Source organism: Streptomyces sp. NPDC058092 (genome assembly GCF_042884935.1).
In the GTDB taxonomy this organism is placed as follows: Bacteria; Actinomycetota; Actinomycetes; order Streptomycetales; family Streptomycetaceae; genus Streptomyces.
Window position 1 is genome coordinate 57,672 of record NZ_JBHVSY010000007.1, and the last position, 57,671, is coordinate 115,342.

General features: G+C 70.5%; 46 protein-coding genes (1 of these 46 only partly in view). 24 read left to right on the forward strand and 22 right to left on the reverse strand.

Annotated features, from left to right (window positions below; translation table 11 throughout):
- Positions 1–179 precede the first annotated feature (179 nt).
- On the forward strand, positions 180–656 hold the full coding sequence (locus ACFVV1_RS13810; RefSeq protein WP_389989179.1) for a hypothetical protein: 477 nt from the start codon (positions 180–182) through the stop codon (positions 654–656).
- 68 nt (positions 657–724) lie between these two features.
- Here the strand turns inward: ACFVV1_RS13810 and ACFVV1_RS13815 are convergent, their stop codons facing one another.
- Positions 725–1,651, reverse strand: a complete 927-nt coding sequence (locus ACFVV1_RS13815) for a DUF4231 domain-containing protein (protein ID WP_389989181.1) — start codon at positions 1,649–1,651, stop codon at positions 725–727.
- A gap of 238 nt (positions 1,652–1,889) precedes the next feature.
- On the opposite strand from ACFVV1_RS13815, the gene ACFVV1_RS13820 reads away from it, so the two are divergent.
- The 5 genes from ACFVV1_RS13820 to fxsT all read left to right on the forward strand — a co-directional run bounded on the left by ACFVV1_RS13820 (position 1,890) and on the right by fxsT (position 10,819).
- Positions 1,890–2,606 carry a hypothetical protein gene (locus tag ACFVV1_RS13820; RefSeq protein WP_389989183.1) on the forward strand — a complete coding sequence of 239 codons (717 nt, stop codon included), beginning with the start codon at positions 1,890–1,892 and terminating at the stop codon, positions 2,604–2,606.
- Positions 2,607–2,901: 295 nt separating this feature from the next.
- Positions 2,902–3,066, forward strand: a complete 165-nt coding sequence (locus tag ACFVV1_RS13825) for an FXSXX-COOH protein (protein ID WP_389989185.1) — start codon at positions 2,902–2,904, stop codon at positions 3,064–3,066.
- Positions 3,067–3,096: 30 nt separating this feature from the next.
- Complete coding sequence (gene fxsBH, locus ACFVV1_RS13830) at positions 3,097–5,331, forward strand: radical SAM/SPASM protein FxsBH, inactivated beta-hydroxylase extension form (RefSeq protein WP_389989187.1); 2,235 nt, start codon at positions 3,097–3,099, stop codon at positions 5,329–5,331.
- Positions 5,332–5,541: 210 nt separating this feature from the next.
- Positions 5,542–6,897 carry an FxsC protein gene (gene fsxC / locus ACFVV1_RS13835; RefSeq protein ID WP_389989594.1) on the forward strand — a complete coding sequence of 452 codons (1,356 nt, stop codon included), beginning with the start codon at positions 5,542–5,544 and terminating at the stop codon, positions 6,895–6,897.
- Positions 6,881–10,819 carry an FxSxx-COOH system tetratricopeptide repeat protein gene (fxsT, locus tag ACFVV1_RS13840; protein ID WP_389989189.1) on the forward strand — a complete coding sequence of 1,313 codons (3,939 nt, stop codon included), beginning with the start codon at positions 6,881–6,883 and terminating at the stop codon, positions 10,817–10,819. The genes fsxC and fxsT overlap by 17 nt, the downstream gene beginning before the upstream one ends.
- 54 nt (positions 10,820–10,873) lie before the next feature.
- Here the strand turns inward: fxsT and ACFVV1_RS13845 are convergent, their stop codons facing one another.
- From ACFVV1_RS13845 to ACFVV1_RS13860, 4 genes are all read right to left on the reverse strand, one after another.
- Positions 10,874–11,749, reverse strand: a complete 876-nt coding sequence (locus ACFVV1_RS13845; RefSeq protein WP_389989191.1) for an alpha/beta fold hydrolase — start codon at positions 11,747–11,749, stop codon at positions 10,874–10,876.
- 178 nt (positions 11,750–11,927) lie between these two features.
- Positions 11,928–13,922 (reverse strand): N-6 DNA methylase, encoded by a 1,995-nt coding sequence (locus ACFVV1_RS13850; RefSeq protein WP_389989192.1) that lies wholly within the window; start codon positions 13,920–13,922, stop codon positions 11,928–11,930.
- A gap of 78 nt (positions 13,923–14,000) precedes the next feature.
- The gene (locus ACFVV1_RS13855; RefSeq protein WP_389989194.1) at positions 14,001–14,303 is read right to left on the reverse strand and encodes a hypothetical protein; all 303 of its coding nucleotides are present in this window, start codon (positions 14,301–14,303) and stop codon (positions 14,001–14,003) included.
- On the reverse strand, positions 14,303–14,659 hold the full coding sequence (locus ACFVV1_RS13860) for a hypothetical protein (protein ID WP_389989196.1): 357 nt from the start codon (positions 14,657–14,659) through the stop codon (positions 14,303–14,305). Before ACFVV1_RS13860 ends, ACFVV1_RS13855 begins: the two co-directional genes overlap by 1 nt.
- Positions 14,660–14,781: 122 nt before the next feature.
- On the opposite strand from ACFVV1_RS13860, the gene ACFVV1_RS13865 reads away from it, so the two are divergent.
- Positions 14,782–15,942 (forward strand): alkaline phosphatase PhoX, encoded by a 1,161-nt coding sequence (locus ACFVV1_RS13865; RefSeq protein WP_389989198.1) that lies wholly within the window; start codon positions 14,782–14,784, stop codon positions 15,940–15,942.
- Positions 15,943–16,282: 340 nt separating this feature from the next.
- Here the strand turns inward: ACFVV1_RS13865 and ACFVV1_RS13870 are convergent, their stop codons facing one another.
- On the reverse strand, positions 16,283–16,933 hold the full coding sequence (locus tag ACFVV1_RS13870; RefSeq protein WP_389989200.1) for an alpha/beta hydrolase: 651 nt from the start codon (positions 16,931–16,933) through the stop codon (positions 16,283–16,285).
- A gap of 225 nt (positions 16,934–17,158) precedes the next feature.
- Between ACFVV1_RS13870 and ACFVV1_RS13875 the strand changes: the two genes are divergently transcribed.
- Positions 17,159–17,710, forward strand: coding sequence for a DoxX family protein (locus tag ACFVV1_RS13875; RefSeq protein WP_389989202.1), 552 nt, complete (start codon positions 17,159–17,161; stop codon positions 17,708–17,710).
- 127 nt (positions 17,711–17,837) lie between these two features.
- Here ACFVV1_RS13875 and ACFVV1_RS13880 read toward each other — a convergent pair whose 3' ends face one another.
- The 5 genes from ACFVV1_RS13880 to ACFVV1_RS13900 all read right to left on the reverse strand — a co-directional run bounded on the left by ACFVV1_RS13880 (position 17,838) and on the right by ACFVV1_RS13900 (position 21,350).
- The gene (locus ACFVV1_RS13880; protein WP_389989596.1) at positions 17,838–18,470 is read right to left on the reverse strand and encodes an SEC-C domain-containing protein; all 633 of its coding nucleotides are present in this window, start codon (positions 18,468–18,470) and stop codon (positions 17,838–17,840) included.
- Between the two features lie 123 nt (positions 18,471–18,593).
- The gene (locus tag ACFVV1_RS13885; RefSeq protein WP_389989204.1) at positions 18,594–18,863 is read right to left on the reverse strand and encodes a hypothetical protein; all 270 of its coding nucleotides are present in this window, start codon (positions 18,861–18,863) and stop codon (positions 18,594–18,596) included.
- Between the two features lie 268 nt (positions 18,864–19,131).
- Positions 19,132–19,338 carry a DUF397 domain-containing protein gene (locus ACFVV1_RS13890; protein WP_389989206.1) on the reverse strand — a complete coding sequence of 69 codons (207 nt, stop codon included), beginning with the start codon at positions 19,336–19,338 and terminating at the stop codon, positions 19,132–19,134.
- A complete protein-coding gene (locus tag ACFVV1_RS13895; RefSeq protein ID WP_389989208.1) occupies positions 19,335–20,180 on the reverse strand; it encodes a helix-turn-helix domain-containing protein in 846 nt (281 codons plus the stop codon). Before ACFVV1_RS13895 ends, ACFVV1_RS13890 begins: the two co-directional genes overlap by 4 nt.
- 291 nt (positions 20,181–20,471) lie before the next feature.
- On the reverse strand, positions 20,472–21,350 hold the full coding sequence (locus ACFVV1_RS13900) for a septum formation family protein (protein ID WP_389989210.1): 879 nt from the start codon (positions 21,348–21,350) through the stop codon (positions 20,472–20,474).
- Positions 21,351–21,770: 420 nt separating this feature from the next.
- Here ACFVV1_RS13900 and ACFVV1_RS13905 point away from each other — a divergent pair, with 420 nt between their 5' ends.
- A complete protein-coding gene (locus tag ACFVV1_RS13905) occupies positions 21,771–25,532 on the forward strand; it encodes an AAA family ATPase (protein ID WP_389989212.1) in 3,762 nt (1,253 codons plus the stop codon).
- A gap of 174 nt (positions 25,533–25,706) precedes the next feature.
- Here ACFVV1_RS13905 and ACFVV1_RS13910 read toward each other — a convergent pair whose 3' ends face one another.
- Positions 25,707–26,741, reverse strand: a complete 1,035-nt coding sequence (locus ACFVV1_RS13910) for a DUF3533 domain-containing protein (protein ID WP_389989214.1) — start codon at positions 26,739–26,741, stop codon at positions 25,707–25,709.
- Between the two features lie 243 nt (positions 26,742–26,984).
- Between ACFVV1_RS13910 and ACFVV1_RS13915 the strand changes: the two genes are divergently transcribed.
- The 4 genes from ACFVV1_RS13915 (at position 26,985) to ACFVV1_RS13930 (ending at position 34,221) form a co-directional block, all read left to right on the forward strand.
- Positions 26,985–30,443, forward strand: a complete 3,459-nt coding sequence (locus ACFVV1_RS13915; protein WP_389989216.1) for a DNA polymerase III subunit alpha — start codon at positions 26,985–26,987, stop codon at positions 30,441–30,443.
- Positions 30,440–31,441 carry an ImpB/MucB/SamB family protein gene (locus ACFVV1_RS13920; RefSeq protein ID WP_389989218.1) on the forward strand — a complete coding sequence of 334 codons (1,002 nt, stop codon included), beginning with the start codon at positions 30,440–30,442 and terminating at the stop codon, positions 31,439–31,441. The genes ACFVV1_RS13915 and ACFVV1_RS13920 overlap by 4 nt, the downstream gene beginning before the upstream one ends.
- Before the next feature lie 205 nt (positions 31,442–31,646).
- Positions 31,647–32,540: an esterase/lipase family protein gene (locus ACFVV1_RS13925; protein WP_389989220.1), complete on the forward strand. Its 894-nt coding sequence runs from the start codon at positions 31,647–31,649 to the stop codon at positions 32,538–32,540.
- Between the two features lie 133 nt (positions 32,541–32,673).
- Positions 32,674–34,221, forward strand: a complete 1,548-nt coding sequence (locus ACFVV1_RS13930; protein WP_389989222.1) for a methyltransferase domain-containing protein — start codon at positions 32,674–32,676, stop codon at positions 34,219–34,221.
- Positions 34,222–34,523: 302 nt separating this feature from the next.
- On the opposite strand, the gene htpG is transcribed toward ACFVV1_RS13930, so the two are convergent.
- The 3 genes from htpG to ACFVV1_RS13945 form a co-directional block, all read right to left on the reverse strand.
- The gene (gene htpG, locus ACFVV1_RS13935) at positions 34,524–36,461 is read right to left on the reverse strand and encodes a molecular chaperone HtpG (protein ID WP_389989223.1); all 1,938 of its coding nucleotides are present in this window, start codon (positions 36,459–36,461) and stop codon (positions 34,524–34,526) included.
- A 260-nt stretch (positions 36,462–36,721) separates the two neighbouring features.
- On the reverse strand, positions 36,722–37,216 hold the full coding sequence (locus tag ACFVV1_RS13940; RefSeq protein ID WP_389989225.1) for a DUF402 domain-containing protein: 495 nt from the start codon (positions 37,214–37,216) through the stop codon (positions 36,722–36,724).
- Positions 37,197–38,117 carry a GNAT family N-acetyltransferase gene (locus ACFVV1_RS13945; protein ID WP_389989227.1) on the reverse strand — a complete coding sequence of 307 codons (921 nt, stop codon included), beginning with the start codon at positions 38,115–38,117 and terminating at the stop codon, positions 37,197–37,199. Before ACFVV1_RS13945 ends, ACFVV1_RS13940 begins: the two co-directional genes overlap by 20 nt.
- 68 nt (positions 38,118–38,185) lie before the next feature.
- Between ACFVV1_RS13945 and ACFVV1_RS13950 the strand changes: the two genes are divergently transcribed.
- Positions 38,186–38,563, forward strand: a complete 378-nt coding sequence (locus tag ACFVV1_RS13950; protein WP_389989229.1) for a GntR family transcriptional regulator — start codon at positions 38,186–38,188, stop codon at positions 38,561–38,563.
- Between the two features lie 101 nt (positions 38,564–38,664).
- On the opposite strand, the gene ACFVV1_RS13955 is transcribed toward ACFVV1_RS13950, so the two are convergent.
- A complete protein-coding gene (locus tag ACFVV1_RS13955; RefSeq protein WP_389989598.1) occupies positions 38,665–39,786 on the reverse strand; it encodes a DUF5925 domain-containing protein in 1,122 nt (373 codons plus the stop codon).
- Positions 39,787–39,981: 195 nt separating this feature from the next.
- On the opposite strand from ACFVV1_RS13955, the gene ACFVV1_RS13960 reads away from it, so the two are divergent.
- Positions 39,982–40,791, forward strand: coding sequence for an SGNH/GDSL hydrolase family protein (locus ACFVV1_RS13960; RefSeq protein WP_389989231.1), 810 nt, complete (start codon positions 39,982–39,984; stop codon positions 40,789–40,791).
- 272 nt (positions 40,792–41,063) lie between these two features.
- A complete protein-coding gene (locus ACFVV1_RS13965; protein WP_389989233.1) occupies positions 41,064–41,327 on the forward strand; it encodes a hypothetical protein in 264 nt (87 codons plus the stop codon).
- A 246-nt stretch (positions 41,328–41,573) separates the two neighbouring features.
- Here the strand turns inward: ACFVV1_RS13965 and ACFVV1_RS13970 are convergent, their stop codons facing one another.
- Complete coding sequence (locus ACFVV1_RS13970; protein ID WP_389989600.1) at positions 41,574–42,326, reverse strand: ABC transporter permease; 753 nt, start codon at positions 42,324–42,326, stop codon at positions 41,574–41,576.
- Positions 42,327–42,400: 74 nt separating this feature from the next.
- On the reverse strand, positions 42,401–43,378 hold the full coding sequence (locus ACFVV1_RS13975; RefSeq protein WP_389989235.1) for an ATP-binding cassette domain-containing protein: 978 nt from the start codon (positions 43,376–43,378) through the stop codon (positions 42,401–42,403).
- A 63-nt stretch (positions 43,379–43,441) separates the two neighbouring features.
- Between ACFVV1_RS13975 and ACFVV1_RS13980 the strand changes: the two genes are divergently transcribed.
- Complete coding sequence (locus ACFVV1_RS13980) at positions 43,442–44,149, forward strand: TetR/AcrR family transcriptional regulator (protein WP_389989237.1); 708 nt, start codon at positions 43,442–43,444, stop codon at positions 44,147–44,149.
- Positions 44,150–44,171: 22 nt separating this feature from the next.
- On the opposite strand, the gene ACFVV1_RS13985 is transcribed toward ACFVV1_RS13980, so the two are convergent.
- From ACFVV1_RS13985 to hmgA, 3 genes are all read right to left on the reverse strand, one after another.
- On the reverse strand, positions 44,172–45,398 hold the full coding sequence (locus ACFVV1_RS13985; RefSeq protein WP_389989239.1) for a type ISP restriction/modification enzyme: 1,227 nt from the start codon (positions 45,396–45,398) through the stop codon (positions 44,172–44,174).
- Positions 45,399–45,458: 60 nt separating this feature from the next.
- Positions 45,459–46,226 carry a GntR family transcriptional regulator gene (locus ACFVV1_RS13990; RefSeq protein ID WP_389989240.1) on the reverse strand — a complete coding sequence of 256 codons (768 nt, stop codon included), beginning with the start codon at positions 46,224–46,226 and terminating at the stop codon, positions 45,459–45,461.
- A gap of 82 nt (positions 46,227–46,308) precedes the next feature.
- On the reverse strand, positions 46,309–47,637 hold the full coding sequence (gene hmgA, locus ACFVV1_RS13995) for a homogentisate 1,2-dioxygenase (RefSeq protein ID WP_389989242.1): 1,329 nt from the start codon (positions 47,635–47,637) through the stop codon (positions 46,309–46,311).
- 122 nt (positions 47,638–47,759) lie between these two features.
- Between hmgA and ACFVV1_RS14000 the strand changes: the two genes are divergently transcribed.
- The 7 genes from ACFVV1_RS14000 (at position 47,760) to ACFVV1_RS14030 (ending at position 56,573) form a co-directional block, all read left to right on the forward strand.
- Positions 47,760–49,865 carry a right-handed parallel beta-helix repeat-containing protein gene (locus ACFVV1_RS14000; RefSeq protein WP_389989244.1) on the forward strand — a complete coding sequence of 702 codons (2,106 nt, stop codon included), beginning with the start codon at positions 47,760–47,762 and terminating at the stop codon, positions 49,863–49,865.
- Positions 49,866–49,882: 17 nt separating this feature from the next.
- The gene (locus ACFVV1_RS14005) at positions 49,883–50,710 is read left to right on the forward strand and encodes a hypothetical protein (RefSeq protein ID WP_389989602.1); all 828 of its coding nucleotides are present in this window, start codon (positions 49,883–49,885) and stop codon (positions 50,708–50,710) included.
- Positions 50,707–51,990 carry a hypothetical protein gene (locus ACFVV1_RS14010; protein ID WP_389989246.1) on the forward strand — a complete coding sequence of 428 codons (1,284 nt, stop codon included), beginning with the start codon at positions 50,707–50,709 and terminating at the stop codon, positions 51,988–51,990. Before ACFVV1_RS14005 ends, ACFVV1_RS14010 begins: the two co-directional genes overlap by 4 nt.
- 48 nt (positions 51,991–52,038) lie before the next feature.
- Positions 52,039–52,659, forward strand: a complete 621-nt coding sequence (locus tag ACFVV1_RS14015) for a TetR family transcriptional regulator (protein ID WP_389989248.1) — start codon at positions 52,039–52,041, stop codon at positions 52,657–52,659.
- Positions 52,660–52,923: 264 nt separating this feature from the next.
- The gene (locus ACFVV1_RS14020; RefSeq protein ID WP_389989250.1) at positions 52,924–54,369 is read left to right on the forward strand and encodes a CitMHS family transporter; all 1,446 of its coding nucleotides are present in this window, start codon (positions 52,924–52,926) and stop codon (positions 54,367–54,369) included.
- A gap of 2 nt (positions 54,370–54,371) precedes the next feature.
- Positions 54,372–54,557, forward strand: a complete 186-nt coding sequence (locus ACFVV1_RS14025; RefSeq protein WP_389989628.1) for a hypothetical protein — start codon at positions 54,372–54,374, stop codon at positions 54,555–54,557.
- Between the two features lie 129 nt (positions 54,558–54,686).
- Positions 54,687–56,573, forward strand: a complete 1,887-nt coding sequence (locus ACFVV1_RS14030; protein WP_389989253.1) for an ABC transporter ATP-binding protein — start codon at positions 54,687–54,689, stop codon at positions 56,571–56,573.
- 158 nt (positions 56,574–56,731) lie between these two features.
- On the opposite strand, the gene ACFVV1_RS14035 is transcribed toward ACFVV1_RS14030, so the two are convergent.
- On the reverse strand, positions 56,732–57,671 hold the 3' portion of the coding sequence (locus ACFVV1_RS14035; protein WP_389989255.1) for an ATP-binding protein. Its footprint extends 2,435 nt past the window's final position; the window shows 940 of its 3,375 coding nt (coding positions 2,436–3,375); its start codon lies off the right edge, out of view — the gene reads right to left on this strand; it ends in the stop codon at positions 56,732–56,734.

Here is a 57,671-nt window from a genome sequence, read left to right on the forward strand (position 1 = left end):
CGCAGTCGACCGAGACGGAGTCCCCGCCCGAATCCTGGGCGGGGACTCCCGCTCACCCCGCGGCTTTTGAGAGAATGTGGGGCAGGTCGGTCAAGCAGGAGCAAACGGGGGCGGATGCAGTGCCTCCCGGAGGGATGCCTCCGGGGACCCCCGCAGACACCTCAGGGGGTTCCAGGTCCGTGAAACGCATCGGAGTGACCGGCCATCGCAGCATTCCGGAAGAGGCCCATGCCCATGTGCTGGCCGGGTTACAGGCGGCGCTCTGCGGCTTCGAAGGCTCCCTGGAGGCCCTCTCCAGCCTGGCGGTGGGAGCGGACCAGCTCTTCGCCGATCTGGCCCTGGCCCGCGGCGCGGACCTGACCGTGGTCATCCCCAGTAGCGACTATGAATCCAGTTTCGCCGACGCGACCGAACTCGCCCGCTACCAGGCCCTCAAGAACCGGGCGGTCCGGGAGATCCGGTTGGACTACCCGCACTCCACCGACGAGGCGTACTACGCGGCGGGCGCGTACATCGCCGACCACTGCGACCGGCTGCTCGCCGTATGGGACGGAAGGCCGGCCCGGGGCTTCGGCGGCACGGGCGACATCGTGACGTACGCCCGCAACCTGGGCCGCCCGGTGACCGTGATCTGGCGCGAGGGCGTGGAGCGCTGACGCCGACCGGTTCGCGCGGCCGTTCGTACACGACCGGGCGAACCGGCGCCAGGCAACCTGATGTTCCATCACATCTGATGTCGGGCAAGCCAGTCGGTGTGCTGCGGGGAGACGATGCGTTCGGTCTCGAAGACCGCTCGCGGCCACTGCTGCTCCGTCAGGGTGGTCTCCATCGCCACCTGCATCGACTCCAGATCCTGCTCCACCAGCGAGTGCGCCGAAATCAGCGGGTGGTGGCGGCGCATCTCGCTCCACGCCAGACAGGCCGCCGCGGCGGCCGACAGCACTCCCGTCAGGGCGAAGGACTGGGTGACGGAGAACGTCCTCAACAGCGCGAACACCAGGGCGAGCGCCGTCAGTACGGCAATGGTGGTCGACCAGGCCAGGGTGGCCCGCCGGGACACCTCCTGGCGTCTGCGGTACCAACTGCGCTGCTCGATCAGCCGGTCCCGTACGTATGTCTCCTTGCGCACGGTGAACGCCTTGTTCCGCAGCTCGCGCATGGAGTCCGTGATCAGCCCGCCCGAATCCGCGGTCAGGTCGCGGGGGTCGGCCCACCCCACCTTGCGGAGCTCCTGAAGGCCCTCTTCGAGGCGGTTCGCGAACATCGCCTCCGGGTGCTGGACGCGGGTGTCGAAAGGTGAGCCGTGCACCGCATAGCGCCAGCACGTCGACTTGATGAACTCCGCTGCGGACCGGTTGAGTTGCCATTGCGACTTTGCTTTGCGACGGGCGGTGAGATACGTCGTGATCAGGACACTCGCATAGGCCAATACACCGATGGCATCGGCGAGTTGAAGCCTGCCGGCCACCTCCGCGTGCCAGGGCACCGCAGCCGGTATCGCGCCCGTGACCAGCAGGATCAGCTGGACGCGGGTGGTGTTCACGGCCTCCCGCTGGCTCGCGATGGCGATCGCGTCCGTGTGGTGGAAGAGCTCCGGCAGATCAGCGTTCCTGAACACCATGCTCTGGAGCGGTCCGGGAATCGCCGTCATGGTCACCCCCGTCTGCAGTTATGGGCATGCTCGTTCGGTGAGTTGGATGGGGGGCATGAGCGTAGAGGTGCGTCGTCGGGCACGGCAATGGACCTGGAGCGTCAACGGCGCTTTTCGGTCCCCGGGAAGGCCCCCTCGTGCGATCCGGGACAGTGTGGCAGTGTGGTCCAACTTACTTTGTGGTGACGCGGGTTGCTGTCCGGCGCGTGTCTCGCGACCAACTGACGGGGGACCGGGGATGAGTGAGGCATACGGCGAGAACGCGGATCCGCTGTCCGGTGCTCAACGACGGATCCGCCGAAGTCCTCTGCTGTTCACCACGCCGCTCGTGCTCCTCGGCCTGCTGACCGCATTGCTCGTCTGGGAGGCGATCCGGGCCAATGTGACGGCCGGGGCGCGGACCGAGTGGCCGTGGCGTCTGCAGCTGATCGACGGGCAGGTGCTGGGAAGTCTGCTGGCGGTCTCGGTGGGGGCCGTACTGGCCCGGGCGCAGTACGCCCGCACGGTCAGGCCGTACCTGGGCTGGCGGGGTGCCTGGGCGAAGGGACTGCTGACGACGGAAGCGCCTGCGTGGCGCGTCGGAATACTCAACGGCGGCCAGCACATGGCTGTGATCGAATCATGGGACACCAGAGTGGTCATGCGGGGTGCGGACGACTCCGCCGACGCGCGGTGGAGCAGCGTGTCCGACACCGTGGCCGAGCTGACCGGGGCCGGATTCGCCGTCGGGGAGGACTTCCGGCTCATCGGGTTCGGCGCAGGGTTCCCCTTGGTAGGAGCCGTAGGAGGCCATGACACGGTGTTGATGGGCGCGTTCTCCGAGTCCTTTGCCCAACGGGTCCAGTCGCTCTACGTGCGTGTCAGGGTCACGGATGTCGTGGGTGACACCCACGAGCGGACCATCGACTGCATGAAGGGCATATGGATCAGCAGGGGCGACGCGGCGGCCGACTGACGCCCTCCCCGGCGTGAGCCGTCCGTACTGTCGCGGGGTGGGACGGGCGGGTCCGGCTTCGTCCTCGACCACCTGCCCCACCTGTGTCTCCCCCGTGTTTCCCCCGACTCGCGCGGCGTGACGAGGCCCGTTCGAGCGAGAAGAGCAAGTCCTGTACGGCACTGGTGTGAAGAGTAGATCACTGCGGTGCAATAGCCGGTTGAGGGGAGTAAAGTCGTGCCGCCGGGCACTGTGGTCGTACAGAAACTGGCTGCTTTTCTCCATCGATCCGGAAAACTCCCCCTCAAGGACGGCCGTGAAGATCTCTGAATCCCCTCGCCCCTTCGCTGTTGCGAAGAACCCGGTGCCGCTCTCCAAGATCGACACCCGCACCGCAGAAGCCACCAGGAAGCTTGGCCGAGTGTTTTCGGCCTCGACCGATCGCCACACCCAGGCGTCGACCTTCAGTTCTGCGCTCTGATTCGCGTTGCATGCTGGCTAGACTGAGGGAATGACAGGACCCCTGGTCCCATTCCGCGAAATTGTGCTCAAAGTGCACAGCAGGTGCGATCTTGCCTGCGATCATTGCTACGTCTACGAACATGCAGATCAGAGTTGGCGTACCCGCCCTAAAGCAATCTCTGACGACGTCATCTTCCGGACAGCTCAGCGCCTGGCCGAGCATGCCAGAACGCATGCGTTGCCCTCCGTGTCAGTGATCCTGCACGGAGGGGAGCCTCTACTGGCGGGCCCCACCCGACTGCGGCGCGTCTGCGAAGAGCTCACCTCTGCCTTCGAAGGCATCGCGGAGCTCGACCTCCGTATCCACACCAACGGACTCCAGCTCAGCCCGCGTTATCTCGATCTCTTCGACGAATTCGGCGTCAGGGTCGGCATCTCCCTCGACGGCGACCGGGCCGCCAACGACCGGCACCGCCGCTACGCCGACGGACGCAGCAGCCACCCCCTGGTTCTCAAGGCCGTCGAACTGCTCCGGCAGGAGCGCTACCGCCATCTCTACCTCGGGCTCCTGTGCACCGTCGACATCGAGAACGACCCGCGCGCGGTTCTCGACGCGCTCGCCGAGCTCGACCCGCCGCTCATCGACTTCCTGCTCCCGCACGCCACCTGGGACGATCCGCCGCCTCGCCCGGACGGATCACCCACCGCCTATGCCGACTGGCTTCTCGCGGTCTTCGACCACTGGCAGGAGCGGGGACGCCCGGTGCCGGTGCGGCTCTTCTCTTCGGTGCTGTCCACGCTGACCGGCGGCCCCAGCCTCACCGAGTCCCTGGGGCTCGCCCCCACCGACCTCGTCGTCGTCGAGACCGACGGCCAGCTGGAGCAGGTCGACTCGCTCAAGAGCGCCTACGAAGGCGCGGCGGCCACCGGATTCGATGTCTTCACCCACGCCTTCGACGAGGTCGCGGCCCACCCCGGGGTGCGGGCCCGCCAGCTCGGACTGGCCGGCGTCAGCGAGACCTGCCGAAAGTGCCCCGTCGTGCGTTCGTGCGGGGGCGGCCTGTACACCCACCGGTACCGTTCCACGGGGCCGTCGGACGTATTCGACAACCCGTCCGTGTACTGCGCCGATCTGGCCGCCCTGGTGCGCGGCATCGAGGCGCGTACGGCGGCGGTACTCGTCGCGCCCGCGGTGACGGAGCCCGCCGAACTGCTCGCCGCCCAGCAGGACCTCACCCGCACCCTGCTCGCCCTGCTGAACGCCGACATCGGACAGCGCGGCGGCGAGCAGTGGGCGGCCGCCTGGGAGCTGGCCGCCACCATCGAGGCGTCCGAGGAGGGGGCCCGCGGCCTGGACGAGGTACTGGCGCACCCGTACACCCGCACCTGGCTGCTCGACGCGATGGAGCTGGTCCACGAGCGGCCCGGGGCCGTGCAGGTGACGCGCCGGATGTCGGCGTGCCTCGCGGCCGCCGTCGTACGGACCGGCCTGGACCTGCCCGCACGGGTGACCTTCTCGGGCGGCCGGATCTTCCTGCCCGGCCTCGGCGAGTTGCGGATCGCGGACGCGGGGGAGGACGGCACGGCGCTCGTGCACGCCACCGAGGACGGCTTCCTCGTCCGGCGGGAAGGCGGCGACGCGGCCGAGCGCCGCATCGTACGGCCGGAGGCGACCGGTCCCGGCTGGCGGCCGTTGCGCCGGATCCCGACGCCCGGTTCGGCGGCCGGCCTCGTGCTCGACGACCTCGACCCGTACCGCGCCTGTTTCTCCCTGCCCGCCGCGGACGCGCTCGACGACCGGGCCGCCGCCGACCTGGCGGCCAGGATCGGCGAGGCCTGGACGCTCATCGAGGCGAAGGCGCCCGGGCGCACCGAGGAGATGGCCGGCCGTCTCACCACCCTCACCCCGCTGACCGGCCTGGCCGCGGCGGAGCCCGCCGTCGGGCGGCACGGATACGGCGCGCTGGGGATTTCCCCGGACGGCAGTTCGGAGGAGCTGGCGTTCGCTCTGCTGCGCGGATTCCGGCGGGCCGAATTGCGGGCACTTGGGGATGTCACGGATCTTTACGCGGCGGACGGCTCCTGGGAACATCGGATGCCCTGGCAGGAAGAACCAGTTCCATTTTCCCGGTTGCTGGCCGACACCTATGAGCGGATGGCGTTGGGGGCTTTCGATCCGCGCTGTCTGGAGGGCGTACCGCAGGCCCTTGACGCTCTGGAAGGTGCCGCCGAACTGACCATCAGTGGGAAACGGCTGCTGGACCGGATGCGGAAAGAGATCTGAGGATCGCATTCCGGTTCGGCCGGGCCGTCCGTACGCACAGGACAACTGGGAGGAACAGGCGCAGACCCGATTCGATCAAGGGATGATCGATGGAACCTGGGAACGTATGACTGAAAATTGGCGTTGAATGACCGAACGCCATGGGGGTGGAGCAACGTCCGCTCCGGAATGATGAATTCGCTCGCATTCACTATCACTCCTCGGGTGCGGGTGCTCACACAGGACGGGGGTCGTGTGCACGCAACGACGCAGCAGCGAGCGGCGGACCATCGACCGTACTTCTTCTTGAGTTATGCGCATACACCGGGGTACGGCGGTGGAACGGACCCCGACATGTGGGTCGAGCGGCTCTTCCAGGATCTCTGCGGCCATGTGATGGCCCTGACCGATCTGCCCGCGGGCGCGCCCGCGGGGTTCATCGACCGCGAGATACGCTCCGGCGAGGGCTGGTCGGAACGGCTCGGTGAGGCGCTCGCCACCTGCCGGGTGTTCGTCCCGCTGTTCTCGCCGCGCTACTTCGCCAGCGAGATGTGCGGCAAGGAGTGGTATGCCTTCGCCCAGCGCGCCATCCACCACCGGGCCCGCTCCAACCAGAGCGCCGAGGCGATCGTTCCGGCGCTCTGGGTGCCCTTACCACCGAGCCAGCTTCCGGGACCGGCCGAGCGATTGCAGTTCAACCACCGCGACTTCGGTGACCGTTACGTCAGTGACGGGCTCTACGGGCTGATCAAACTCAAGCTCTTCGAGGAGGAGTACGAGCGCGCGGTGTACGAACTCGCCAAGCGCATCGTCACAGTCGCCGACACCATAAGGCTCGGCACCGGCCGCCCCGTCGACTACAGGCTGGCCCCCAGCGCCTTCGGCCCGCCGGACAGCGGAGTGGGCGGACCCCGCCCCATGCAGGTGACCATCGCCGCCCCTACGCGGCACGACCTGCCCGAGGGACGCAACGCCGAGTACTACGGCGACAATCCGCAGGACTGGAACCCCTACCACCCGGTCGCCGCCCGCCCCCTGGCCTATGTCGCCCAGGACCTGGTGCGCTCCCTCAACTACCAGGTCACCGTCTCCTCCTTCGACGAGGAGTCCGGCCACCCGGAGGGCAAACAGCCACCCAGCAGACCGGAGATCCTGCTCGTCGACCGCTGGGCCCTGCAGGACGAGGAGCGGCGCAGGCGGCTCGCCGCCTTCGACGCCGAGAACCGCCCCTGGGTGACGATGGTCGTGCCGTGGAACCGCGAGGACCCAGAAAGCAGGGAGTCCGAGGCCGAGTTGACCGAGAAACTCGAACAGACCATGCCGGCCAAGATGCGTCAGGGGCGGGCCTACTGCCGCGTCGCCGCCAAGGGCGTACCCAGCATGGACGCCTTCGGGCGGATCCTGCCGCAGGTGGTCGAAGTAGCGGCCCAGCAGTACCTCAGACATGCGGCGGTCTACCCGCCCGCCACCGGCGGCGGACACACCGAACGGACACGGTTGATGGGGCCGATGGCGCAGACGAACGACATTCCCGAAACACACGACCCTGCGACGGATGCGGAGGACACGGATGACGGCCAGTCGTGACGGGCGCATCGTCACCTTCTACTCGTACAAGGGCGGCACCGGGCGCACCATGGCCCTGGCCAACACCGCCTGGATACTCGCGGCCAACGGAAAACGGGTACTGGCCGTCGACTGGGACCTGGAGGCACCGGGGCTCCACCGGTTCTTCCACCCGTTCCTGGACCCCTCGACCCTCGGTGCCACCACCGGCGTCATCGATCTGATCACCGAGTACGCGTGGGCCGCGACCAGCCCCGTGCAGCGTGCCGACGACTGGCACCGCGACTACGCCCGCATCCAGCCGCACGCCGTGTCCCTCACACCCGAGACCCTCGGCTGGGAGTTCCCGCACGGCGGGATCCTCGACTTCGTCTCCGCCGGCCGGCAGAACCGCGAATACTCCGCGACCGTCTCCACCTTCGACTGGGACAACTTCTACGACCGGCTCGGCGGCGGCCATTTCTTCGACGCCCTGCGCGACGACATGAAGGCCAACTACGACTACGTCCTGATCGACAGCCGGACCGGCCTCAGCGACATCGCCGACATCTGCACCGTCCACCTGCCCGACGTCCTCGTCGACTGCTTCACCCTCAGCGACCAGTCGATCGACGGCGCCGCCTCCGTCGCCCGGCAGATCTCCGAGCGCTACACCGGCCGCCCCATCTCCATCTTCCCCGTCCCGATGCGCATCGACGAGGGCGAGAAGGAGAAGGCCGACGCCGGACGGGCACTGGCCCGGCTGAAGTTCGACCGGCTGCCGCGCGATCTGTCCGGCGACGAACTCACCGCGTACTGGGGTGCGGTGGAGATTCCGTACCGCCCCTACTACGCCTACGAGGAGACCCTCGCCACCTTCGGCGACGAGGCCGGTCTCACCAACTCGCTGCTCTCCGCCTTCGAGCGGCTGACCTCCGTCATCACCGACCAGGAGATCACCTCGATGCCGCCGGTCGGCGAAGAGGTACGGCTGCGCATCCGTGACGCGTTCACCCGGCGCAGGCCCGCGCTGCCCGCCGATCTCTTCCTCAGCTACGTGGCCGAGAACCGGATGTGGGCCGACTGGATCGAATCCGTGCTCACCCGGGCCGGGTTCCGTGTCGTACCGCGCGACGTGTCCGCGGAGCGGGGGACCGGGGAACCGGCGGAGATCACCACCGAGAACGCGACCCGCACCGTGGTGCTGCTCTCCAGCGCCTACCTCAAGTCGCAGCGTGCGGTGAGCCTCTGGGACCGGGCCGTGGCGGAGGACCCCGGCGGCGGCCGGCGCCATCTGCTGCCGCTCAGGGTCGGTGACGTACGGCTGTCCGCGCCCTACATCGACCGCAACCCGGTCGACCTCTTCCGGCTCGACGAGGTGCACGCCACCGCGGCGCTGCTGCGCGCCCTGGACCGGCCCGTACAGCTCACCGACGCCGTGTCGCCCGGACCGCGCTTCCCCGGCACCGTCCCCAGGATCTGGAACGCGCCGCCGCGCAACCCCGGCTTCACCGGCCGTTCCCTGGTCCTGGAGCGGATGCGCGACCAGCTCGGCGGCGGCATGGCCGTCGTGCTGCCGCAGCCGCAGACCCTGTACGGACTCGGCGGCGTCGGCAAGACCCAGGTCGCGCTGGAGTACGTGCACCGCTTCATGGCCGACTACGACCTGGTCTGGTGGATTTCGTCCGAGCAGACCGACGACGTGGTGGCCGCGCTCGCCGAGCTCGCGGTCCGGCTGGGCGCCCAGGGCGGCGACGACATGGCGGCCGCGTCCCAGGAGGCCGTGGACCTGCTGCGGCGCGGTGTGCCCTCGGACCGCTGGCTGCTGGTCTTCGACAACGCCGACGACCCCGAGCGGCTCAGGCGCTACTTCCCGCAGGGTGGCTCCGGACACATCCTGGTCACCTCCCGCAACCAGGCGTGGTCCCAGCACGGCGACGCGCTGCCCGTCGACGTCTTCCTGCGCGAGGAGTCCATCGAACACCTGCAGCGTCGGGCCCCCGGGCTGAGCGACGGGGATGCCGCCCAGGTGGCGACCGCGGTCGGTGACCTGCCGCTCGCCGTCGAACAGGCGGCGGCCTGGATCGCGGAGACCGCCACCCCGATCGACACCTATCTGGAACAGCTGGCGCAGCAGGCCCCCGAGGTCCTGGCTCTCAACCAGCCGGCCGGCTACCCGGAGCCGGTCGCGGCGACCTGGAACATCTCCATCGAGCGGCTGAAGGAGCGCTCGCCTGCCGCGGTGCGGCTGCTTCAGCTCTGTGCCTTCTTCGCGCCCGAGCCGATCTCCGGGAATCTCCTCTACAGCAAGGAGATGATCGACGCGCTGAAGCCGTACGACGCCTCGCTCCAGGAGAAGCTGGTGCTGGGCCGGGTCATCCGGGAGATCGGCCGGTTCGCCCTCGCCAAGGTCGACCAGGTCTCCAACTCCATTCAGGTGCACCGGCTCGTCCAGGCCGTCATCCGGGCACAGCTCAGCGAGCAGGAGCAGCAGGACGCGCGGCATGCCGTTCACCGCATCCTGGCGGGCGCCCGGCCCGACGACGAGAACGAGCCGATCGACAACCCCGCGAGCTGGCCGCAGTTCGCCACGATCTGGCCGCACCTCGGCCCGTCCGACGCCCGCAACTGCAAGGAGCCCGAGGCCCGCAGGCTGCTGATCGACCGGATCCGCTATCTCTGGAAGCGAGGTGACTTCAGGACCGCCGCCGCTTTTGGCGAGGAGCTGCGCGCCCTCTGGAAGGAGACGCTGGGGGAGCGGGACATCCAGTACCTCTACCTCTGTTTCCACCTCGCCAACGTCTACCGTTCGCGTGGCCGTTATGTGGAGGCGAGGGATCTCGACGAGATCACCCTGGCGATGCAGCAGGAGGTCCTGGGCCCGGAGCATCCGCACACGTACATGAGCACCAGCAGCCTCGCGACGGACCTCGGCACGCTCGGTGAGTACACCAGGGCGATCGAGCTGGCGACGGAGGCGACCGACGGCTTCAACCAGATCTTCCACGATTCGCATCCGAGGACCCTGGCGGCGGCCAACAACCTGGCGTTCACCCTGCGGTCCATCGGGCAGTACGCCAGGGCCAGGGAGATCGACCAGGACGTCTTCGACAAGCGGGTCGAGGTACTCGGCGCGGAGCACCCGTACAGCCTCTCCTCGGCCATGAACCTGGCCCGCGACCTGCGTGACGTCGGGCGGTACGAGGATGCGGTCGGCATCCTCAGCCGCACGTACGACAGTTACAAGGCCACGCTCGGCCGGGCCTTCCCCGGCACGCTGAGCGCGGCGAAGAGCCTGGCGGTGTCGCTGCGCCGGGCGGGCAGACTGGAGGACGCCCGCAGGCTCACGGTGGCCACCCGTGCCAGGTACCGGGCCAAGTACACCGCCGCCAACCCGGAGTCGCTGGCCTGTGACCTCAATATGGCGGCCGACCTGTACGCGGCGGGCGAGACCACCGAGGCCAGGAACGCCGCGCAGGAGGTCGTCGACCAGTACATGAAGGTGCCGGGGGAGAAGCACCCGTACACCCTGGCCGCTCTGAACAACCTCGGCGTCTACCAGTTGGGGGCCGGCGAGGTGGAGGAGTCGGAGCGGGTGCTGACCCGGGTGGTCGCGTCGATGCGGGAGGTGTACGGGCCGGAGCACCCCAACACCCTGTTCTGTGTGATGAATCTGGCCAACGCGACGGCCGAGACGGGCAACCTCGACATCGTGCTGGAGACCGAACGGAAGGTGGCCGGACAGCTCAGGCACGTCCTCGGGGCGCACCACCCGGAGACGCTGGCCATGATGTCGAACATGGCCGTCACGCTCGATGCGATGGGGCGCAAGGACGAGGCGATGCGGCTGCGGGCGGAAACGGTCGAGGAGCTGTCCCGGCAGCTCGGCGACGACCATCCGATGAGCCGGATCGCCCGGGACGAGCGCCGGTTCGAGCGCGAACTGGAACCGATGGCGGTATGAGCCGAGGGAGCGTCCGGCCGCCGCCGGACGCTCCCCGTCTCCCGGACCCGCCCCTCAGCAGGCGACCGGTTCCAGCAGCCAGTTGAGGATGCTGGGCAGGGCGTGCAGCGCGTCGAAGTGCGCGGCCGCCGGTTCCACCACGACGGTGGAGTTCCGGATGCGCCCGGCCAGCCAGCGGGAGTGGCCCACCGGCGTGAACACATCCTTCTCGCCGTGCCAGAGCATCACCGGGCCGGTGATGTCCGCGGGGTCGAATCCCCAAGGGCTGCAGAACGCGATCGCGTCGTCGATCCAGCCCCATGCCGAAGTGCGCAGCCCCTCACGGTAGTTGCGCAGCAGCATGGTGCGGACCCCGGCGTCGTTGACCACGACCCGGTCCGATTCGGTCAGCTCCCGGCGCAGATCGTCGATGAGCCGGACCGGGTTCTTCCTGATCACCGCGGACCGCGAGATGAACGACTCCGCGAGCCCGTCCGGATCGGTCACCGCGGTGGAGTACGCCAGCACATTGGAGGCGGCCATGCCCTCGAACCAGTCGAGGCCGTCGGCATCCCGGGGGGCCAGCCCGACCAGTGCGGCGGTACGGGTGACCCGCTCGGGCATCAGCGCGGCGCAGGCCAGGGCATGCGGGGCGCCACCGGAGCGGCCCACCACGGCGAACCGCTCCAGCCCGAGGTGGTCCGCGATGGCCCGTACGTCCTGGACGGCATCGGCGACACAGCGGCCCGGCAACCGGTCGGATTCGCCGTAGCCCGGCCGGTCGTAGGTGATGAGATGGGTCTTGCGCTGGTACAGCACCATGCCGCGCGGAGCCGGACCGAGCCTGCTGCCGGGCATTCCGTGCAGCAGGAAGACCGGTCTGCCGCGGGGATCCCCGAGGTGCTCCACGACCAGATGCCGCCCGTCCGTTGCGCGCACCCGACTACGCACTCCGCGCCTCCTCCGTGTGGTGCGGGCACCACGTGCCCGGCTTTTCCCCGCCCGATTCGATGATGGCCCATCAGAGCACTTATCGGGACGGCGCGTTGGGAAACGGTGGGGGGTCTTCGGGGAGCGCGGTCGTTCTTCCGGGGCAGGTGCCGGGTGCTGGATACGGATGCGACGTCGGCTAGCCGTTGCGCGCAGTTGCGAGACCGCCGGCGGCAAGCCGGTCGCCGACATCGTCCACCAAGCCCTTGCCCAGGTCGTCGGCCCGTTTCAGCAGTCTCTCGAAGTCTGTGAGGCGGCGGAAGGTCTCGGCGTAGGCGGCCTGCTCATGCAGGGGGAGCTGGAGCACCTGGAGCCGTCTGATGTCGACGCGGGACGAGCTGGAGGCGTGCGTGCCGGCCTGGCGTCCGTTGGCCGGTGCACGTAGGCATCCGGCGAGGAAATGGGCATCCAGCATCGCCCGGTCCACGCGCAGGGCGTACAACTGGGGGCCCAGGGCGATCGGCGGACCTTCGTGAACCCATGCCCTGAACGCCCGGACGACTCCGGCGACCACGACGTCACCCTCTTCGGCCACGGCCTGGGCGGCGCCGGGCGGCAGCAGTCTGCTCGGGGTGCCATCCATCAGCAGGTCGGGGACGGTGAGCAGTGGCGTACCAAAATCGCCGGTTGGTGCGGCGTCCGAGGGCTGCTGGCCCGCATGCAGGGTGAGGGCCCCGGCCTTGACGAGATCCCCCACGGTGGCTGTGGTCCGAGGCTCCGAGTCCGTCAGGCCGAGCTTCGACAGGTGCGCTGCCAGTTCGGTCAGCTCACCCAGCGAGTCGGTCAACTCACGCCATGAGGCGGTGAGTTCGACGCCGGTCGGTTCGCTGCCCGACGCGGTGTAGCGGCCCGGGGTGACATCGACCTCGTCGTCCAGCAGGTCGAGAAGAGATACTCGTACGGTGTCCTCGGGCAGTTCCCGATCCGGTCTGTCGAGCTGGGACACGGCGGAGAGTACGAACGTGGTCAGAGCCTCCCAGTCGGGTCCCTGCTCGCGTGTACCGGGCTTTGCGGCGCGTGTCGCGTCGATCAGGAGTGCGTCCTGGGCGCCCGGACTCGCAAGGGAGCCGTCGGGGGCGGCTCGCAGAACCCACAGCTGGAGCGAGACGCTGTGGGGCTGTGCGCAGCCCGGCGGCAGCGCCACCACCGCCCTGAGCAGTCCTGTGCGCAGCAGGGACCCGCGGATGCGGCGGCCGGCCTTGCGGGAAGCGACGGCCGGAGGGAGCACGATCACAGCGCTGCCGCCGGGCCTGAGGTGGGCTGTCAGGTGCTGGACCCAGGCCAGCTCGGGCTCGGTCCGGGGCGGCAGGCCGTGTGTCCAGCGCTGGTCGGTGGCCAGTTCCTCATATCCCCAGTCGCGCTCGTTGAACGGCGGGTTGCACAGGGCGATGTCGGCCCGCAGACCGGCGAACGGGTCGGCGCGCAGTGCGTCGGCGGTGACGATCTCCGTGCGGACGCCCCGGCCCTCGGTCGCGAAGTCGAGGCGGGCGGAGGCGAGGGCAGCGAGAGCCGGCTCGCGCTCGCAGCCCAGCAGGACCAGGCCCGGACCGTCATAGGCATGCACTGCCGCCGTTGCCAGGTGCCCCGTGCCACATGCCGGATCGAAGACGGTGAGTCCGCCCTCGCCATCGGTGATCCGGGTGTCGAGCGCGATCCGGGCCATCAGCGCGGCCAGCTGAGGAGGAGTGGTGCTGAGCTGTCGTACGTGGGTGTCCAGCCATCGCTGCAGCAGAAACTCGAACGTCTCGCGCGGCCCTTCGGTCCGCCCGAGCCGCGCAGCCTCGCCTGCCAGATCCCTTGCTTCGGCGGGGAGCTTCGATGCTGTGCCGCGAGCCCGAGGCGCACGCATGCGGCGTGCCGCCTCGGCGATGGCGAGCCCCGACTCCTCCCGGCTGCCGAGTGCCTCGAACCGCGGCCACAGGAAGTCGCGGCCTCCGGCGGTCGTCAGCTTTCCGTTGTCGCGCAGCCACCGTTCGACTTCGGACAGTGAGAACTGTGGACTGACGTCCGTGCCACCGATGCGTGCGGGGAACGAGTCGTGACGGCGGCGCCAATTGCTCACGGCAGCCCGCCCCACACCCGCGATCCGGGCGATCTCGGCCAGGCTGACCGGTACGGGGTTTGATGTGCTCATCGAGGGGTCTCCGGGGATGCTTGGCGGGCTGGGCGGGTCGGCGTCCCGGTGGCCGCAGTACATTGCAGGCTACTACGGTCATTGACTTTGTTCACAGGCTCGACTTGCGGTGTCGGTGTGTGAATCGTGTGGAGGATGGAAGGTCTGCAGGCCCTGGTGCTGGGAATGATGCTGTGTGGCCGATATGTCATGGTCCGGCGGGGCGGCGTCGTCAAGATCCTCGGCTTCGGTCCGGTCAAGTCCCTCGCGGATGCGGACCCGCGACCGACCATGACCGGGGAGGGGATCGGCAACATCCTCTGTGCGTCGCCCGAGCTGCTCTCCGGCCGCGGTCGCATCGACGGTCGCGGCGATCTCTGCGCGGTCGGCTGCCTGCTGCATCAGGTGGTCACCCCCTCCGGCGGGATCAAGGTCCTGGACTTCGGTGTCGCGGCCGCTACGGATCCGTGCCCCGGCGAAACCCGCTTCACCGCCTCCAGTGCCACGCCGGGCACTGTCGTCCACATGGCACCGAAGCATTCGTGCAACTCGCCCAGTGCCACCTCGCCGACCTGCGCCGCCGCCTCATCTGGAAGCGGCACGGCCGCCGGGTCTGCAAGGGCGACCCCATCTGTACCGTCCGCAAACTCCTGCGCCGGAACAAGGAGGACCTCGCCGACGATCAACACGCCATCCTCAAGACCGAGTTGGGCCACACGTTCTTTGGATGCAGCTTCAGCGATACGGGTGGCATGCACTCATCATCTCTGGATGCCTCGATGTTCACGCCCCGTCAATTCGCCACTCCTACCTTCCGGAAGCGTGCGACCCCGCCGCCGACCGGTGGCGGGCAAGTCACCACCTCCCCCTGGAGTGACACGTGGAACGTCGCAATTTCCTTCGTGGAGCGGTCATCGGCGGTTCGGCCGCGGCCTTCGGCGGAACCCTGATGCACGGCGCCGCCTACGCGGCCCCGGCTCAGCCCGGTTCCGGACCCTACGGGGTACTGGGCGGCGCGGACACCAACGGCATACAGCTGCCTGCCGGGTTCACCAGCAGGGTCATCGCCCGGTCCGGCCAGAAGGTCGGCTCCACCAACTACACCTGGCACAACGCCCCCGACGGCGGTGCCTGCTTCGCCGACGGCACCGGCTGGATCTACGTCTCCAACTCGGAGATCAGCCCCTCCGGCGGTGCGAGCGCGGTCAAGTTCTCCTCGACCGGCGCGACCATCGGCGCGTACCGGATCCTCTCCAGCACCCGGCAGAACTGCGCGGGTGGCGCCACCCCGTGGAACACCTGGCTCTCCTGCGAGGAGGTCAGCCTCGGGTACGTGTACGAGACCGACCCGTGGGGTGTGAACGCGGCCGTCCGCCGGGACGCGATGGGCAGGTTCAAGCACGAGGCGGCAGCGGCCGACCCGGTCCGCAGGGTGATCTACCTGACCGAGGACGAGACCAATGGCTGCTTCTACCGCTTCATCCCGACGACCTGGGGCAACCTGTCCGCCGGCACGCTCCAGGTGCTGAAGGCCGGCACCGCCACCTCCGGCTCGTTCACCTGGGCGACCGTGCCGGACCCGGACGGCGCCCCGACCGTGACCCGTGACCAGGTCTCCGGTGCCAAGCGGTTCAACGGCGGTGAGGGCTGCCACTACTCGAACGACACCGTCTGGTTCACCACCAAGGGCGACAACCGCGTCTGGCAGGTCGACCTGGCCACGAACACCTATGAACTCGCCTACGACGACTCGCTGGTGGTGGGCGGCGGTGCCCCGCTGACCGGCGTCGACAATGTCACCGGATCCTCCTCCGGTGACCTGTTCGTCGCCGAGGACGGCGGCAACATGGAGATCTGCATCATCACGCCCGACGACGTGGTGGCTCCCTTCCTGCGGATCACCGGCCAGTCCGCCTCCGAGATCACCGGACCGGCCTTCTCGCCCGACGGCAAGCGGCTGTACTTCTCCAGCCAGCGCGGTACGACCGGCAGCTCGTCCGCCGGCATCACGTACGAGGTGACCGGTCCCTTCCGGGCGTAGGCACCTCCGGCTGGGCGCTGCCGCTCACCAGGGTGACCACCAGGCCCGCCTCTCGCAGCACGGCCACGTGCTGACCCGCGGAACACTTCGCCGCCGTCCAGAAGGGCACGATCACCGCCGCCACGGAGTGATCGTGCTCTTCGGGCCGGCGGCAGGGGACGAGGTGCCCGGCGAGTTCGCGGCGACCCGGAAGGAGCTGCTGGACTGCGGTCTGATTCGACGAGGACGGGAAGCTGTCCCGCGGCAGCCTCGACGAGCCGGCGCCGATGCTCGTCGCCGACCTGATCTCCGGGCTCCGGTCGAGCCGGTGGTCCTGGGGCGGTGGCGCGCCCGCCAGGAATCACTGCTGGGCCGCGGCACTCCAGGCGCCCTGCAAGAAGTCCGAGGCATCCGCGAGTTCCGGCAGCGCGATGCCGTGTCCGAGCCCCGGGTAGCAGCGTTCCGCAAGGCGGGCGCCCGACTTCTCACGCAGCCATTCACCCGTCCTGGCCACAAGGTCGGCGGGGATCACCGGATCCGCGTCATCCCGCCCCCAGAAGACCGGCACTCCGGCCAGGCGTCCCGGCTCCTCCGGCAGGCCCGCGTCCCACGGCAGCGTGCCGGACAGGAGCACGGCGGCGGCGAACCGCTCAGGGCGAGCGAGCAGCAGACCGCCCGCCATCGCCATGCCGCCCGAGAAGCCGAGAAGCGAGACCGAGGTGTGCCCCGCGGCCTCGACGTCGAGCCAGCCGAACAGCCAGTCGGCGGTCGCGGCGATGGAGTCGGGCAACGGGCGCCCGATGCCCCGGTTCGCGAACCACGCGTATCCGGCGCCCTCAGCCAGCGGGGCGCGCACGAAGGCCGCCGTGGCGCCCTGCGGCAGATGCGGCGCGAGCTGCGCGAACGACGCCTCGTCCGCCCCCCGCCCGTGCAGGGCGACGAGGAGCGGCGTGCCGGGCCTGCAGGCGGGCTCGACGGACCATCGGATGGTGGGGGCGACGGTGTACGGCATAACGGCAACTCCTGGTGCACGTACGGGACTTGGTCGCAGTCGACCGCTGTGCACAAGCAGGAGCCATGGCGGCGCCGCGGTCCGGCCGGCCGCGCCGTCGACCTTACCCGAATTGCTTGAAAGTTGAAGCAAGGGGGGATGTGAGTTACCTTGAAGTTTCAAGTTAATGTGGTGCCGCCCAGCGTCGCGCGGCCCCTGCCACCCGCCCCACGAGGAGCCCCTCCCTTGACCACTCCTGCCACCGCCCTGTCCCGCCCCGCCACCGCGCCCGAGAAGGCCCCGGCCGCCCCCGCCCGCGCCTACGACATCGGCCTGCTCGTCCTGCGCCTCGCGCTCGGCCTGGCCATGGCCGCGCACGGCACCCAGAAGCTGTTCGGCTGGTTCGGCGGGGGCGGCATCGACGGCACCGGGCAGTTCTTCGCCGCCTCCGGCTACCCCTCGCCGAGGGCGTTCGCCGTCGTGGCCGGGCTCAGCGAGACCCTCGGCGGGCTCGGCCTCGCGCTCGGCCTGCTCACTCCGCTCGCCGCCGCGGCCGTCGCGGGCACGCTTGTCAATGCGATCTCCGTCAAGTGGGGCGGCGGCTTCTTCGCCCCGGAGGGCGTCGAGTACGAGCTCCTCATCGCCCTGACCGCGGTGACGCTCGCCCTGACCGGCCCCGGCCGGATCGCCGTGGACCGACTGCTGCCCCGGCTGCGCTCGCACCGGGTCGCCTACGGCGTCGCGGCGATCGTGCTCGGTGCAGTCGTGGCCGGCGTCACGCTGCTGCTGCGTCACTGAGGCAGGGCTCCCATCCCTCCGCGTCGCACATCACCCCATGCCCCGGTGATACCGATCGTGGTCTGCATGCCGTGGAGCTGTGCCGCACGCACTGCCCCGGGTGCCCGGCCCGGCGCCGGAACGCCTCTCAGTTCTTGGCGGGTGTGCCGCAGCACTTCTTGTACGTGCGCCCCGAGTCGCACCAGCACGGTCCGTTGCGCGCGGGCGGCCACAGCAGGACCCGGTCGGGATGTGCCGTGGCGTACCACTCGCCGAACTCCCTGCGAGTGGCTGCCCCAGCCGCGTCCCGGCCCTGACGCCGGGCATACGCTTCGTAGGCGGTGAGGGTGGCGCTGACCATGCGCACGTGAGCGGCACCGGCCTCCCGCTGTACCCGCGCGGCGTAGCTGTCGTAGTCGTCACCGTAGAGGGCGGTCGGCTCGGGCCGGCGGGAGCGGACCGCGGCGAAGTCCTCGCGGATCCAGCGCAGTACGATCCCGTCGAACGCCTCCCCGTCATCGGGCGCGTCCGGGCCGGGAGGGCCGGACCGGTCGCTCAACTTGTCCAGCAGCAGTTCTCTGAACGCCACGAGGGACGCGTCCGCCTCTGCCTCCGCGGCGAGGTCGTCCTCATCCGGCTCGAGGCCCAACTCACCCCGCAGGAAACTGCGGTCGATGAACAGTCCGTGCCGGAACTCGGCCACTTCCGGGGATTCACTGTCTTCGCCGGTCCGGTCCAGACCCGCCTGGCACCACTCAAGTGCCCGCTCGTGCCGCCGCATCTCGGTCAAGACCTCGACCATGTCGTCGAAAACCCGCAGATCGGTGAACCCGCCCGGCCGGGCGTCGAGTTCCGCCCGCAGCGCACGCTGGGCCTTCTCGGCCTCCGTCTCGCGGCCGAGCGCTTACAACTGGTCGATGATGCCCACCTGGGCGTCGCGGCCGAAGGCGCCCCCGAGCACCGCCGCGCGCCGGAGGAGCCGAAGGGCCTCCTCGCCCTCGCCGCCACGGGCGGTGCACCACCCGGCATTCACCAAGGCACGTGGCTCCTCCGGATCACCGGCGTGTTCAGCGGCCCAACGCACACATTCCGCTGCCGTCGGTTCCCGCTTCAGTGTGGCGAGAAAGGCTTCGTACCCGGTAGCCGAGGCACCGGGCATCGCGAGATCGTTCATACGCAATCCCTACCGAGGTGAAATGCGCGCCCGCGCGGCTTCGCCCTGCGGGACACGGACTGAGGCGCCCTCCACGGCGCCGACGCCCTGTTCGCGCGGGGACGGCTCACGGCGATTCCCCGGAGGGCGGCCCGCGGAGCAGTTTCTCTCCCACGAAAGCCGAATTCCGACCTCGTTATGAGCCTTCCGCATGACAGCGGGGCTCGCCCGCATCACCTCAGTTGATGCGGGCGAGCCCCGCTGTTCCGTGCAGCGGACCTTGTCGGTGCTACCCGCGCGCGAGCGTCACGAACGCCGCCCACTCGCCCCGGCCGACCCGCAGCACCGGTCCGCCGGCCGCGACCTTCGAGTCCCGCACATACACCGCACCAGGGTCGGCAGCCACTTCCACGCAGTCGCCACCGTCCGATCCGCTGTAGCTGCTCTTGAACCAGCGCAGCTCGTCAACGTTGTCGGTTACCTGCTCCACGCTCATGTCTCTCCCACCAGCCGTTCGATGAGCCGCGCAGACGCCTCGACGTTCAGGGCCTGCGATCGCAGCTTGCCATATCGCAACCCGAACGAGCTGACCTCTACCGGATCACCGACGACGCACCCGACACCCTGCGACTCGAAGTAGCCGAGGTGTCGGAGTTCCTTTGTCTGGACCGTCACAAATGGCCCATTCTTCCCAGGATGGAACCCCTGTCCGGCAGGCATGACCTGAACCTCTACATTGCGCAACGTGCCAACCCTCAGCAGGTGTTGCCACTGCGAGCGCATCAGCTCACTGTCGCCCACGGGATCGCGCAACGCCTCCTCCCCGATGATGAACGACAGCTCCGCCAGCGGATCCCGCGTCAGCAGCTTCTGCCTGCTCAGCCGCGCTTCCGCGTGCTGGTCGATCAGCTCCTCGCTGAACGGCGGGCAGTGGCCGCCGAACACGGCTCGCGCGTACGCCTCCGTCTGCAACAGGCCCGGCACCAGCAGCGGGTCGTACGAGAAGCGGCTCAGCACCTCCGCCTCGATGAGGGCGAAGTTGCGGAAGAACTGCGGAAGTTTCGCCCGGTCCACATCGGCCTGGAGCACTTCCAGCACCCCTCCCGCAGCCAGCACCCGGTCCGCCGCGACGGTGAATGCCTCCTTCGCGGGCCGGCGCCCCTGCTCGACCGAGGCGACCTGTTCCAGGGAGTAACCGATGGCCTCTCCGAGTGCCTGCTGATTCAACGCGGCCCGCTTGCGCAGGTGCTGGAGGAGCTTGCCGTAGGCCACCCACACTCCCGGCAGGTCACTGTCCTCCTTCGTCTTCGTCGCCCGGCTGTTCCGTGTATCCCGCATGGCCCTCACCGCTCCCTCCGTCACCGTTCCCGCCGCCCCGAAGCCACTCGTAGTGACTCTCAACTCCACTGCGGCTGGACAGGGTTCAACGGATGGGCCATTTCCCGGGACACGGTCCCCGCCCCGTACCGCACCCGTACAACTCGGGGCGGCACTCCCTCGTCCGGTGTGTGTTTCACCGCTGATCCGGCCTCGGCCGGCGCTCCCGCAGTCGACTCCGGAAGCGCTCGGCCGCCTCGGTGTCCCCGCTCCGTCGGCAGGGGTCCGGCCGGTCGACGTGATCCGACGGGGTCAGTCGGCCCAGACCTCGGCTTCGTCGGCCGGGACGGTGGTGGCGAGCTTCAGTTCCTTGCGGGCGGCGACCGTCTTGGCCGGGTTGATGCCGGTGAAGGCCCGGTCGTAGGCGAGGTAGAAGGCGTCCGTGCCACCGGCCGAGGCGGCCTTTTCCCATGCACCCGCGGTCTCCTCCAGCCGTGCACGGAGCTTGACGGTCTCCGGCTGCTGAATGCCCTTCAGGGCCGTGAGGTGGGTGCCGAGCGCGGCGGCAACGGCTTTGGCCTGCTTCTTGTAACCGGCCAAGTCGTCCTCGACCTGCTCCGCTTCGGGCTGGTTCGTCCACAGGGCCTCGTAGACGGCGTTCGAACCCTTCAGGTACGCGAGCTGGTCGGCGTTCAGGGACTCGCTCTTCAACGAACCGGAGAACTTGCCGGCTTCCTTGGCGTACGTGCAGCTCACGCCTCGATCGCCCGTCGCCCAGCTCTCCTTGGTGGGGTAGTAGTAGTAGACGTCGACGCCCTTGGGCAGGGCCCAGGCGTCGGGGGTGAACTTCTGAGCCTCGGCCGGACACCGTTCGTCGGCGATCTGTGCGGTTTTGTCCTCGCCGGGGTACGTCGACTGCCCGTCGATCTTGAAGTCACCGACGACCTGGCCCTCGTGCGGTTCCTTGCACGGCACGACCTCGACGCTGAACTCCTCGCCCTCGGGCGCCCCACTGTTCGGGTTGTAGCAGTCGCCGGTCGCGAGCGAGAAGACCGACCGCTGGCGAACCACTTTCTTGGCGCCGGCCTTTGCGCCGTCGAGGGCGTCTGAGCACCCCACCGCTCCGACCGAGATCAGGGCTACGGCAGCGGATATACCGCGCAGGGAACGGGACGTGACACCGAGAGACATGACGTGAGCATCCTCAAACGGAAGGGTTGTGAGCAGGTGTGCGCATCGTATGGCATGTCAGTGACAGTGCCGTGTACAGGCACTTCGTTGCACCGGAGGCGGTTGTGCAGGTGATATCCGGACGAGTTCTCGTCCGGAGCTTACGGGTGGCCGAGAAGTGCCGGGCGAGCTTGTGAACTCAGTCAATGACTGACATGCTTGAGATGGTGGCAGCTTCAGAAGGGTGCTGCGTTCGTGACTGTCGCCGCGCAGAAGGCCGGCCCACGCGTGATCTGATCCGCGTTCAAGGGGGACGGGAGCCCGGCTCGGGAGCAAGGCTCCGACTCACCGTGACTAAACGAACCCTGATGGTCATTCAGCGTGGCGCGGATGTATACCCGGAGCGGCGTTCTGCCGGACGCCGCCAGGGAGGGGCAGCAGATGAACACCATTGCTCGTAACCAGGTCATCGCAGAGGAGCAGAAGGCCGTCGATCGGGCGTACGACTGCTATACCGCGCGCCTCGCCGAGATGACCGGGACGTCGGCCGCCCAGGCCGCGGCCAGCGGCAAGGACGGCATCGCCAACCGGCTCGACGTCGTGAAGAAGGCCGAGGCGTACGGGGGGCTGGGCGAGGAGTCCCTGGTGATCGCCCGTGTCGACGCGCCGGAAGATCCGGGCGAGGGGCCCCGTTCCTGGTACGTGGGCCGCCGCGCCGTATCCGATGTCCGGACCCGTGACACCGTCGTCGTGCTGTGGACCAGCCCGCTGGCCACGAAGTGGTTCGAGGCGCAGCCGCACACGCCGGGCGACGTCGTCCTGCGGCGGCAACTACGCTGCGTGCAGCAGGTCGTCGAGGACTACTTCGACGACATCGCCTCGACGAGTCCCGTACCCGCCGCCCCTGTGCTGGAAGCCGTCCCGGAACCGCGGCCCGCCGGGGACGACGCGATCACGGCGGAGCCCGCCACCGCCGACGAGGCCGGGTCGGAAGCACCGCCCGTAGCCGCGGAGCAGCCGGAATCCGGCGAGCGCGGAAAACGTACATCGGCCCACACGCCCGCCGACGTAGTCCGGTTCCAGCGCCGCAAGCCCCTGCAACCGGACGACTTCCTGCTGCGCGAGCTCCAGCGCTCGCGCAGCGGCCGCATGCGGGACATCGTCGAGACCATCCGCCGCGACCAGATGGACCTGGTCACTGGTTCCCCCTCCGACATCCTCGTCGTGCAGGGCGGCCCGGGCACGGGCAAGTCCGCCGTGGGTCTGCACCGCGTGACCTGGCTTGTCAACAACGACCACTTCAAGGCCCAGGACATCCTCGTCATCGGGCCGCACCAGCGGTTCCTCGACTACGTCGGTCAGGTCCTGCCCACCCTCGGTACCCGCGAGGTCAACGCCGTCCAGCTCTCCCGCCTGTGGGACGGCGAGGTTCTCGGCACCGACACGCCGCGGGCACGGCTGGTGAAGTCCGACGAGCGCATGGCGGCCGTCCTGCGGCGCCGCGTCGAGCACGAGTGCCGTCCCGAGGCCCTCGACGGTCTCCTCACCGCACCCTCCTTCGAGGGCGACGAGCCGGCGTTCACCGTCACCGCCGGCAGCACGACCCTGCGCATCCCCCGCTCGGAAGTCCGCGCTCTCTTCGACGAGGCGCGCGGCGGTGACGGCGCCCACCGCGAGCGCCGCGACCGCTTCCGCAGCCTGCTCGTCGACCGGCTCCTGCGGGAACTCGTCGCCCTGGCCCCGCGTCGTGGCGCGGACGGCACGATCCGCCGCAGCCTCGAACGCAACCGCCAGGTGGAGCGCCTCCTCGACCGTGCCTGGCCTTCGCCGGGCGCCCGGGAGAGCCTGCGGACTCTCTACGACTCGCCGGACCTCCTGCATGCCTGCGCCGACGGCATCCTCGACGAGGAAAAGCAGGCCGCCCTGCACCGCCCTCGGGCCGCCAAGGCCGAGGGTGAACTCTGGACCCTGGACGACCGCGTCTGCCTGGAAGAGCTCCGGTACCTCATCACGGGCGAGACGCCGCGGCGCTACGGTCACATCGTCGTCGACGAGGCCCAGGACCTGACTCCCATGCAGGCCCGTGCCCTGCGCCGCCGCGTCGCGAGGGGCGGCTCGATGACTGTCCTCGGCGACCTCGCCCAGGCCACCGGCCCGTATCCGTACACCCAATGGGACCGACTGGGCGCGCTCCTGTCCGACCACGGCGACTGGCGCGTCGAAGAGCTGACCACCAGCTACCGCGTACCCGCCGAGATCATGGAGTTCGTCGGCCCCCTGGCCCGTACGGTCGCTCCCTCGCTGCCCTCCCCGCGGGCCGTGCGCGAGGTCGGTGCGGACGCCGTACGGACGATCGCGACCGAGCCGTGGAAGCTGCTCGGCGACACCGTCGCCCAAGCCGTGCGCCTCGTCGGCACCAGCGACGGGCACACGCTGCGTTCCGTGGCCGTCATCGTTCCCGACGACTCCGGCTGGCTCGACGAGATCGGCCGCCATCTGGACGAGGCCGACGGCATTACGGAACAGGAACGCGAGGCGGTGTCCGTCCTGGCCGCCACCCAGGCCAAGGGCATGGAGTACGACCACGTCCTCGTCGTCGAGCCCGCCACCATCGCCGACCGCGGCCCGTCCGGCCTGCGCCAGCTCTACATCGCCCTGACCCGCAGCACCCAGAGTCTGACCGTCCTGCACACCGCGCCGCTCCCGGAGGCCCTGACGGACACCGCCGGCATCACGGAACAGCCGCTCCGCCGCATCGACGCCGACGCCGACCCCGGCCTCGACACCAACCCTGGCATCGGCACCGGTACCGGCGTCGCACCGATGGGCGTCGCACCGATGACGGAGGGAGACATTCCGGAGATCGGCACCGACATCCGGGTCCGGGTGATCGGCCACACCACCGGCGGCCACTACAAGGTCGAGGCCGTCTCACCCGCCACGGACCGCCCGCTGCTCATGGCCGTGCGCCACGGCTCCACACCCCCCGCCGCGGGGGCGGAACTGGACGCCTGGGTGCTCCGCCACGCCTCCAGCCTCAGCTTCGTCACGGTCGACGAACGCGGCCGCCGACCCATCTCGCCCACCATGGCCACGCGGTACGCGGGCGCGCTCGGCGTTGTCGAGGAACTGGCCGGCGGGAACGTCCCGGACGACGTCCGGGCCCGGCTCTCGGAGCTCAAGGGCATGGCCAACCGCTGCCTGCGCCTGGACCAGCACGATTGGCTGGACGTCTGGCGCGTACTCGGATCCCCGGACAGGCCGCGCCTGAACCTGCTGCGGGACCTGGCGGCCAACGCCGGCCGCGCGGCGGCCTCCGGCACACCTGGCCTGGACCGGTTCCGGGCCGATCTGGAGCACAGCGGCTGGGCCGAAGACCTGGCCGAGGCACGGCGGACCATCGAACGGCGCATCGGCGCCGCAGCCGACCCGGCGGCGGAGAACGAGCGGGACCGCGCGGTTTCCGCGCACCGGTCCGAGACACCCGCGCCGTCCGCGCCGTCCGCGCCGTCCGAGACACCCGCTCCGTCCGCTCCGTCCGCGCCGTGCGGGACACCCGCGCCGTGCGGGACACCCGCGCCGTGCGGGACACCCGCGCCGTGCGGGACACCCGCGCCGTGCGGGACACCCGCGCCGTCCGGGACGTCCGCGCCGTCCGGGACGTCCGCACCGTCCGTGGAGCCCGGGGCACGCGAAGCGTCCGGGCAGTCCGAGCCGAAGGAAGCCGAACCCATGACCCCCACCGCAGCCGCCCCCACCACACCGGAACAGGCAGCTCGGAACGCGAGTCTCCGCCACGTCCTGGAGGCCGCTGCCGTAGCGGACCGCACCTGCAAGACCCACGAGGCGGTGCGCTTCGAACTGATGGCGGCGCTGCTGCGAGCGGACCGGCAGCCGACGTCCGACTCCCCGATTGCCGACGTGGACTGCGTGACCGAGGACGGGCACTTGCTCTACGAGGTACTCGGCGCCGGCCTCTCCACGTACGCCGACCTCCGCTCGGGAGCGGCCCGCCTTCACGAGATCAACCACACCCTGCCCGCTCCTGCCGACCGCCTCTGCCTCGTCCTGGCCGGACCCCCGGCCGAGGACTGGTCGGCCGCCACCGTCCACGACGTCTTCGGCGTCCATGTCCTGTGGCGCACCCCGCAGGGCTGGGCCGGCCAGGACACCGAAACCGCCCTGGGCACCGGCCGGACGTGACCACCCCCGCAGCGACAGTCCGCCATCGCTCGGGGGCCGGAGCGAGTGCGGACCCCGGAGTCGCTGATGAGCCCCCTTGCCGGAGCGACGGGCGGCAAGGGGGCCTCACCGAGGGGGATCTTCCTGACGACGGAGCTTCGCTGAGCGCGGGGTTCCGCTGAGGCGTAGAGGGGGTCAGGAGAGCGTCGAGCCGAAGGGCGCCCTGGTGTCGGCGGCGTCATCCGGCTTGCGCAGGGCCATCAGGAGGGTGACGAGCGTGCCCGCCACCGCCCAGGCGGACAGCACCAGCAGCGGTCCGGTGACCGCGTTGCCGTCGAAGTAGGCGATCGAGCGGGCCACCCAGGTGCCCGCCCCGGGCGGCAGTGCGGGGCCGATCGCCCGCCAGAAGTCGGGGAGCATCGGCAGCGGGAAGGCGCCGCCTGCGCTCGGGTTGCCCGCGATCACCACGATCAGGACGGCCAGGCCGATGCCGACGATGCCGGTGAGGGCCTGCAGAGCGAGGGTCAGCATGCCGACCGCGAAGACGGTCAGCGCCCCCAGCCCCGACAGGCCCCAGAAGCTTCCGGGCAGGGCGCCGAGGATCGGGCCGATGATGACCGCACCGCCGATTCCGCCGGCGATGGAGTACAGCGCCATGACGCCGGTCCGGATCGACGCGCGCTGACGGTTGGCGGGCTTGGAGCCGGCGCTGATCGCCAGGATCGACGCGCAGAGGTAGCCGCCGACGCACCAGCCCACGACCAGATAGAAGGACGAGAGCCCGTCGAAGTCCTGGGCGGAGGCCGGGGCCACGTCCACCGCCCGCACCGTGCGCCGCTGGGTCAGATCGACCTTCGTGATGAGCTTCGTCAGGGAGTCGGCCAGCACGGTACCCCCGCCGGAGGCCACCAGCACGGTGTCGGTGGTGCCGGTGGGGTTGACGACCAGGGCGCCGTCGATCTCGCGGTTCAGGATCTGCTCGCGGGCCGTGGTCGCGTCGGCGACCGTACGGGGGTCCAGCGGGCCGCCCGGGAGATTCCTCAGCTCGGTGAGGAGCTGTGCGGACATCTGCCGGGGTGCGACGACCCCGAAAGGTACGTCCGTCGGCTTCGGCTTGTGCAGCGCCCCGACGTAGGACGCGATGAACAGCAACTGCAGTCCGAGCACACCGATGACAAGCAGTGCGGCCCGTGGAGTGACGGCGTTCTTCACCTCGTCAGCGAAAGTCATGCCCCCACGGTCCGGGGCTTCGGCCGTTCGTGCAGGTGGGGTTGGGCCGAATGGCTGGCCGGAGCCGTGCCGGGCGAGGCCGGGGAACTGACAGTTTCAGCCACTCGCTGCGGACACCTCGGATACGGTCATGTGTTCGAATCAGGTCGCTGACCGGCTTCGATGGAGTTAGAGTAATCGAACGGACGTACGATGGAGGTATCGGGCGTATGGCTGAAATGGGGTGGAGGATGGAGGCGCGGCATGGCGGACTACGCGCATCTGCACGTGGCGTCCGGATACTCCGCTCGTTACGGCGCCGCCCACCCCGAGCACCTTGTCCGGCGGGCGGCCGAGCGCGGCATGACGACGCTTGCGCTCACCGACCGGGACACGGTCACGGGGGCGGTGCGGTTCGCGCAGGCATGCGCCGGGGCCGGTGTCCGGCCGGTCTTCGGTGTCGATCTGGCCGTCGAGGCTCTTGCTCCTCCGCCTCCGCTTCCGGCGCCGCGGCGCCGCACCCCGGTGCGCGGTGGCGCGCACATCGTCGAGCCGCCCTTGCGGTTCGTGCTGCTTGCGCAGAACCGGGCCGGCTGGGCGCGGTTGTGCCGCATCACGTCGGCCGCGCACGCCGGGACCGCGGGCGGGGCGGCGCCGGTGGTGCCGTGGGAGGCGCTGCGTGAGCACGGTGGCCCCGGTCTGATCGTGCTGCTCGGGCCGCTCTCGGAGCCGGTACGCGCGCTGGCGGCGGGCCGGGAGGACGTTGCGGTGAAGTTGCTGGCGCCGTGGCGGGAGATCTTCGGCGGGGGGATACGGCTGGAGGCCGTCCTGCACAAACGGTCCGGCACCGGGCCGGGATCGCTTCGGGTGGCCGCCCGGACCCTGGCGCTGGCCGACCGTACCCACACCACCGCCGTGCTCTCCAATGCCGTCCGTTACGCCGACCCCGACCAGCACCGGCTCGCCGATGTCCTGGACGCCGCGCGGCTGTTGCGGCCCATCGACCGGCGCCGCCTGGACAGCGGGCAGCGCTGGCTCAAGGACGAGAGGGCGATGGCGGGCATCGCGCGGTTGGTCGCCGAAAGCGCAGGGGCGGGACCCCGGCGGGCGAGCCGTCTGCTGGGGGACACCGCCGCCACGGCGGCCGCGTGCACCGTTGACCCCGCGGCGGATCTGGGGCTGGGCACGCCGCACTTCCCGGAGGCGGAAGTGCTCGGCGCCGAGCCCGGGGCGAGCGGCGCGGCACAGCTGCTGCGCCGGCAGTGCGAGGCGGGTATGGCCCGGCGCGGCCTGGACCGCGACCGCGTCGCGCTCGACCGGCTGGACGAAGAACTCGCCGTGATCTCCAAGCTGAACTACGACCCGTACTTCCTCGCAGTCGGACAGGTCGTGGCCGACATCCGCGAGAAGGGCATCCGGGTGGCGGCCCGCGGCTCGGGCGCCGGATCGATGGTCTGCCACGCGCTGGGCATCGCCACCGCCAACCCGCTCGATCACCGCCTGCTGTTCGAACGCTTCCTGAGCGTGCGACGGACGTCACTGCCGGATATCGACATCGACGTGGAGTCCGCCAGAAGGCTGGAGTGCTACGACACGATCTTCGACCGGTTCGGCAGGGAACGGGTGGCGGTCACCGCGATGCCCGAGACCTACCGGGCCCGTCGGGCCCTGCGGGACACCGGTCTGGCTCTGGGGATCGCACCGGCAGAGGTCGACCGAATCGCCAAGAGCTTCCCGCATCTGCGGGCAGCGGACATCAGGGGCGCGCTCGCCGAACTGCCCGAACTGCGTCAGCTGGCGGCCGAGGCGAAACGGTACGGGCCGCTGTGGGAGGTGGCCGAAGGGCTCGACTCCCTGGTCCACGGCATGGCCATGCACCCCTGCGGTGTGGTCATCAGCGACGCGACGCTTCTGGACCGGCTGCCGGTGCAGCCCACCCCCCAGGGCGACTACCCGATGGCCATGGCGGCCAAGGAGGAGATCGAGGCGCTGGGCAACATCAAACTGGACGTCCTGGGCGTACGGATGCAGTCCGCGATGGCCCATGCGGTCACCGAGATCGAACGGACGACCGGCAACCACATCGACCTGGACGACCCGCGGCAGGTGCCGCTCGACGACGTCTTCGCGTTCAAGATCATTCAGGAGAGTCAGACCCTGGGCCTGTTCCAGCTCGAATCCCCTGGCCAGCAAGACCTCCTGTCCCGGCTGCAGCCTCGCGACCCGCAGGACGTCATCGCCGACATCAGTCTCTTCCGCCCCGGGCCGGTCGCCGGAGGAATGCCCGAGCGGTACATCGCCGCCCGCCACGGCGGCACTCCCTCCTACGCCCACCCGGACCTCGAACCCGTGCTCGCCGACACCTACGGCGTGACCATCTGGCACGAGCAGATCATCGAGACGCTGTCGGTGCTGACCGGCTGCGACCGTGCTCTGGCCGAGGTCGCCCGGCGGGCGCTCGGCGACAAGGAGCGACTGCCCCGGATCAGGGACTGGTTCCACCGCCAGGCCCGCGCCCGCGGCTACAGCGCGAAGGTCCGGGACGAGGTGTGGAAGACCGTCGAGGCATTCGGCGCCTACGGCTTCTGCCGGGCGCACGCGGTCGCCTTCGCCGTGCCGGCCCTGCAGAGCGCCTGGCTCAAGGCGCACTACCCGGCGTATCTGCTGGCCGGGCTGCTCGAACACGACCCCGGTATGTGGCCCAAGCGCGTCCTCGTCGCCGACGCCCGCCGACGCGGCGTTCCCGTCCTGCCCGTCGACGTCAACCGCTCCGGGGCGGAGCACACCGTGGAGCGGGCCGACGGGGAACGGTGGGGCGTACGGCTCGCGCTGTCCGCGGTGCGCGGCATCAGCAAGGAGGAGTGCGCCCGGATCGAGGAGGGCCGGCCGTACGGATCGCTGTCGGACTTCTGGCAGCGGGCCCGTCCCAGCCGACCGGTCGCCGAACGCCTCGCGGAGATCGGCGCCCTGGGGTCTCTCCACGACGGCCGTCTCACGCGGCGTGATCTGCTCCTGCAGATCGCCGAACTCCACCGGCAGTCCCGAGTCCGGTCCGCGGGCAGGGGGCAGCTGCCCATCGACGCCGACGCGGCCGGCGGGGCAGAGCCGAGCGGACTGCCCGAAATGACCGGGCGCGAGGCTCTGAACGCAGAGCTGAACACGCTCGGCATCGACGTCTCCAAGCACTTGATGGAGCATCACCACCGGCTGCTGCGCGAGATCGGCGCGACCGACTCGGCACACCTGGCGGCAGCCCGGGCAGGTCAGCAGGTCCTCGTCGCCGGGGTACGGGCCTCGACCCAGACCCCGCCGATCGCCAGCGGCAAGCGCATCATCTTCGTCACCCTGGAGGACGGCTCCGGCCTGGTCGACCTGGCCTTCTTCGAGGACTCCCACCCGGCTTGCGCGCACACCGTCTTCCACAGCGGACTGCTGCTGGTCCGCGGCACCGTCCAGGTGCGCGGCACCCGCCGCACCGTCGTCGGCACCATGGCCTGGGACCTGGACCGGATTGCCGCCGCCCGCCGCGACCACGGCCCCGAAGCCGCTCTCGCCCTCCTCGGCGCCGACCACCCGCACCCGACCCCCGCGCAGCCGCGGCGGACCCTGGTCAACGGCACCACGGGGGCTCGGCTGCACCCGTACGCCGATCTGCGGCCCGCCGGCAGCCGTTCGGCCGACCTGAAGAAGCTCGGCTACACCAGCCCGGGGAGCGCAGGATGACCACGCGTCAGCGGCACATCGCCCACCTCCATCTGCACGCCGCGCTGAGCGAGGATCAGTACGACGATGTAATCGAACTGGTGTCTGGTGTGACGCCTCACGTCCAGGCCATCCCTCCCGATGCCGTTCAATTGGACTTGACTTCGGCGCTCAGGTACTTCGACCTGTCCCCCTATGACCTGGTCCAGATGGCGAAGCTCAGGTTGAAGGCCCTCTACGACATCGACAGCAGCGCCGGGCTCGCGGGCAACCGCATGCTGGCGGCCATGGCGGCCGACGCGTCCGCACCGGGGGACACCACCTGGATCCCATCCGGCCAGGCCGCCGAATGGCTGTACCCCCGCCCGGTCACCGCACTGCCGGGGATCGGCCGTGCCACGGCGGCCACCCTCGACAAGTACGGCCTGCACACCATCGGCCAGGTCGCCGACGTACCCGCGGCGACTCTGCAACGCCTTCTCGGCGCCGGCCCCGCCCGGCTGCTCGCCGAGCGCGCCCAAGGCCATGATCCCCGCCCGGTCACCCCACTGGCACCCGCGCAGCACCTGCTCGCCGACCTCGTGCTGGACCGGGACTGTCTCGACCCGGCGCTCCATCACCGGGCCGTCCTGGGGCTCGCCGACCGGATCGGCCAACGCCTGCGCGGCGAGAGGCAGGTCACCGGCCGCCTCACCCTCACGGTGCGGTACGCCGACCGCAGTTCCACCACGCGTACGCGTCCGCTGCCGGAACCCACCAGCCATTCGCCCGCCCTCGTCACGGCCGCCCTGGGCCTGCTGGCCTCCCTGGGGCTGCAGCGGGCACGAGTCCGTGCCTTCGTGATCCGTGCCGACGATCTGCGGCCGGCCGACGCCGCTCACCGCCAACTCTCCCTGGACTCCGGTGACGACCGTGCCCACGCCACCGAAGCGGCCGCGGACCGAGCCCGCCGCCGCTTCGGTCCAGGAGCCGTGTACCCCGCCGCTCTGGCTCCGGGAACCGCCGGCCGTGAGCCGTGATGCCGGGGCGACTCGCGGCTTGAACGGACCCTCCACCTCGAACGATTGATGGCCCATCAGTTTTTACCGGCGCGTAACTTCCCACGCCACCTTACCCACGCGTAATTTGGCCTGCGTACACAGAACGTCAGCAGTCACCACTTGTGGTCCGGGCCGCAGGGCGTACAGACATCGCAACTCCCTTGAGCCGCAAGGAGACCACACGATGCTGCCCCGGACCCGTGCGCCGCGTACCCCACGTACGCGGAGAACCCTCGCCGCACTGCTCCTCGCCGTCGCCGCAGTCGCCACCCCCACGGCCACTGCCGCTGCAGCCACCCCCACCGCCGCCACGGCCACCTCCCGTGGCTGGAACGACTACTCCTGCAAGCCCTCCGCAGCCCACCCCCGCCCCGTCGTCCTGGTTCACGGAACCTTCGGGAACTCGATCGACAACTGGCTGGTCCTCGCCCCCTACCTCGTCAACCGGGGCTACTGCGTCTACTCGCTGGACTACGGGCAGCTGCCCGGCGTGCCGGTCTTCAACGGCCTCGGCCCGATCGACGAGTCGGCCGGTCAGCTCGCCACGTTCGTCGACAGGGTGCTCGCCTCCACAGGGGCGTCCGAGGCCGACATCGTCGGCCATTCCCAGGGCGGCATGATGCCGAACTACTACCTGAAGTTCCTCGGCGGGGCCGCCAAGGTGAACGCCATGATCGGGCTCGCACCCGACAACCACGGAACCACCCTCCTCGGCCTGACGAAGCTGCTGCCGTACTTCCCGGGAGCGGAGGACCTGCTGAACGCCAACACGCCCGGCCTCGCCGACCAGGTGGCGGGATCCCCCTTCGTCACCAAGCTCAACGCGGGCGGCGACACCGTGCCCGGAGTGCGCTACACGGTCATCGCGACCAGGTACGACGAGGTCGTGACCCCGTACCGCACGCAGTTCCTGGACGGGCCGAACGTACACAACGTCCTGCTCCAGGACCTGTGCCCGGTCGACCTCTCCGAGCACGTGACGATCGGCACCGTCGACCGGATCGCGTACCACGAGGTGGCGAACGCCCTGGATCCGGCACACGCCACTCCCACCACCTGCGCCTCGGTCATCGGCTAGTAGACGTACTGCCCTGTCCGGCGGCGAAAAAGCGGTACGAGAGGCCCCGCCCCCGTGTCCCGGGCGCTTCGAGGGCGGGGCCTTTCGTGCTGCGCGTGCCGTCGCCGGCAGTGGTGGATGGCACGATCGACTCATGACAACGATCGACTGGGATTCCGCTGCCGACTCCTTCGACGAGGAGCCCGACCACGGGCTGCTCGACCCGGCGGTCCGGCATGCCTGGGCGCAGCGGCTGGAGAGCTGGCTGCCCGGCGAGCGCTCCGAGGTGCTCGACCTGGGGTGCGGCACCGGAAGCCTCGCGCTGCTCGCCGCCGGGCAGGGGCACCGGGTCACCGCCGTCGACCGGTCGCCGCGCATGGTGGAGCAGGCGCGGGCCAAGCTCGCCGGCACCGGCACCGGGGTCCTTCTCGGGGACGCGGCCCGACCGCCGGTCGGCAAGCAGCAGTTCGATGTGATCATGGCCCGGCATGTGGTGTGGCTGCTGCCCGATCCGGTGGCGGCCCTGCGCCACTGGTTCGCCCTGCTGCGGCCCGGCGGCCGGCTGATCCTGATCGAGGGTGTCCGGGGCGCCGTCGGCCTCTCCGCGGAGCGGCTGACCGGACTGCTCTCGGAGCTCACCGAGCACATCCACCACGAGCGGCTCTCCGACGATCCGGCCCTGTGGGGCAAGCACGTCGACGACGAGCGCTACGCCCTGGTGGCCCGTGCCGAACCGCCGCACCGGCATACCGAAGTCGTCGATGTGCATCTGATCCTCCGCCGAGGCCCCGACGTCCTGCTCGCCCGCCGGGCCAATACGGGGTACGCGGACGGGCTGTTCAACGGCCCGTCCGGACACGTCGAGGACGGTGAGGACGTCCGCGCGGCGATGATCCGTGAGGCCGCCGAGGAGATCGGTGTCGAACTCGGCCCGGACGAGCTGCGGGTCGCCCTGGTCATGCAGCACCGCGGCCCCGGCGGCAGTCCCCGGACCGGCTGGTTCTTCGAGGCGGAGTACGACCCCGGCCGCCCGCCGTACAACCGCGAACCGGACAAGTGCTCCGAGCTGGCCTGGTTCCCGCTGGACGCTCTCCCGGACGACATCGTCGCCTACTGCCGGGCCGGACTCGACGGCTACCGCGCGGGGGAGCACTTCCTGATCCACTGGCACGAGGACGGCGACACCGTGGCGTACCAGCCGCACGGGATCCGCCGCGCCGTCCCGCTGCCCGCCGGCGGAGCCGGCACCGGCGGGGTGCACCACATCGAACTGTGGGTGCCCGATCTGCCGACGGCCGAGCACGGGTGGGGCTGGCTGCTCGGCGAGCTGGGCCATGTCCCGTACCAGCGCTGGGAACACGGCCGGAGCTGGCGGCGCGGCGACAGCTATGTGGTGGTCGAGCAGTCACCCGATCTGACCGGGGGGACGCACGACCGCCGCAGCCCCGGGCTCAACCATCTGGCGTTCCACGTCCGGGACCGGGCCACCCTCGACGCACTGGTGGCCGGAGCCCCGGAGCACGGCTGGCGGCAGCTCTTCCCGGACCGCTACCCGCACGCGGGCGGAGACGAGCACATCGCCGCCTATCTGGAGGACCCGGCGGGGTACGAGGTGGAGCTGGTCGCCGGAATCCCGCAAGCCCGCCCGGCACCGGAGGACCCGGCGCCGTACACCGATGTATGGGCACAGCGCCGGGACTAGGAGGGCGCTGAAGATCTTGGCCGGGCTCGCGACGCCCGGCACGCACATCTGCGGCGTTGCCGAAACGGCCTGATAGCTCCTTCCCCGAGCTCTCAACTTCGTTCGAGCAGGGGAGACCCCACCTGAGGCCGCTTCGGCGCCTTGCAGCTGCACGCGCCGAACGCCGCTCCCTGATCCGGCCAAGATCTTCAGCACCCTCCTGGACGTGTCCGACCGCGATCAGCCGGGCGGGTCCTCGGGCAGGTCGCCGGGCGGGCCCTCGGACGGGCCAGGGAGCCTGCCCGAGGGGGTGCGGCCCTCACTCACAGGGTGCGCTCGAGGCGGTCGGCCATCAGCTTGACGAAGCGGGACGGGTCGCCCAGTTCGCCGCCCTCGGCCAACAGCGCCAGATCGTGGAGGAGTTCGGCCGTCTCCTCCAGGCCCGGGCCGGCGTCCTCGCCGCGTTCGGCGTGCGCCCGGTTGAGGCCGCTGACCAGCGGGTGCTCCGGGTTGAGTTCGAGGATGCGCTTGACCTGGGGGACGGGCTGGCCCATGGCGCGGTACATGTTCTCCAGGGCCGGCGTCACGTCATGCGTGTCCGAGACGATGCAGGCGGGCGAGACGGTGAGGCGCGAGGAGAGCCGTACCTCCTTGACGGTCTCACCGAGCCGGACCGTCATCCAGGTCAGCAGATCCGCGTACTCCTGCTGCCGGTTCTCGCGCTCGGTCGCGGCCTCCTTCTTCTCCTCCTCGGTCCCGAGGTCGACCTCGCCCTTGGCGACGGACCGCAGTTGCCTGCCGTCGAACTCGGGCTCGGCCTCGACCCACACCTCGTCGACGGGATCGGTCAGCAGCAGCACCTCGACGCCCTTGGCCCGGAACGCCTCCATGTGCGGGGAGTTCTCGATGGCCTGCCGGGACTCACCCGTGAGGTAGTAGATGTGCTCCTGGCCGTCCTTCATCCGCTCCACGTACTGCCGCAGCGTGGTCGGCTCGTCCTGGTCGTGGGTCGTGGCGAAGGAGGCCACACCGAGGATGGCGTCGCGGTTCTCGAAGTCGCTCAGCAGCCCCTCCTTGAGGACGCGGCCGAACTCCCGCCAGAACGTGGCGTAGCGCTCCGGGTCGGCGGACATCATGTCCTTGACCGTCGACAGCACCTTCTTCGCCAGACGCCGGTGCATCAACTGGATCTGGCGGTCCTGCTGGAGGATCTCGCGCGACACGTTGAGCGACAGGTCCTGCGCGTCGACGACGCCCTTGACGAAACGCAGATACGGCGGCATCAGCGCTTCGCAGTCGTCCATGATGAAGACGCGCTTCACATAGAGCTGGATGCCGCGCTTGTACCCCTGCATGAACAGGTCCTGGGGCGCGTGCGACGGGATGAAGAGCAGCGCCTGGTACTCGAAAGTGCCCTCCGCCTGCAGCCGGATGGTTTCGAGCGGGGCGATCCAGTCGTGGCTGATGTGCTTGTACAGCTCGTGGTACTCGTCGTCCTTGACCTCGTCGCGCGAGCGCGCCCAGAGGGCCTTCATCGAGTTGAGGGTCTCGGGTTCGCGCGGGGCGGCGTCGGCCCCTTCCCCGGTGCCCGCGGTGTCGTCGGCCGGGGTCTCCGCGGCCATCCTGACGGGCCAGGTGATGAAGTCCGAATACCGCTTGACGATCTCCCTGATCTTCCAGGGGGAGGTGTAGTCGTAGAGCCGGTCGTCGGCGTCCTCCGGCTTGAGCCGGAGGGTGACCGCGGTGCCCTGGGGAGCGCTGTCGACGGTCTCGATCGTGTACGTGCCCTCGCCGGTCGACGTCCAGCGGGTGCCCTGGCTCTCGCCCGCGCGCCGGGTCAGCAGCGTGACCTCGTCGGCCACCATGAAGCTGGCGTAGAACCCGACCCCGAACTGGCCGATCAGCCCTTCGGCCGCGGCGGAGTCCTCGGCCTCCTTGAGCTCCCGCAGGAACGTCGCCGTGCCCGAGTTCGCGATGGTCCCGATGAGCTGGACCACTTCGTCGTGCGACATACCGATGCCGTTGTCCCGCACGGTCAGCGTACGGGCCTGCTTGTCGGTCTCGATGTCGATGTGGAGGTCGGACACATCCGCGCCGAGCGAGTCGTCGCGGAGCGCTTCGAGTCGCAGCTTGTCGAGCGCGTCGGAGGAGTTGGAGACGAGTTCGCGCAGGAACACGTCCTTGTTCGAGTAGATCGAGTGGATCATCATCTGCAGAAGCTGGCGCGCTTCCACCTGAAACTCGAACGTCTCAGTGGGCATAATCCGTGATTCCTTCTCAGGTCACCGGGCGGGGAACTGGCCTGAACACTGTAATTCAGCTGGTCATCACGTCAGGCGTGTTCCTTGGGCAACTCCTTCGGGAGGGTGGCCTCGAAACCATGGGAAGTCTGAACAAAGCGGGCATGTTGCCCTGGGTGCGTCGCCGGACAGGACGACCGGGGTCTGACGAATGCGGCGGACGGGGATCCGGGCGGGCAGTGCGGCAGCGGCAGCAGTGTCCGCCCGGGTCCCGGGGCCGGTCAGGTCAGCAGCGCCGCGAGGCCCTCCGTGCGGGCCAGGTGTTCCAGCTCGTCCAGGGCCCGGCGGGCCGCCCCGGCCGCCGCCGGATCGCGTTCGGCGAGACCGCTCTCCTCGAACTCGTCCTCGTCCAGCCGGAGTACGGACGTGCCGTCCGCCGACACCCACAGATCCAGGTCCAGATCCTCGATCAGCAGCTCCCCGTCCCGCAGCACGGCGGGACGGGTGATGTCGCAGTACCAGCCCTTGAGTTCACCCGCTCCGGTACGGACCTCCTTCACGGCGAACCAGCGATCGCGCCAGTAGTGCTCGGTGAACACATCGCCGGGCTCGAACCGTACGAAGCCGAAGTCCCTTACCCCCGGCGCGGCCCAGGGCGCACGCACCGTCACGCGGGTGCCGTCGTCGCGGACCACGTCCGCCGGGTAGCGGATCCTGGTCCGTCCCGCCTTCACCAGGGCGACCGTCAGCGCGGTCTCAGCCGAGCTTGCGGACATACCGCACCTCCGTGGCGCAGATCTCGTAGCCGAACCACCGGTTGACGGCCAGCATCGGGGCGTTCTCCGCGTCATTTCCGGTGTACGCGTCCGTGTACCCGGCGGCGCGCGCCCGGTGCAGCGAGTCGTTCTTGGCGAGCTTGGCCAGGCCCCGGTTGCGGTACGCCCGGCGGGTGCCGGTCATCCCCGACATGTAGCGGGTCAGGCCGTCGGTCTGCGCCGCGCTGAACGCCGCCACCTCTCCGTCGACCACCACGACCGAGGTGAGTTCGTGGTCGAGTCCGGGATGGTGCCAGATCTGCCGGAGCCAGTCCTCGTAGTCGGACAGTTCGGCCGGGGTGTCGCTCGGCTCGTCGGCCGTGGTCTCGGCGTCCGCCTCGAAGAGCGGGCGCGGATCGTCGGCGAAGTCCGCGCCGGTGCGCAGCTCGACGCCGGCGGGGGGCTCCCGCCGGGGCGGCAGCGACCCGCCGGCCAGATCGAGGCGGAGGAAGTGCGCCGAACGGCTCGGTGCGTAGCCGCGCTTCTCGGCGAAGGCGCGGTTCGCCGGGGTGTCGAGCACCCAGCTGTAGACCGCGACCGCGCCCTCCCGCGCCAGATACTCCTCGGCCGTGCTCAGCAGCAGCCCACCCGCCCCGAGTCCGGTGCGGTCCGGGTGCGTGTACGGATTGCAGAACGCCTGGCCCGGTTCGGGGCTGTCGTGGGCGAGGCCGACCTGCGCGGTCCCGATCAGCTCTCCGTCCTTCTCGGCGACCAGCAGCCGGTAGCGCTTGTCGGGATGGGCGGAGGCGAGATCGAAGGCGACCTGCTCGGGAGTCGTCACCATGGAGGGCAGTGCGGCGCGCCGGACCCGCACCCAGGCCTCCGCGTCGGCGGGCAGGAAGTCGCGAACGAGGACAGTCATGGGCCGGACGTTACGCGTGGGTGCCTACGGTCGCCCCTGATTTTCCGGCGGTGGGGGACAATCGGCGGGTGACTCTGAAGATCGCCCTTGATCCGGATGCCGGTACCGCCCCGTACGAGCAACTGCGGACGCAGATCTCCGAACTGGCCCGCTCCGGCGCGCTGCCCGTCGGTTTCAGACTTCCGACCGTACGCGGCTTCGCCGGGGAGCTCGGCCTCGCCGCGAACACCGTCGCCAAGGCGTACCGGGCGCTGGAGGCCGACGGGGTGATCGAGACCCGTGGCCGCAACGGCACGTTCGTCGCCGCCGCCGGTGATGCGGCGGAACGTCATGCGGCGGCCGCCGCACAGGAGTACGCGGAGCAGGCGCGGCGGCTGGGCCTGTCGCGGGCCGACGCGCTGTCCCTGGCCGAGGACGCGTTGCGGGCGGCGTACGAGGCGCGGTGAGACGGGGCGTGGGGGCGGGTCCGGGCGTGGGCCGGAGCCCCGGCCCGGGGCCGTCCGGCGGCCGGTTCGTCCTCCATCGCCGGACGGGCTCGAACGGCCGCTCAGAGGTACAGGCCCGCGTCCGCGCCGGAGTCCTGCTTCGGTACCGACGCGGGGCTGCTGCCCCGCCGCAGCGCGTACAGCTCGGCGAGCGTGGCCCCCTCGCGGCCGAGCCCTTCCTCCGTACCCAGCCAGGCCACCGCCTCCTTGCGGGTCAGTGAGCCCACCTCGATCCTGGCGAGGCAGCGGCCGGGCCTGACCACGGCCGGGTGGAGTCGCTCCAGGTCCTCGTTGGTGGTGACCCCCACCAGCACATTGCGGCCCTGGCCCAGCAGTCCGTCGGTGAGGTTCAGCAGCCGGGACAGCGCCTGGCCCGCCGTGTGCTTGGCCTCGCCGCGGATCAATTCGTCGCAGTCCTCCAGGAGCAGCAGCCGCCAACGGCCCTTCGCCGTGCCCTCGTCCTCGCCGATCGCGATGTCCATCAGATAGCCGACGTCATTGAAGAGCCGCTCCGGGTCGAGCACGCAGTCGACCTGGCACCAGTCCCGCCACGAGCGCGCGAGCGTGCGCAGTGCGGACGTCTTGCCGGTGCCGGGCGGGCCGTGCAACAGGAGCAGCCGGCCGGCGATGTCGTCGGGGGTGACCTTCATCAGCCGGTCCATGGCATCGGCCACCGGTGCCGTGTAGTTGTTGCGGACCTCCTCCCACGTGCCGGCGGCGATCTGCCGGGTGGTGCGGTACGGGCCGCGGCGCGGGGACACGTACCAGAAGCCCATCGTCACGTTCTCGGGCTGCGGTTCCGGTTCGTCCCGGGCGCCGTCCGTCGCCTGGCCGAGGATCTGCTGCGCAAGCTCCGGGCTGGTCGCGGTGACCGTGACGTCGGCGCCGCGGCTCCACCGCGAGACGAGCAGCGTCCAGCCGGCACCCTCGGCGAGGGTGGCGCTGCGGTCGTCGTCGCGGGCGGCACGCAACACCTTGGCCGCCGGGGGCAGCAGAGTGGCCCCGGCCTTGACGCGGTCGAGGGAGGAGCTGTGCGAGTACGGCTGCTCGCCCGTCGCGAAGCGGCCGAGAAACAGCGCGTCGACGACATCGGACGGGGAATCGCTGTCGTCGACGGTGAGCCGGATCGGCAGAGCGGACTCAGGGTTGGCAGACATGGCGCCCATGATCCGGCACGAGGCCATCCGGCGCACCCAGGTTTCAACACCTTCCTCCCCGCTCGAGCGGGTCGATCCCGGACATGACGCGGCCTCAAGGGGGCGCACAGGAGAACTCATTGGAGCAACTTGGCATGGACACTTCCGGTGAGGGTGTGCGCACTGCTACCACGGACACGGCAGGCCGGCGGAGATCCTGCCGGTCGGTCCAAGGGAGGTTCCATGAAAATGTCCAGACTCGTGGCGTTCTCGTCCTCGCTCGTGCTCGGTGCCGTACTCGCTCTGACCGGAGCGGCCACCGCCAACGCCGCCACGTCTGTCCAGGCCGTCGACTACGTAGCCCTCGGTGACTCGTACTCCTCGGGTGTCGGATCCGGCAGTTACGACAGTGCCAGCGGGGACTGCAAGCGCAGCACCAAGGCCTATCCCAAACTCTGGGCCGCGGCCAACTCGCCCTCGTCCTTCGCCTTCACCGCTTGCTCGGGTGCCCGCACGAGTGATGTCAAGGCCGGTCAACTCGGCCCCCTCAACTCCTCGACCGACCTCGTCTCGATCTCCGTCGGCGGCAATGACGCGGGCTTCGCCGACGTCATGACCACCTGTGTCCTCCAGTCGGAGGCCACCTGCCTCAGCCGGATAGCCACGGCCCGCAGCTATGTCGACACCACCCTGCCCGGCAACCTCGACTCGGTGTACTCGTCGATCCGCGCCAAGGCGCCGTCCGCGCGTGTCGTCGTTCTCGGCTATCCGCGCTTCTACAAGATCGGCGGCAGTTGTGTCGTCGGTCTGAGCGACAAGGTGCGCGCCGCGATCAACGACGCCTCCGACTACCTCAACGCGGCGACCGCCAAGCGCGCCGCCAACCACGGCTTCACCTTCACCGATGTCGCGGGGAAGTTCACCGGGCACGAGATCTGCTCCGGAGACGCCTGGCTGCACAGTCTCAACTGGCTCAACATCGGTGAGTCGTACCACCCCACCGCGGCCGGACAGTCGGGCGGCTACCTGCCCGCCCTCGCCTCGGCTGCCTGACCCTCCACCCAGTGCGTGCGCCGGGCCCGTCGGTCGTCCGACGGGTAGGAGGCCCCCCGTCCGCAGGGGTCTCCGTCCGGCACCCTGCCGATCCCTGCCGGCGAACCACTTCCGTTCTGTCCAACTCGCCCTGGAATCGGGGGGATTCGGAATGAGATCGTCAACCTCCGTATGTGTGTGCTCAATCCTGTGACCGGGATACACGGGTGTCGTCGCGGGGGGATAGGGTTAACCTGCCCGGGCCGGGTGCCCTCGTACGGGTGGGGAGTGACATGGAACAGATAACGGTGCGCAGCAGGCCTCGTGTGCCTGCCATCACATGCGGGAGCAGTGCGACGAGTTCGCGCCTCGACCGCCATCTCGCGGTGCTCGGCGGACCCGTCGTCCCGCAGCGGGAGTCCGCGGAGGCGACGCTGCTGATGCGCGAGCTCACCTCGCGCGATGCCGCCCATCGCCGTCGGAGCAAGAGTGCGCGGGTCTCCCTCTTCGCGCCGCTGCGTCGACTGCGCCGCTCGCTCTTCGGCAGCCGCCACTGACCCGACGGCCCGTCACGACTGCCCAACGGTCCACCGCCCGGGCTCTCCCCGGCCAGGGTTCATCGTCCAGCTCCCCCCGCTCGGGTCGGTCGGACGATCTCACCGTCCCGGCGCTGCGCTGCTGTCCGCTCTCCCGCCTCCCCGGAGCCCGCAGCAGCGCTTCGGTGTGCTCGCCCAGGCGCATCGGCCTGCCCGGCGCCCTGGACCGGCCCACCGCGCTGCCCCGGTGCGCGCGGCGCGGCGCGGTCACTCGCCGCCGCGCGCGTAACGCCGTACGGCCAGCGGCACGAACACCGCGAGGAGCACCACCGACCAGGCGAGCGTCCCGGCCACCGGATGGGCGACCGGCCAGGCGGCGTCGGCCGCCGGGGAAGCGTTGCCGAACAGTTCGCGGGTGGCCGAGGCCATCGCGCTGATCGGGTTCCACTCCGCGACCGTCCGCAGCCAGCCCGGCAGGTTGTCGGTCGGGATGTACGCATTCGACAGCAGCGGCAGGATGAAGGTGGCGCTGCCCAGCTGACCGGCGACCTCCTCGTTGCGGATCAGCAGGCCCAGCCAGCAGCCCAGCCAGGACGTGGCGAACCGGAGGAGCAGTAGCAGCCCGAAGGCGCCCAGGGCGGCGAGCGGACCGCCCTCGATCCGCCAGCCGACCGCGAGTCCGACCAGGATCAGCGGAATCATGCCGATGGCCGTGGCCAGCAGATCGGCGGCGGTCTGGCCGAACGGTACGGCGGCCCGGCTCATCGGCAGCGTGCGGAGCCGGTCCATCACCCCGCGGTGGCAGTCCTGTGAGGCCTGGAACATCCCGACCATGATGCCGTTGGCCGCCGTCGCCGCCAGCAGACCCGGCACCAGGAAGGCGCGGTACTCCTGGCCGGGCACGGCCAGGGCGCTGCCGAACACGTACCCGAAGAACAGCAGCATCGTGATCGGCATGGTCTGGGTCAGGATCATTACGCCCGGCGCTGCTTTGATCCGCTGCAGATGGCGGCCCAGCATGGCCAGGGCATCGGCGACCGGGGTGCTTGTGGCGGGCGCGACGGACTGATGCTCGTGGGTCGGTGCGGTGCTGCTCATGCTGCCGTCTCCTTCAGGGGCGGGGAGGTGCGGGCGTCGCCGCGGTCGGTCAGGCGGAGGAAGACCTCGTCGAGCGTCGGCGGGCGCAGGCTCACGTCGATCACCGGTACTCCCGCCGCGTCGAGTTCGCGGACGATACGGGGGAGGGTGAGCGTGGTGTCGGTCGCGACGGCGCCCACGGTGCGGCGCTCGTGGTCGAGTACCGGTTCGGTGCCGGTGAGCTGATCGAGGACGCCTGCCGCCGCGACCAGCGCCGATTCATGGGAGACGACCACTTCGGCGTAGCTGCCGATGCGGGCCTTCAGCTCGGTGGGGGTACCGCGATGGGCGGCCCGGCCATGGTCGATCAGCACGATGTCGTCGGCCAGCTGATCGGCCTCCTCCAGGTACTGCGTGGTGAGCAGGACGGTCGTGCCCCGGCCGGCCAGTTCCCGTACGGCCGTCCAGATCTGGTTGCGGCTGTGCGGGTCGAGTCCGGTGGTCGGCTCGTCCAGGAACAGCACCCGGGGGCGGGTCAGCAGACTGGCGGCGAGGTCGAGACGGCGGCGCATGCCGCCCGAGTAGGTGCGGGCCGGGCGGTCGGCGGCCTCCGTCAGCTCGAAGCGCTCCAGGAGTTCGTCGGCGCGGGTGCGCGCGGCCTCGCCGCGGAACCGGAGCAGCTTGGCGAAGAGCCGCAGGTTCTGCCGGCCGGACAGCTCGCCGTCGACCGAGGCGTTCTGCCCGGTGACGCCGATCGCCGCGCGCACCGCGCCCGCCTCGCGCACCACATCATGGCCCGCCACCCGGGCGCTTCCGCCGTCCGGGGCCGTCAACGTGGTGAGGACCCGGACGGCGGTGGTCTTGCCCGCGCCGTTCGGCCCCAGCACTCCGCAGACGGTGCCCTCGGCGACCGCGAGATCGAGTCCCCGCAGCGCGTGGACATCGCCGTAGCGCTTCTCCAGACCTTCACTAAGTACAGCGTACGTAGTTGTCATGCGGCCACCGTACCGCACTACGTACGGTGTACGTAACTACCATGGTGGGAGAGGTGATGATCAATGGTGGGGCGACCCGCTGTACCCGAAGTGATCTGGGCGCGCCCCGAGCGTGCGGGCCGCGGCCCCAAGCCCGCTTTCAGTCGCGCCGACATCGCGGCAGCCGCCGTCCGCATCGCCGATGCGGAGGGTTTCGACGCGGTGTCCATGCGGAAGGTCGCGGCGGAGCTCGGCTGCGGCACGATGTCGCTCTACAACTACGTGCCACGCAAGGAGGACCTGTACGAGCTGATGTTCGACGCGGTCAGCGGCGGGTACGATTTCCCGGAGCCGTCCGGCGACTGGCGCGCCGATCTCATCGCACTGGCCCATCAGGCCCGCGCGATGATGCGCCGCCACACCTGGCTGCCCCGGCTGATGTCACCCGTGTACGGCTTCAGCCCGAACACCCTGCGGTATCTGGAGTACGCGCTCAGCTGCCTGGACGGCGTCGACGCGCGATTCGGCGAGAAGATGGAACTCATCGCCATGGTCACCAGTGTGGTCACCACCTATGCGGCCAACGAGATCGCCACGGCGGAGCGCAGCCGGTCGCTGCCCTGGTCCGAGGAGCAGGAGCACGCGGTGCGCACCGGCTATCTGATCAGCCAGATCGCCACCGGGAAGTATCCGCGGATGGCTGCGGGATTCGCCGAGGACCCCGGGCCGATCGATCTGGACGGGGTCTTCGACCGGGCGCTGCGCCGGGTGCTGGACTCCTTCGACCGGTAGCGAGTGGGGCGAGGGCGCACGGTCACAGGAGCGCGAACTGCCCGTCCGGGCCCTCTTCCTGATGGTCGAGCACCGATGCGGGCCGTCGGGCCGTGGCCGGGACCGGCAGGACGCCCGCCGCGCGAAGGTCGTCGGCCGTGATCTGCGGGCCGTCGGTCAGGCCCTCCCGCCGCGGCCGGAGCCCGTCGAGCAGGGCGAGCACGGTGATCAGTTCCAGCAACTCCGAGGTCCACTCCTGGGGCCAGGCCCGGGGCCTGACCGCTTCCAGGCCGTCCATGTCCTGCGCTCCGGCCGCCGCCGTACGGCGCTCGAACCACAGCTCCAGCATCCGGACCCCGCCCACCCGGAACTCCCACGCCCCGGCCGGCACGGGCGAGATACGGCCCGTGCCGAGCAGGAGCGCCTCGTCGGCCGGGTCGTACTCCAGCGTGGCCGGTACGGGCGGAACCGAGGCCCGCACATAGGGGCGGCGCCCGCCGGGCAGCCGCGGGCGCTCCCCGCCCCGGGCACCGCGCAGCTGCAGCCGCAGCAACTCCTGCCCCAGCTCCACGCCCGCCGACCAGCGCGCCGTGTCGGCCGGCAGCGGGACCACGCACCCGGCGGGGGAGTGACGGGCCGCCGCGAGTGTCCACGCCAGCACGGACCGGTCCGTCACCGCATCCCCGTGGCGGGCCCGGAGCAGTGCGAGGAGTCCCGGGGCCAGGTTCGGTTCGAGACCTCCGGGGCGCCGGTACAGCGGCCGGATCCGGCCCGGCCGGCCGGCGGGGGAGTGGCCGTCGGGCAGGAGCGCCGTCACGTACAGGGCGGGGCCGGTGTCCCGGGGCACGTACCCGTGCTCGACGGCGAAGAACTGGTGCCCGTCGGCGACCCGCCACAGCTCGGGGCGGGCCGCGTCGATCAGCCGGTGGTCGGGGAGCAGCCACTGTTCGTCGAACGGGCCGTGCAGGATCCGTACCGGCTCGGGGCACGGTCCGGTCTCGCGGGCGAACCCTCCGGTGCCGGTGGCCTGTCCCGGAAGCGCCGCCACCGGCGTGTGCGGGGTACGGAGACGGGTGGGCCGGAACAGCCGTTCGCGCTCGGCGGCCTCCGCCCGGACCAGCCGCTCCCAACGGGCCTTGAGCGAACCGGCGTCCGGGGCGGTCACCCAGGGGCGCCCGGTCCGCAGCGGTCGTACGGACCAGGGCATGAGGTCGTCCAGCAGCGGGCTGTCGTCGTCCCCGCCGGCTCCGGCGCCCGCCCGTGCTGCCACCGTGTCGTCCTCCCCGTCGCCACCGCCTCCGGCATCGTAACGGCGCCGGAGGGCGGGCCGTCAGCGCGCTTCCACGGTCACCGAGAAGGAGAACCGGTCGCCCCGGTAGCGGATCTGTGCCACATCCACCACCCGGCCGCTCTCGTCGTACGTCACCCCCGTGTAGAACAGGATCGGGCTCAGCAGCGGGACCTGGAGGAGTTCGGCGGTCGCCGGGTCCGCGAGGCGCGCCTCGACCGTGTCGGTGATGCGCGCGATCCGGACGCCGACCCGGTCGCGCAGCACCTTGGTCATCGGCCAGCGTTCGAGATCGGCGACATCGAGCCGGGCCGCCACCTCTGGACGCACCGCGTTCTCCGCCCAGTTGGTGGGCTCGTCGCTCTCCCCGTCGCGGCGCAGCCTGCGGTAGCTGACCACCTCGGCGCAGTCGGGGAAGTACTCGGTGAGATCGCCCGGCACGGCGATCGGACCGTGGCCGAGGACCGCGGCCCGCTCGCCCGACTGCTGGGCCACGATCGCGTCGATCGAGCCCAGCAGCCGGACCGGTGACACCCGGCGGGCGCGCGGCTCGATGAAGGTGCCGCGCCGCCGGTGCCTGCTGATCAGCCCTTCCGTCTCCAGCTCCTTGAGCGCCTGGCGCATCGTCAGAACGCTGACGCCGTAGTGCGCGGCGAGCTGCTCCTCGGTCGGCAGCCGCGCCGAGGCGTCCTTGGTGCGGCCCAGTATCGAGGCGCGCAACGACTGCGAGACCTGGTACCACAACGGCAGTTTGCGGTTGAGGACCAGCGAATCGGGGGCGAAGGCGTGTCCCTGGGACAACTTGGGCATCTGAGGCACCTGGGTCACCTGGTTTCTCCGTACTGCGGCACGGCGGACGCGACGACGCGGGGCCGATACGTGGCGTCGTTGCCTACGGCCTGAAGTTGCGGCTCAGACCCTGCCACACGTCGTCGTAGCCGCGTTGCAGATGGCCGGCGGCGGCCGCCTGCCCGGCCGCCGTCACCGGCCAGCGGGTCTCGAACATGAAGGCCAGGCCGTCGTCGATCTTCTGCGGCTTCAGCTCCGCCTCGCTCGCCCGGTCGAAGGTCTCCCGGTCGGGGCCGTGCGCCGACATCATGTTGTGGAGCGAGCCGCCGCCCGGTACGAACCCGCCCTCGCCGGCCGTCTTCGCGTCGTACGCGCCCTCGATCAGGCCCATGTACTCGCTCATCACATTGCGGTGGAAGTACGGCGGCCGGAAGGTGTCCTCGCCGACCAGCCAGCGCGGTGCGAAGACGACGAAGTCGACCCCGGCCAGCCCGGGGGTGTCGGACGGCGAGGTCAGCACCGTGAAGATCGACGGGTCGGGGTGGTCGTAGCTGATCGAGCCGATGACATTGAAGCGGTGCAGGTCGTAGACGTACGGGGTGTGGTTGCCGTGCCAGGCGACCACGTCCAGCGGCGAGTGGTCATAGGTCGCGGACCAGAGGTTCCCGCAGAACTTGTTGATCACCTCCACCGGGCGTTCGTCGTCCTCGTAGGCGGCGACGGGGGCGAGGAAGTCCCGGGCGTTCGCCAGGCCGTTGGCGCCGATCGGGCCGAGGTCGGGGAGGGTGAAAGGCTGACCGTAGTTCTCGCAGACGTAGCCGCGGGCGGTGGCGTCGAGCAGCTCCACACGGAAGCGGACGCCGCGCGGGATCAGCGCGACGTGCCCCGGTTCGGCGCGCAGCAGGCCCAGTTCGGTACGGAGCAGCAGGCCGCCCCGCTCCGGAACGATCAGCAGTTCGCCGTCCGCATCGCTGAACACCCGGTCGGTCATGGACGCGTCGGCGTGGTAGAGGTGCACGGCCATGCCGGTGCGCTGCGTCGCGTCGCCGTTGCCGCCGAGGGTCCACAGGCCGGCCACGAAGTCCGTCCCGGCCGCGGGCTCGGGGAGCGGGTCCCAGCGCAGCCGGTTGGGATCGGGCACGGAATCGGTGAACGGGGCGGTCCGGATCGCCCCGTTGTCGATACGGACGAACGGGGGATGAGCGGCCGACGGGCGGATCCGGTAGAGCCAGGAACGGCGGTTGTGTGCCCGCGGTTCGGTGAAGGCCGAGCCGCTCAGCTGCTCCGCGTAGAGCCCGAGGGGCGCGCGCTGAGGCGAGTTACGGCCGTGCGGCAGCGCCCCCGGCACTGCCTCCGAGCTGTGCTGATTGCCGAAACCGGCGGAGTACTCAAGCCCTTCCGCCGTCTTCCTCGCCTGCTCGATGCCGCTCATGTGCGCTCCCGGTGCCGAAGAAATCCTATGGACAACCGTAGGAATCGAATCGGGGCGCGTCAACGGCATTCGTGGTGCACAGGGGGGTTCCAAAAGTTGAACAATGCTCTACTCTCCCGCACATGTCGTGGACACGAAGACTTCTGGTGGTCCTGGCGGCGCTCGCCGTCGCCCTCCTCGCGGCTCCGGCCGCCCAGGCGCACGAGGAACGTCCGGTCACCCTGCCCGACGGAACCGGCAGCGTCCCCGTGTACCGCACCGGCGAACCGGATCTGCTGGTCTGCAAGAGCGACCGGGCGGACTTCGAGCGCCGCATATCCGGCTTCCCGCAGGGGCTGCGGGCCCGGAACCTGAAGCTGTTCGACCGGTGCCTGAAGTCCGGCTACCGCCATCTGCAGCAGGCCGTCGACGCGGTCGGCAGGCCCGGCATGAACATCGCCATCCTGCCCGGCCTGTACGAGGAGGAGCCCTCGCTGCCCAAGCCGGCGGGGGAGTGCGCCCGGCTGAAGGCGCCCAACTCCAAGCTCGGCTACCAGATCCTGTCCTACGCGCAGCAGACGCAGTGCCCGCACAGCCAGAACCTGGTGGCGATCCTCGGGAAGAAGAACCTCCAGATCGAGGGGACGGGCGCCGAGCGCACGGATGTCGTCATCGACGCCAAGTACCAGAAGCTCAACGCGATCCGCGCGGACGGCTCCGACGGTGTTTACTTCAAGAACTTCACCGCCCAGCGCACCACGTTCAACTCCCTGTACGTCCTCGCCCAGGACGGCTTCGTCATCGACTCCGTCCTCACCCGGTGGAACGACGAGTACGGGTTTCTGACCTTCGCGAGCGACCACGGGCTGTACAAGAACTGCGAGTCGTACGGCAACGGGGACTCGGGCATCTACCCCGGCAGCGCGTCGGACATCAATGACGCGTACGGCTACGACGTGCCGCGCTACTCGATCGAGATCACCGGCTGCCGCAGCCACCACAACATGGTCGGCTACTCCGGCACCGCGGGCGACTCCGTCTACGTCCACGACAACGAGTTCGACCACAACATGGGCGGCGCCTCGATGGACAGCGCCTTCCCCGGGCACCCGGGACTGCCGCAGAACCACGCCCGCTTCGAACGCAACCTGATCCACGACAACAACGCCGACTACTACCCGTACGTCGCCGACGGGACCTGTGCCAAGCCGCCCGTGGACCGCGGCTACGAGGACGGCGTCGTCTGCCCGCAGATCTCCATGCCGCCCGGCTCCGGCATCATCACAGCGGGCGGCAACTGGAACCTCTACGAGAACAACTGGATCTACGGGCAGGAGCGCGCCGCCTTCTTCCTGACCGCGGTACCCGCCTTCATCCGCGGCGAGAACGCGCTGTCCAAGCAGACCGACACTTCCCACCACAACCGGTACGCGGGCAACCACCTCGGCACGGACAAGGCGGGCAACTCCCGGCCCAACCGCACCGACGTGTGGTGGGACGGTCAGGGCGACGGCAACTGCTGGCAGTCGGACGCCGGTCCGTCCTCCCCGCGCGCCCTGCCCGCCTGCGGCTCCGAGCGCGGCGCGGTGTCCGGACGTACCGACCGGCTCGTCGGCGAACCGGTCAAACTGGCCCAACTGCTGGTCTGTGCCGACTACAACGTGCAGGCGCGACGGCTGCCGGCCGGCTGCGACTGGTACGGAGCACGTGGCATCGAGCGCATCGAGGTGCAGTTGGCGCTGGCGGTCGCCGTGGTGCTCGCGCTGGTCGGCGGGGTGCTGTGGTGGCGCAGGCTTCGCGGCAGCGGGTTCGCCACCGCCGTCACGGTGCTCGGCGTGATCGGTCTCGGGCTGGACGTGGCCGGATCGACGATGGGGCTGGCCTCCTCCTACGTGCCCGCGCTGGCGCTGCTGCTGACCGGGGTGTGGTGGACCGGGATCGGTCTGGTGCTGCGGGGCGAACGGCCGTGGCTGGGCTGGACCACGGTGGTCCTGGGTGCGCTCACGCTGCTCGACGCCGTCGACAAGGCCGTGTTCATGATCCCGTGGATTCCGCTCAGCCCGGCCTGGGTGCGTGGACTGCTCGGTGTGATCTGGGTGGTGTGGGCCGTAGTGGCCGCCGCCCGGCACGGCGAGCGGGCGGCGTCGGGCGAACGGGGAGCGTCGGCGGAGGGCCGGGCTCCGGACGCGGACGCGCTCGCCACACCGGCCCCTGCCCAGGCCCCCGCCCAGGAAGGAGACGTATCGTGAAGCGTTCCCTCAGGCGACTGCGGGCCGCCCGGCCGGGTAGCACAACCGTCACCGTACTCACCGCGGGCGCCCTCCTGTTCGGAGCGAGCGCCTGCGGCGGCCGGGCCACCACCCACCACAAACCCGGCACCAGCCACGAGCAGGCCGGTGGCAGCGTCGGCCGGCTCCTCACCGCCGACGACGGCTCCGGCCACCGGCTGCGTCAGGTCGACGCCAAGGGCGCCCCCGAGGTGACGGTCGCCGTCCGGCCGGACTCCGAGGACGGGTGGAACGTCCATCTCTCCGTACGGAACTTCCGGTTCACCCCGGACAGTGTGGGCGGCGCCGCTCTCCTCGGGCGCGGCCACGCCCGCCTCTTCCTCGACGGCCACCCCCTCGCCCGGGTCTACGGCCCCTGGTACCACCTCCCCGGCTCCCTCGTCCGCGGCGCCGGTGGCGGCACCGGCCTCACCGCCCGGCTCTACGCCGACGACCACACCTCCTGGGCCGTGAACTCCGCCCCGATCCAGGCCACCACCTCCCTCGCCACTGCCTCCGCACCGCCCACCGCACCCGCGGCGCACCCACCGGAAACGCCCCGGCCCGACACGACCCTGGAGATCGTCGTCTCCCACGGCAAGGTCAGCCCCGCCCCCGGCCGCACCGAGATCAAGAAGGGCCGGATCATCGCCCTCCGGGTCCGCAGCGACCACGCCGACACCCTTCACGTCCACGGCTACGACAAGGAGGCCCGGCTGCCCGCCGGAAAGACCGTCACGCTCACGTTCACCGCCGACCGCACCGGGCTCTTCGAAGTCGAGACACACGAGTCCGACCTGCTCCTGACCCAACTCGTCGTACGGTGAGCGTCCTTGCCCATGGCATCGGCGCCCAGCACGATCTCCCGCTGTCCCCCTTCTACGCCTTCGCCGGTGCCTTTGCCGCGCTCTTCGTCTCCTTCCTCGCGCTCGGCCTGCTCTGGTCCGCCTCCCGATTCCGCGGCGACCGGGCCGGCCGCCCGCTCCCGGCCGCCGTCCAGCGCCTCGCCGACGCCCGCCCCACCCGTACCGGCGCGCGCGTACTCGGGCTGGCCGCCGCCCTGTTCGTCACGCTCCACCTCCTCCTCGGTCCGGACGACCCGGACCGCAACCCGGCCCCCGGCGCCGTCTACGTACTTCTCTGGGTCGGGCTCGTCCCCGCCTCACTCCTCTTCGGCCCTGTCTGGCGACTGCTCAATCCGCTCCGTACCGTCCACCTCCTCGGCTGCCGTGCGCTCGGCCGCGACCCGGCCGCGGGCCGCCCCCTTCCCACGCGCCTCGGGCTCCGGCCCGCCGCGGCCGGGCTCCTGGCCTTCACCTGGCTCGAACTCGTCACACCCGACCCCGCATCGACCACCGCCCTCCTCCTCTTCCTCGCCCTCTACACCGCCGTCCACCTCGCAGGCGCCGCCCGCCACGGCGCCGGATGGTTCGACCGGGCGGACGCCTTCGAGGTCTACTCGGGGCTGCTCGCCCGGCTCTCCCCGCTCGGCCGCCGCCCCGCCGACCGCCGCCTCGTACTCCGCTCCCCTTTCAACGGCCTCGATGCCACCCCGCAGACCCCCGGACTCGTCGCCACCGTCTGCGTCATGCTCGGCTCCACCGCCTACGACGGTTTCTCGGACGCCCCGTCCTGGATCACCACCGTCCAGACCTCACCGCTGGGCCGTACCACCGCGGCCACGCTCGGACTCCTGGGCGCCGTCGCCCTCGTCGCCACCCTCTATGCCCTCTGCACCGGTGCCACCCGGCTGATCTCCGGTCGACTCCGCCATCCCCTCACCGCCTTCGCGCACTCGCTCGTCCCGATCGCCCTCGGCTATCTCGTCGCCCACTACTTCACGCTCTTCGTCACCGAAGGACCACGCACCGTCATGGTGGCATCCGGCACTGACAATCCCGTCCCGCCCGAACCACCCCTGGGCCCGGGCGGTGTCGCCACGCTCCAGGTCGCCGCGATCGTCCTCGGCCACGTGCTCGGCGTCGTCGCAGCCCACGACAGGTCCGTGCGCCTCTTCCCGTCCGGCCGCGCCGTCGCGGGGCAACTCCCGCTGCTGGTCCTGATGATCACGTACACCATCGGCGGGCTGTCCCTGCTCATCGCGTGAGGCCGCGCCCGCGCCGGCCCGCCACCCGCAGAGGAGACCCACGGCATCATGGAGCCCGTGCCCCATGCGAATACGAACCTCCGCCGCGCCCCCGTGCAGCAGCGCAGCGCCGAACGCCTCGCGCGGATACTCGACGCCTGCGCCGAACTCCTCGACGAGACCGGCTACGAGCAGCTCTCCACCCGGGCCGTCGCCGTCCGCGCCGAGGTCCCCATCGGCTCCGTCTACCGGTTCTTCTCCAACAAGCGCGCGCTGACCGACGCGCTCGCCCGGCGCAATCTGGACAGCTACGCCGAACGCATCACCGCCCGCCTCGCCGTCATCCCGGCCGACGACTGGCGCAGCGCCATCGATGCCGTCCTGGACGAGTACCTGGGGATGAAGCGCTCCGTGGCCGGCTTCGCCCTCGTCGACTTCGGCGCACCGGCCCCCGACGGCGACCCGGCCGACGACGCCAACCAGCGGGTCGCCGGCCGGCTCACCGAACTTCTCTCCGGGCACCTCGGCCGTGCTCCCGACGAGGGCCTGCTCCGGACGGTCCTGATCTGCGTCGAGGCCGCCGACGCCCTCCTCCAACTGGCCTTCCGTGCCGACCCGTCGGGCGACGTGGCCATCGTCGCCGAGACCCGCGTCCTGCTCCGGGCCTACCTCGCGCAGGTCCTGGACTGACCGCGCGACAGGAGCTCACAACCCCCGCCAAGGCACCGGACGGCGTGCCGCCGGTTGTGCCGCCGGTTGTGCCGCCGAAGGCGTCGCCCGTTGTGCCGTCAGACGTGCCGCCGGTTGTGCCCAGCGCCTGACCACCGCGTTGACCTGGGGTTTTGCTCGTATTGCTCGCATGTCAACATCTTGTTAACGCGGCGAGGCGCGCCCTAACGTCATCCGAACCGCCGAGTCCGGCGGGAGTTCAAAGGTGAACGATAGGTATCCCACATGCTGACAATCCTCGGCTTCGCCATGATTGCGACCTTCCTGGTCCTGATCATGATGAAGAAGATGTCGCCGATCGCGGCGCTGGTCCTCATCCCCGCACTGTTCTGCGTAGCCGTCGGCCAGGGCGCGAAGCTCGGTGACTACGTCATCGAGGGCGTCGGCAACCTGGCCCCGACCGCCGCGATGCTGATGTTCGCCATCGTCTACTTCGGCGTGATGATCGACGTCGGCCTCTTCGACCCGATCGTGCGGGGCATCCTGCGCTTCTGCAAGGCCGACCCGATGCGGATCGTCATCGGTACGGCGGTGCTCGCGGCGATCGTCTCGCTCGACGGCGACGGCTCCACCACCTTCATGATCACCGTCTCGGCGATGTACCCGCTCTACAAGCGCCTCAAGATGAGCCTGGTCGTGATGACCGGCGTCGCCGCCACGGCGAACGGTGTCATGAACACCCTTCCCTGGGGCGGCCCCACCGCCCGTGCCGCCACCGCGCTCAAGCTGGACGCGGGCGACATCTTCGTCCCGATGATCCCGGCGCTCGGCGTCGGACTGGCCGCCGTCCTGCTCCTGGCCGTCGTGCTGGGCCGGCGCGAGCGCAAGCGGCTCGGCACGCTCACCCTCGACGAGGTGCTGACCACGGAGACGGTCACGGAGTCGGAGACGGTCCTCGTCGGGTCGGGCGGCGGCAGCGACCGTACCCGCACGAACTCCGGCGGAGCCGGTACGGGGACGGGCACGGGCGCGGACACCGGCGACGGCGACGGCGAAGACGCCGAAGCCGATGCGGACGAGGACAAGGGCTTCAAGGGCCTGGACCCGCACCGCGCCACCCTGCGCCCCAAGCTCTACTGGTTCAACGCGGGCCTCACCGTCGCCCTGCTCACCGCGATGATCATGGAACTGATGCCGATCCCGGTGCTCTTCCTGCTCGGTGCGGCCCTCGCCCTGACCGTCAACTTCCCCCACATGCCCGACCAGCGGGCCCGCATCGCCGCCCACGCCGACAACGTCCTCAATGTCTCCGGCATGGTCTTCGCAGCCGCCGTCTTCACCGGTGTCCTCTCCGGCACCGGCATGGTCGACCACATGGCCGACTGGCTCGTCGGCGCGATCCCCGACGGCATGGGCCCGCACATGGCGATCGTCACCGGCATCCTGAGCATCCCGCTGACGTACTTCATGTCCAACGACGGCTTCTACTTCGGCGTCGTCCCCGTACTCGCCGAAGCCGGTGCCGCCCACGGTGTCTCCCCGCTGGAGATCGCCCGCGCCTCCCTGGTCGGACAGCCTCTGCACATGTCGTCCCCGCTGGTCCCGGCCGTCTACGTCCTCGTCGGCATGGCGAAGGTCGAATTCGGCGACCACACCAGGTTCACGGTCAAATGGGCCGCGCTCACCTCACTGGTGGTGCTCTGCGCCGGACTCCTCTTCGGCATCATCTGACCGTGCCCCGTACCCGAGAGCCCGGCAGGAACCGGCTGCTGCGCCTCGTCGTTGCCTTCGCCTTCGCGCAGGGGGCGGCGTCGATGGCGCGGCCCGCCGTCTCCTACCGGGCTCTCTCGCTCGGCGCATGGGGTCTCCCCGGCTCGAACGCAGTTGAGAGCTTGGGGAAGAGCGCGCCATCGGTGTGATCACGGCTCTGCCGCCGTCAGCCGCCGGATCGGCCCGCTGCCGAAGGACACCCCGGGTCTCGACGTCCGAACCGGCGAACGACGGCAGCCATTGACCTCAAGTCCACTGGAGGTCGTACGTTTCTTCCCATGAGTATGGAAGCCACCGCGTGGACGCAGCTCCACAACGTCATGAACGCGCAAGCGGACCGACGCCCCTTCGACCGAGCCACCCTGCGGCGCATCGCCGCGTTCGCCCGTCCGCACCGGCGCCGCGTCGCCCTGTTCCTGCTCCTGAGCGTGGCGACGGCGCTGCTCGCGGTCGCCACGCCTGTCCTCGCCGGACGCGTCGTGAACGCGATCGTGGCCGGCAAGGACGGGGGCACCGTCACCCGGCTGTCCCTGCTCATCGCCGTGATCGCCGTCGCGGAGGCCGCGCTCGGGCTGGCCGGCCGCTGGCTCTCGGCGAACCTCGGCGAAGGACTGATCCTCGATCTGCGCACCGCCGTCTTCGACCATGTGCAGCGCATGCCGATCGCGTTCTTCACCCGCACCCGCACCGGCGCGCTCGTCAGCCGCCTCAACAACGACGTCATCGGCGCCCAGCGCGCCTTCAGCAACACACTCTCCGGCGTCGTCAGCAATGTCGTGACGCTGTTTCTCACCCTCGGCGTCATGCTCTCCATCTCCTGGCAGATCACCGTGCTCGCCCTGGTGCTGCTGCCGGTGTTCGTGCTGCCCGCGCGCCGCATGGGTACGCGGATGGCGAGGCTCCAGCGGGAAGCGGCGGCCCACAACGCCGCGATGGGCACCCGGATGACCGAGCGCTTCTCCGCACCCGGCGCCACCCTGATCAAGCTCTTCGGCCGGCCCGCCGACGAGTCCGCCGAATTCGCCGCCAGAGCGGGCCGGGTGCGCGACATCGGCGTACGCACGGCCATGGCCCAGTCCGCGTTCATCACCGCCCTGACCCTGGTGTCCGCGCTGGCGCTCGCCCTGGTCTACGGGCTCGGCGGGTTCTACGCGCTGCGCGGGCAGCTGGACGCGGGCGCGGTCGTCGCCCTCGCCCTGCTGCTGACCCGGCTGTACGCGCCGCTCACCGCCCTCGCCGGGGCGCGCGTCGAGGTGATGAGCGCCCTCGTCAGCTTCGAGCGGGTCTTCGAGGTCCTCGACCTCGAGCCGCTCATCGACCAGAAGCCGGACGCACGGGCGGTCCCGGAGGGCCCGGTGTCCGTGGAGTTCGACCGGGTACGGTTCGGCTACCCGTCCGCCGACAAGGTCTCCCTCGCCTCGCTCGAAGACGTCGCGACCCTCGACACCCGTGGCGGCGACGAAGTGCTGCGCGGGGTCTCCTTCCGCGCCGAGCCCGGCCAGACGGTGGCACTCGTCGGCTCGTCCGGAGCGGGCAAGTCGACCATCGCGCAACTGCTGCCGCGCCTGTACGACACGGACGAGGGTTCGGTACGCATCGGCGGCATCGACGTACGCGATCTGTCCGCCGACACCCTGCGCGACACCCTCGGCATGGTCACCCAGGACGGCCACCTCTTCCACGAGTCGGTCCGCGCCAACCTCCTGCTCGCCCGGCCCGAAGCCGCCGAGGAGGACCTCTGGGACGCGCTGCGCCGCTCACGCCTGGACGGTCTGGTGGCCTCGCTGCCCGACGGGCTCGACACCGTCGTCGGCGAACGCGGCTACCGGCTCTCCGGCGGCGAACGCCAGCGGCTGACCATCGCCCGGCTGCTCCTGGCCCGCCAGCGCGTCGTCATCCTCGACGAGGCCACCGCCCACCTGGACAACACCTCCGAGGCGGCCGTCCAGGAGGCGCTCACCGAGGCCCTCGCCGGACGCACCGCGATCGTGATCGCCCACCGGCTCTCCACCGTACGGGCCGCCGACCTCATCCTGGTCGTGGAGAACGGGCAGATCGTCGAGCGCGGCACCCACGAAGGGCTCCTCGCGGCCGGCGGCCGGTACGAGGAGCTGTACCGCACCCAGTTCGAGACCCCCGGCACGCAGGCCGCGGAACTCGGCTGACAACGGCCGCCCGGGAGCCGTCGGCCCGCGGAGCCGTCGGCCGCCCGGGCCGTCGGCCGGCCGGGGACATGGAACGGGCGGCGGTCCCCCGGGCCGACGACCGCCCGGGGGACCCGGAACGGGCGGCAGTCACCCGGCGGGTCCGGTCCGGACGCCGGTCAGCCGGGAAACTCGTTCCCGGCGGCGGTCCAGTCCGTTCCGGCGGCCTCGATCACCGCGAACGCCCCTGCCGGGTAGGGGAGTTCCGCTGCCAGGGCCGTCGCCCGGCCGAACTCCTCGTACGCCGCCTGCTCCCGGCCCAGCGCCGCGAGGGCGGCCGCGCGCACGGTATAGGCCTCGGTCAACGACAGCCGCTCGCCCGCCTGTTCGGCGCGCACCGTCTCCTGCGACGCCAGCCGGACCGCGTGCTCCGGACGCCCCGACAACAGGTGCGCCCAGGCCAGCAGCGGGGCCGTGCCGGGCCCGCTGTCGTCGGCCAGTACCGCCAGTGCCTCCCGCGGGCGGCCCTCGCGCACCAGGAGCTCCGCCCGCGCCGTGCGCACCTCGTGCACGGCCTGCTGGTCGCCCTGGGCCCCGGCCGCCTCCCCGGCTCGCGCCAGCAGCTCCGCCGCCCCCGGCCCGCCGGTCCTGAGCCGGACCCGGGCCAGCGCGGCCAGGGCGTACGGGGTGCACCACTCGGCGCGCTCGCCCGTCGCCCGTACCGCCGCCCGGGCCAGCTCCTCGGCCTCCGTGAACTCCCGTAGCAGCAAGTGAAGTTCGGCCAGGTTGGCCCGTTCGAACGCGACCGCTGTCGGATCGCCGGTGTGCTCGGCCAGTCGCAGCGCCCGCTGCCCCGTCGAGACGGCTTCACCGAGCCGCCCGGACCGGCGGGCATGCTCCCGCTGGACGGAGAGGACCGTGACGAGCAACTCCTGATCTCCGTACGCCTCCGCGTGCGGAAGCGCCAGATCGGCCGCCGGACGGGCCTCCGCCAGCCGGCCGGCCAGCCCGAGCGAGGTGGCCTGCATGCCCAGCGCACGGGCCAGCAGTCCGCGCCGCCCGCTCTCCGGCACGGCATCGGCCGCCTGCTGTGCCGTCCGGGCGCGGGCGTGCGCCTCC

What these genes read in the sequence shown, in the direction of transcription:
- ACFVV1_RS13945 (WP_389989227.1), bottom strand. Translation starts at nt 38,117, where the DNA reads ATGACTGTCCTCGTTCGCGACTTCCTGCCCGCCGACGCGGAGGCCTGG.
- ACFVV1_RS13920 (WP_389989218.1), top strand. Translation starts at nt 30,440, where the DNA reads ATGACCACGCGTCAGCGGCACATCGCCCACCTCCATCTGCACGCCGCG.
- ACFVV1_RS13930 (WP_389989222.1), top strand. Translation starts at nt 32,674, where the DNA reads ATGACAACGATCGACTGGGATTCCGCTGCCGACTCCTTCGACGAGGAG.
- ACFVV1_RS13885 (WP_389989204.1), bottom strand. Translation starts at nt 18,863, where the DNA reads ATGAACGATCTCGCGATGCCCGGTGCCTCGGCTACCGGGTACGAAGCC.
- ACFVV1_RS14020 (WP_389989250.1), top strand. Translation starts at nt 52,924, where the DNA reads ATGCTGACAATCCTCGGCTTCGCCATGATTGCGACCTTCCTGGTCCTG.
- ACFVV1_RS13955 (WP_389989598.1), bottom strand. Translation starts at nt 39,786, where the DNA reads ATGGCCTCGTGCCGGATCATGGGCGCCATGTCTGCCAACCCTGAGTCC.
- ACFVV1_RS13925 (WP_389989220.1), top strand. Translation starts at nt 31,647, where the DNA reads ATGCTGCCCCGGACCCGTGCGCCGCGTACCCCACGTACGCGGAGAACC.
- ACFVV1_RS13915 (WP_389989216.1), top strand. Translation starts at nt 26,985, where the DNA reads ATGGCGGACTACGCGCATCTGCACGTGGCGTCCGGATACTCCGCTCGT.
- ACFVV1_RS13850 (WP_389989192.1), bottom strand. Translation starts at nt 13,922, where the DNA reads ATGAGCACATCAAACCCCGTACCGGTCAGCCTGGCCGAGATCGCCCGG.
- ACFVV1_RS13870 (WP_389989200.1), bottom strand. Translation starts at nt 16,933, where the DNA reads ATGCCGTACACCGTCGCCCCCACCATCCGATGGTCCGTCGAGCCCGCC.
- ACFVV1_RS13880 (WP_389989596.1), bottom strand. Translation starts at nt 18,470, where the DNA reads ATGCGGCGGCACGAGCGGGCACTTGAGTGGTGCCAGGCGGGTCTGGAC.
- ACFVV1_RS13855 (WP_389989194.1), bottom strand. Translation starts at nt 14,303, where the DNA reads ATGCAGCAGGCAGCCGACCGCGCAGAGATCGCCGCGACCGTCGATGCG.
- ACFVV1_RS13965 (WP_389989233.1), top strand. Translation starts at nt 41,064, where the DNA reads ATGGAACAGATAACGGTGCGCAGCAGGCCTCGTGTGCCTGCCATCACA.
- ACFVV1_RS13895 (WP_389989208.1), bottom strand. Translation starts at nt 20,180, where the DNA reads ATGCGGGATACACGGAACAGCCGGGCGACGAAGACGAAGGAGGACAGT.
- ACFVV1_RS13910 (WP_389989214.1), bottom strand. Translation starts at nt 26,741, where the DNA reads ATGACTTTCGCTGACGAGGTGAAGAACGCCGTCACTCCACGGGCCGCA.
- ACFVV1_RS13990 (WP_389989240.1), bottom strand. Translation starts at nt 46,226, where the DNA reads ATGCCCAAGTTGTCCCAGGGACACGCCTTCGCCCCCGATTCGCTGGTC.
- ACFVV1_RS13975 (WP_389989235.1), bottom strand. Translation starts at nt 43,378, where the DNA reads ATGACAACTACGTACGCTGTACTTAGTGAAGGTCTGGAGAAGCGCTAC.
- fxsBH (WP_389989187.1), top strand. Translation starts at nt 3,097, where the DNA reads ATGACAGGACCCCTGGTCCCATTCCGCGAAATTGTGCTCAAAGTGCAC.
- fxsT (WP_389989189.1), top strand. Translation starts at nt 6,881, where the DNA reads ATGACGGCCAGTCGTGACGGGCGCATCGTCACCTTCTACTCGTACAAG.
- ACFVV1_RS13980 (WP_389989237.1), top strand. Translation starts at nt 43,442, where the DNA reads ATGGTGGGGCGACCCGCTGTACCCGAAGTGATCTGGGCGCGCCCCGAG.
- ACFVV1_RS14000 (WP_389989244.1), top strand. Translation starts at nt 47,760, where the DNA reads ATGTCGTGGACACGAAGACTTCTGGTGGTCCTGGCGGCGCTCGCCGTC.
- ACFVV1_RS13890 (WP_389989206.1), bottom strand. Translation starts at nt 19,338, where the DNA reads ATGAGCGTGGAGCAGGTAACCGACAACGTTGACGAGCTGCGCTGGTTC.
- ACFVV1_RS14030 (WP_389989253.1), top strand. Translation starts at nt 54,687, where the DNA reads ATGAGTATGGAAGCCACCGCGTGGACGCAGCTCCACAACGTCATGAAC.
- ACFVV1_RS13970 (WP_389989600.1), bottom strand. Translation starts at nt 42,326, where the DNA reads ATGCTGGGCCGCCATCTGCAGCGGATCAAAGCAGCGCCGGGCGTAATG.
- ACFVV1_RS14015 (WP_389989248.1), top strand. Translation starts at nt 52,039, where the DNA reads ATGGAGCCCGTGCCCCATGCGAATACGAACCTCCGCCGCGCCCCCGTG.
- ACFVV1_RS13960 (WP_389989231.1), top strand. Translation starts at nt 39,982, where the DNA reads ATGAAAATGTCCAGACTCGTGGCGTTCTCGTCCTCGCTCGTGCTCGGT.
- htpG (WP_389989223.1), bottom strand. Translation starts at nt 36,461, where the DNA reads ATGCCCACTGAGACGTTCGAGTTTCAGGTGGAAGCGCGCCAGCTTCTG.
- hmgA (WP_389989242.1), bottom strand. Translation starts at nt 47,637, where the DNA reads ATGAGCGGCATCGAGCAGGCGAGGAAGACGGCGGAAGGGCTTGAGTAC.
- ACFVV1_RS13900 (WP_389989210.1), bottom strand. Translation starts at nt 21,350, where the DNA reads ATGTCTCTCGGTGTCACGTCCCGTTCCCTGCGCGGTATATCCGCTGCC.
- ACFVV1_RS13820 (WP_389989183.1), top strand. Translation starts at nt 1,890, where the DNA reads ATGAGTGAGGCATACGGCGAGAACGCGGATCCGCTGTCCGGTGCTCAA.
- ACFVV1_RS13815 (WP_389989181.1), bottom strand. Translation starts at nt 1,651, where the DNA reads ATGACGGCGATTCCCGGACCGCTCCAGAGCATGGTGTTCAGGAACGCT.
- ACFVV1_RS13940 (WP_389989225.1), bottom strand. Translation starts at nt 37,216, where the DNA reads ATGTCCGCAAGCTCGGCTGAGACCGCGCTGACGGTCGCCCTGGTGAAG.
- ACFVV1_RS13905 (WP_389989212.1), top strand. Translation starts at nt 21,771, where the DNA reads ATGAACACCATTGCTCGTAACCAGGTCATCGCAGAGGAGCAGAAGGCC.